Annotated in this window: 48 protein-coding genes; 29 read left to right on the top strand and 19 right to left on the bottom strand. The window is 62.6% G+C overall.

From position 1 onward, the window contains the following. Positions 1–547: 547 nt before the first annotated feature. The 4 genes from ACL9RJ_RS31760 (at position 548) to ACL9RJ_RS31775 (ending at position 5,782) form a co-directional block, all read left to right on the top strand. Positions 548–2,152 (top strand): tetratricopeptide repeat-containing response regulator, encoded by a 1,605-nt coding sequence (locus ACL9RJ_RS31760; RefSeq protein ID WP_017124034.1) that lies wholly within the window; start codon positions 548–550, stop codon positions 2,150–2,152. Continuing rightward, positions 2,149–2,841, top strand: a complete 693-nt coding sequence (locus tag ACL9RJ_RS31765; protein WP_017124033.1) for a sensor histidine kinase — start codon at positions 2,149–2,151, stop codon at positions 2,839–2,841. The genes ACL9RJ_RS31760 and ACL9RJ_RS31765 overlap by 4 nt, the downstream gene beginning before the upstream one ends. A gap of 201 nt (positions 2,842–3,042) precedes the next feature. After that, on the top strand, positions 3,043–4,284 hold the full coding sequence (locus ACL9RJ_RS31770) for a glutamine synthetase family protein (protein ID WP_177088230.1): 1,242 nt from the start codon (positions 3,043–3,045) through the stop codon (positions 4,282–4,284). A gap of 157 nt (positions 4,285–4,441) precedes the next feature. Continuing rightward, the gene (locus ACL9RJ_RS31775) at positions 4,442–5,782 is read left to right on the top strand and encodes an MFS transporter (RefSeq protein ID WP_017124031.1); all 1,341 of its coding nucleotides are present in this window, start codon (positions 4,442–4,444) and stop codon (positions 5,780–5,782) included. 72 nt (positions 5,783–5,854) lie between these two features. Here the strand turns inward: ACL9RJ_RS31775 and ACL9RJ_RS31780 are convergent, their stop codons facing one another. From ACL9RJ_RS31780 to flgA, 4 genes are all read right to left on the bottom strand, one after another. After that, the gene (locus ACL9RJ_RS31780) at positions 5,855–6,598 is read right to left on the bottom strand and encodes a flagellar brake protein (RefSeq protein WP_042934498.1); all 744 of its coding nucleotides are present in this window, start codon (positions 6,596–6,598) and stop codon (positions 5,855–5,857) included. A gap of 96 nt (positions 6,599–6,694) precedes the next feature. Continuing rightward, on the bottom strand, positions 6,695–7,162 hold the full coding sequence (locus ACL9RJ_RS31785; protein ID WP_017124029.1) for a flagella synthesis protein FlgN: 468 nt from the start codon (positions 7,160–7,162) through the stop codon (positions 6,695–6,697). Positions 7,163–7,210: 48 nt separating this feature from the next. Next, positions 7,211–7,531 carry a flagellar biosynthesis anti-sigma factor FlgM gene (flgM, locus tag ACL9RJ_RS31790; RefSeq protein WP_017124028.1) on the bottom strand — a complete coding sequence of 107 codons (321 nt, stop codon included), beginning with the start codon at positions 7,529–7,531 and terminating at the stop codon, positions 7,211–7,213. 171 nt (positions 7,532–7,702) lie between these two features. Then, positions 7,703–8,464, bottom strand: a complete 762-nt coding sequence (flgA, locus tag ACL9RJ_RS31795) for a flagellar basal body P-ring formation chaperone FlgA (protein ID WP_042934496.1) — start codon at positions 8,462–8,464, stop codon at positions 7,703–7,705. Between the two features lie 79 nt (positions 8,465–8,543). Here flgA and ACL9RJ_RS31800 point away from each other — a divergent pair, with 79 nt between their 5' ends. The 6 genes from ACL9RJ_RS31800 to flgE all read left to right on the top strand — a co-directional run bounded on the left by ACL9RJ_RS31800 (position 8,544) and on the right by flgE (position 13,567). Continuing rightward, positions 8,544–9,470, top strand: coding sequence for a chemotaxis protein CheV (locus tag ACL9RJ_RS31800; protein ID WP_042934495.1), 927 nt, complete (start codon positions 8,544–8,546; stop codon positions 9,468–9,470). A gap of 52 nt (positions 9,471–9,522) precedes the next feature. Beyond that, the gene (gene cheR / locus ACL9RJ_RS31805; protein WP_042934494.1) at positions 9,523–10,350 is read left to right on the top strand and encodes a protein-glutamate O-methyltransferase CheR; all 828 of its coding nucleotides are present in this window, start codon (positions 9,523–9,525) and stop codon (positions 10,348–10,350) included. A gap of 248 nt (positions 10,351–10,598) precedes the next feature. Continuing rightward, positions 10,599–11,006, top strand: a complete 408-nt coding sequence (gene flgB / locus ACL9RJ_RS31810; RefSeq protein ID WP_017124024.1) for a flagellar basal body rod protein FlgB — start codon at positions 10,599–10,601, stop codon at positions 11,004–11,006. A 3-nt stretch (positions 11,007–11,009) separates the two neighbouring features. Then, complete coding sequence (gene flgC / locus ACL9RJ_RS31815) at positions 11,010–11,453, top strand: flagellar basal body rod protein FlgC (protein WP_017124023.1); 444 nt, start codon at positions 11,010–11,012, stop codon at positions 11,451–11,453. A gap of 15 nt (positions 11,454–11,468) precedes the next feature. Next, entirely contained in the window at positions 11,469–12,197 is a 729-nt protein-coding gene (gene flgD, locus ACL9RJ_RS31820) for a flagellar hook assembly protein FlgD (RefSeq protein WP_017124022.1), read from the top strand. A gap of 32 nt (positions 12,198–12,229) precedes the next feature. Continuing rightward, on the top strand, positions 12,230–13,567 hold the full coding sequence (gene flgE, locus ACL9RJ_RS31825) for a flagellar hook protein FlgE (RefSeq protein ID WP_017124021.1): 1,338 nt from the start codon (positions 12,230–12,232) through the stop codon (positions 13,565–13,567). 315 nt (positions 13,568–13,882) lie between these two features. Here flgE and ACL9RJ_RS31830 read toward each other — a convergent pair whose 3' ends face one another. After that, positions 13,883–16,789, bottom strand: coding sequence for a ribonucleoside-diphosphate reductase subunit alpha (locus ACL9RJ_RS31830; RefSeq protein WP_422765983.1), 2,907 nt, complete (start codon positions 16,787–16,789; stop codon positions 13,883–13,885). 736 nt (positions 16,790–17,525) lie between these two features. Here ACL9RJ_RS31830 and ACL9RJ_RS31835 point away from each other — a divergent pair. Then, positions 17,526–18,248, top strand: a complete 723-nt coding sequence (locus tag ACL9RJ_RS31835; protein ID WP_177088127.1) for a winged helix-turn-helix domain-containing protein — start codon at positions 17,526–17,528, stop codon at positions 18,246–18,248. Further along, positions 18,245–19,852 (top strand): ATP-binding protein, encoded by a 1,608-nt coding sequence (locus ACL9RJ_RS31840; protein WP_017124018.1) that lies wholly within the window; start codon positions 18,245–18,247, stop codon positions 19,850–19,852. Before ACL9RJ_RS31835 ends, ACL9RJ_RS31840 begins: the two co-directional genes overlap by 4 nt. A gap of 10 nt (positions 19,853–19,862) precedes the next feature. Here ACL9RJ_RS31840 and ACL9RJ_RS31845 read toward each other — a convergent pair whose 3' ends face one another. Then, a complete protein-coding gene (locus ACL9RJ_RS31845; protein WP_042934499.1) occupies positions 19,863–20,588 on the bottom strand; it encodes a 4'-phosphopantetheinyl transferase family protein in 726 nt (241 codons plus the stop codon). Between the two features lie 223 nt (positions 20,589–20,811). On the opposite strand from ACL9RJ_RS31845, the gene ACL9RJ_RS31850 reads away from it, so the two are divergent. After that, on the top strand, positions 20,812–21,489 hold the full coding sequence (locus ACL9RJ_RS31850) for a response regulator (protein ID WP_017124016.1): 678 nt from the start codon (positions 20,812–20,814) through the stop codon (positions 21,487–21,489). Then, a complete protein-coding gene (locus ACL9RJ_RS31855; protein WP_017124015.1) occupies positions 21,486–22,835 on the top strand; it encodes an ATP-binding protein in 1,350 nt (449 codons plus the stop codon). The genes ACL9RJ_RS31850 and ACL9RJ_RS31855 overlap by 4 nt, the downstream gene beginning before the upstream one ends. A 4-nt stretch (positions 22,836–22,839) precedes the next feature. On the opposite strand, the gene ACL9RJ_RS31860 is transcribed toward ACL9RJ_RS31855, so the two are convergent. Next, complete coding sequence (locus ACL9RJ_RS31860) at positions 22,840–23,838, bottom strand: AraC family transcriptional regulator (protein ID WP_103032549.1); 999 nt, start codon at positions 23,836–23,838, stop codon at positions 22,840–22,842. Between the two features lie 333 nt (positions 23,839–24,171). Here ACL9RJ_RS31860 and ACL9RJ_RS31865 point away from each other — a divergent pair, with 333 nt between their 5' ends. Both ACL9RJ_RS31865 and ACL9RJ_RS31870 read left to right on the top strand, forming a co-directional pair. Further along, positions 24,172–25,503, top strand: a complete 1,332-nt coding sequence (locus tag ACL9RJ_RS31865) for a dicarboxylate/amino acid:cation symporter (protein ID WP_017124013.1) — start codon at positions 24,172–24,174, stop codon at positions 25,501–25,503. A 163-nt stretch (positions 25,504–25,666) separates the two neighbouring features. Next, positions 25,667–26,848 (top strand): CaiB/BaiF CoA transferase family protein, encoded by a 1,182-nt coding sequence (locus ACL9RJ_RS31870; RefSeq protein WP_422765984.1) that lies wholly within the window; start codon positions 25,667–25,669, stop codon positions 26,846–26,848. A gap of 33 nt (positions 26,849–26,881) precedes the next feature. On the opposite strand, the gene ACL9RJ_RS31875 is transcribed toward ACL9RJ_RS31870, so the two are convergent. Beyond that, positions 26,882–27,376, bottom strand: coding sequence for a SprT family zinc-dependent metalloprotease (locus tag ACL9RJ_RS31875; RefSeq protein WP_017124011.1), 495 nt, complete (start codon positions 27,374–27,376; stop codon positions 26,882–26,884). Between the two features lie 130 nt (positions 27,377–27,506). Beyond that, a complete protein-coding gene (locus tag ACL9RJ_RS31880; protein WP_017124010.1) occupies positions 27,507–28,109 on the bottom strand; it encodes a Yip1 family protein in 603 nt (200 codons plus the stop codon). A 302-nt stretch (positions 28,110–28,411) separates the two neighbouring features. Between ACL9RJ_RS31880 and ttcA the strand changes: the two genes are divergently transcribed. Together ttcA and ACL9RJ_RS31890 are read left to right on the top strand one after the other, a co-directional pair. Beyond that, positions 28,412–29,236 (top strand): tRNA 2-thiocytidine(32) synthetase TtcA, encoded by an 825-nt coding sequence (gene ttcA / locus ACL9RJ_RS31885; RefSeq protein WP_017124009.1) that lies wholly within the window; start codon positions 28,412–28,414, stop codon positions 29,234–29,236. 10 nt (positions 29,237–29,246) lie between these two features. Continuing rightward, a complete protein-coding gene (locus ACL9RJ_RS31890; RefSeq protein WP_017124008.1) occupies positions 29,247–29,918 on the top strand; it encodes a DNA-3-methyladenine glycosylase I in 672 nt (223 codons plus the stop codon). A 51-nt stretch (positions 29,919–29,969) separates the two neighbouring features. On the opposite strand, the gene ACL9RJ_RS31895 is transcribed toward ACL9RJ_RS31890, so the two are convergent. Next, the gene (locus tag ACL9RJ_RS31895) at positions 29,970–30,860 is read right to left on the bottom strand and encodes a LysR substrate-binding domain-containing protein (protein WP_177118783.1); all 891 of its coding nucleotides are present in this window, start codon (positions 30,858–30,860) and stop codon (positions 29,970–29,972) included. Between the two features lie 142 nt (positions 30,861–31,002). On the opposite strand from ACL9RJ_RS31895, the gene ACL9RJ_RS31900 reads away from it, so the two are divergent. From ACL9RJ_RS31900 to ACL9RJ_RS31925, 6 genes are all read left to right on the top strand, one after another. Continuing rightward, a complete protein-coding gene (locus ACL9RJ_RS31900) occupies positions 31,003–32,640 on the top strand; it encodes a 5-guanidino-2-oxopentanoate decarboxylase (protein ID WP_422765985.1) in 1,638 nt (545 codons plus the stop codon). Continuing rightward, positions 32,640–34,088, top strand: coding sequence for an aldehyde dehydrogenase family protein (locus tag ACL9RJ_RS31905; protein WP_422765986.1), 1,449 nt, complete (start codon positions 32,640–32,642; stop codon positions 34,086–34,088). Before ACL9RJ_RS31900 ends, ACL9RJ_RS31905 begins: the two co-directional genes overlap by 1 nt. Before the next feature lie 208 nt (positions 34,089–34,296). After that, a complete protein-coding gene (locus ACL9RJ_RS31910) occupies positions 34,297–35,400 on the top strand; it encodes an ABC transporter substrate-binding protein (protein WP_017124004.1) in 1,104 nt (367 codons plus the stop codon). 229 nt (positions 35,401–35,629) lie between these two features. Further along, positions 35,630–36,538: an ABC transporter permease gene (locus tag ACL9RJ_RS31915; RefSeq protein ID WP_422765987.1), complete on the top strand. Its 909-nt coding sequence runs from the start codon at positions 35,630–35,632 to the stop codon at positions 36,536–36,538. Further along, positions 36,535–37,383 (top strand): ABC transporter permease, encoded by an 849-nt coding sequence (locus ACL9RJ_RS31920; RefSeq protein WP_103032688.1) that lies wholly within the window; start codon positions 36,535–36,537, stop codon positions 37,381–37,383. Before ACL9RJ_RS31915 ends, ACL9RJ_RS31920 begins: the two co-directional genes overlap by 4 nt. Before the next feature lie 18 nt (positions 37,384–37,401). After that, positions 37,402–38,466, top strand: coding sequence for an ABC transporter ATP-binding protein (locus ACL9RJ_RS31925; RefSeq protein WP_177107928.1), 1,065 nt, complete (start codon positions 37,402–37,404; stop codon positions 38,464–38,466). Here the strand turns inward: ACL9RJ_RS31925 and ACL9RJ_RS31930 are convergent. Next, positions 38,463–39,392, bottom strand: coding sequence for an AraC family transcriptional regulator (locus ACL9RJ_RS31930; RefSeq protein WP_042934492.1), 930 nt, complete (start codon positions 39,390–39,392; stop codon positions 38,463–38,465). The two genes, ACL9RJ_RS31925 and ACL9RJ_RS31930, sit on opposite strands and share 4 nt — an antisense overlap. 346 nt (positions 39,393–39,738) lie before the next feature. Here ACL9RJ_RS31930 and ACL9RJ_RS31935 point away from each other — a divergent pair, with 346 nt between their 5' ends. Beyond that, positions 39,739–40,104, top strand: a complete 366-nt coding sequence (locus ACL9RJ_RS31935) for an antibiotic biosynthesis monooxygenase family protein (protein ID WP_017123999.1) — start codon at positions 39,739–39,741, stop codon at positions 40,102–40,104. A 193-nt stretch (positions 40,105–40,297) separates the two neighbouring features. Further along, positions 40,298–40,528, top strand: a complete 231-nt coding sequence (locus ACL9RJ_RS31940; RefSeq protein WP_017123998.1) for a hypothetical protein — start codon at positions 40,298–40,300, stop codon at positions 40,526–40,528. Positions 40,529–40,543: 15 nt separating this feature from the next. Here the strand turns inward: ACL9RJ_RS31940 and ACL9RJ_RS31945 are convergent, their stop codons facing one another. The 6 genes from ACL9RJ_RS31945 to bglX form a co-directional block, all read right to left on the bottom strand. Then, positions 40,544–41,173 (bottom strand): flavin reductase family protein, encoded by a 630-nt coding sequence (locus ACL9RJ_RS31945; RefSeq protein ID WP_212810028.1) that lies wholly within the window; start codon positions 41,171–41,173, stop codon positions 40,544–40,546. A gap of 250 nt (positions 41,174–41,423) precedes the next feature. Continuing rightward, positions 41,424–41,696: a hypothetical protein gene (locus ACL9RJ_RS31950; protein ID WP_422765988.1), complete on the bottom strand. Its 273-nt coding sequence runs from the start codon at positions 41,694–41,696 to the stop codon at positions 41,424–41,426. Between the two features lie 422 nt (positions 41,697–42,118). Continuing rightward, a complete protein-coding gene (locus tag ACL9RJ_RS31955; protein WP_042934147.1) occupies positions 42,119–43,441 on the bottom strand; it encodes an MFS transporter in 1,323 nt (440 codons plus the stop codon). Positions 43,442–43,762: 321 nt separating this feature from the next. Continuing rightward, on the bottom strand, positions 43,763–45,097 hold the full coding sequence (locus ACL9RJ_RS31960; protein ID WP_422765989.1) for a sigma-54-dependent transcriptional regulator: 1,335 nt from the start codon (positions 45,095–45,097) through the stop codon (positions 43,763–43,765). After that, on the bottom strand, positions 45,091–46,857 hold the full coding sequence (locus ACL9RJ_RS31965) for a sensor histidine kinase (RefSeq protein ID WP_177088145.1): 1,767 nt from the start codon (positions 46,855–46,857) through the stop codon (positions 45,091–45,093). Before ACL9RJ_RS31965 ends, ACL9RJ_RS31960 begins: the two co-directional genes overlap by 7 nt. A gap of 489 nt (positions 46,858–47,346) precedes the next feature. Further along, positions 47,347–49,638 (bottom strand): beta-glucosidase BglX, encoded by a 2,292-nt coding sequence (gene bglX, locus ACL9RJ_RS31970; protein WP_017126618.1) that lies wholly within the window; start codon positions 49,636–49,638, stop codon positions 47,347–47,349. 243 nt (positions 49,639–49,881) lie between these two features. Here bglX and ACL9RJ_RS31975 point away from each other — a divergent pair, with 243 nt between their 5' ends. The 3 genes from ACL9RJ_RS31975 (at position 49,882) to ACL9RJ_RS31985 (ending at position 51,921) form a co-directional block, all read left to right on the top strand. Then, positions 49,882–50,490: a LemA family protein gene (locus ACL9RJ_RS31975; RefSeq protein ID WP_017126617.1), complete on the top strand. Its 609-nt coding sequence runs from the start codon at positions 49,882–49,884 to the stop codon at positions 50,488–50,490. 70 nt (positions 50,491–50,560) lie between these two features. Then, positions 50,561–51,271 (top strand): TPM domain-containing protein, encoded by a 711-nt coding sequence (locus tag ACL9RJ_RS31980; RefSeq protein ID WP_017126616.1) that lies wholly within the window; start codon positions 50,561–50,563, stop codon positions 51,269–51,271. 32 nt (positions 51,272–51,303) lie between these two features. Continuing rightward, positions 51,304–51,921: a TPM domain-containing protein gene (locus tag ACL9RJ_RS31985; RefSeq protein ID WP_177088147.1), complete on the top strand. Its 618-nt coding sequence runs from the start codon at positions 51,304–51,306 to the stop codon at positions 51,919–51,921. A gap of 796 nt (positions 51,922–52,717) precedes the next feature. Here ACL9RJ_RS31985 and ACL9RJ_RS31990 read toward each other — a convergent pair. Continuing rightward, a complete protein-coding gene (locus tag ACL9RJ_RS31990) occupies positions 52,718–54,892 on the bottom strand; it encodes a terpene synthase family protein (RefSeq protein WP_212810023.1) in 2,175 nt (724 codons plus the stop codon). Positions 54,893–54,930: 38 nt separating this feature from the next. Continuing rightward, complete coding sequence (locus ACL9RJ_RS31995) at positions 54,931–55,878, bottom strand: family 2B encapsulin nanocompartment shell protein (RefSeq protein WP_422765990.1); 948 nt, start codon at positions 55,876–55,878, stop codon at positions 54,931–54,933. Positions 55,879–56,145 lie beyond the last annotated feature (267 nt).

The raw sequence follows: 56,145 nt of genomic DNA on the forward strand, positions 1-56,145 counted from the left end.
TAGGTCATCGTCAAGATTAAATTCCGAAACCCCAATTGCGAAAGCAGTTGGGGTTTTGTTTTTGCGCCGCGGAAAACCCGCGGTGATGAGGTCCTTGAGTCCTGCGGGGATCTGGCGGCCGCCATCGCCGGCAAGCCGGCTCCCACAGGGGGGGGGCGTGGATGAGGCTGTCTCTGCGGCGTTCCGGCAAGCGTGCTCCCACAGGGGGGCGGGGGATGAGGCCGTCTCTGCGGCGTCCCGGCAAACTGGCTCTCACAGGGGGCGGGGATGAGCTATCTCTGTGGCTTAATTCCATGCCCACACCCTCAGGTTTAGCCTCGGGCGGGCGATATCCTGATCAGCTATACATAAAACACCAGCAGTCCCTGGGTAGCCCTGAATCGAAGAACGGTGCACAAGCTGCTCAACGGAACCCCGGGTTGGTGTAAAATTGTTTGATGGCATTTTGACTCTATTTATTATCTGCACGCGAAAGTGGCAGTGAGGCTGGACCCGCTCTTGTGATTGTCCCCGGGCCCATCTTCTATTTCCCATGACAGGAATCTCGATGCTGGCGTATCACCAAAAAAGCTTTCTGATCGTCGACGATTTCTCCGATTTTCGCAGTTCAGTCAGGTCCATGCTGCGCGAGTTGGGCGTCAAGGAAGTGGACACCGCCGACACCGGGGAGCAGGCCCTGCGCATGTGTGCGCAGAAGCGCTACGATTTTGTCCTGCATGATTACCATCTCGGTGATGGCAGGAAGAATGGGCAGCAGGTGCTTGAAGACCTGATGGTCGACAAGCTGATCAGCCATGAAAGCGTGTTCGTCATGGTCACCGCGGAAAGCAGCCAGGCCATGGTACTCAGTGCCCTGGAACACGAGCCCGACGCCTACCTGACCAAGCCGTTCAACCGTGCCAGCCTTGCCCAGCGCCTGGAGAAGCTGGTCCAGCGCAAGAACCTGCTCAAGCCGATCATGCAGGCACTCGACCGTGACAAACCGGCCGAAGTGCTGGCTGCCTGTACCCGCCTGACCCAGCAGGACACCCGTTTCGCACCGCTGTGCCTGCGCTATCGCGCCGACGCCATGCGCGCGCTCAACCAGAATGAGCCACTGGAACGCTTCCTCAATGGCATCCTCAACGATCGTCCGCTGCCATGGGCTTATGCGATGCTCGGGCAACTGCTCTACAAGCGCGGCCAGATCACTCAGGCCCGGGAACTCTACGAAACCGCGCTCAAGGCCTTTCCGATGATGCCGGCGCTGTACGACGGGCTCGCCGATGTGCTGATGCAGCAGGGCGATACCCGGCGTGCCCAGAGCGTGCTGGAGGAGGCTGTACGGTTGTCCCCGCTGGCGGTACGCCGGCAGTCGTTGTTGGGCAAGCTGGCCATGGCCAACGAGGATTTCGAGAGTGCATCGAAAGCCTATCGCCAGGCCGTGTCCCAGGGCGAGCAATCACGCTTCAAGGATCCCGAAAGCAATCTCGGCCTGGCCCATGCCTTGATCAGCAAGGGCAGCGAGCGGGGCCTGGATACACGTACGCGGCTGGAGATCAACCAGACCCTCAGCGCGGTCGCCAAGGAAAACGCCAACGATCCGGGACTGCAGGTGCGTGCGCGCCTGATGAAGGCCACCAGCCTGCTGCTCAATGATGCCGAAACCGCCGACAAGCTCACCGAGCAGGCGATGGCGCGTCTTGAGGGAATGGAGAACTTCATGAGTGCCGAGGCGGCCTTGCTGGTAGCCAAGCAACTGCAGCAGTTGGGCCAGGTCGATGCCGGTGCCTCGATGCTCAAGAACTGCGTGGAGATCTACGGTGACGATCCTGCTGTGATGAAAGGGATCGCCAAACTGACCGACGACCCGGAGATCCTCGGCAGCGGCAAGGCCGCGATCGATCTCAACGTGCAGGGCGTGCGCAGCTACAAGGGCGGCAACCTGGAAGAGGCGCAGGACCTGTTCCGGCGCGCCCTGGCGCTGCAACCGAAGAATATCAGTATCGCCCTCAACGCCGCGCAGGCCCTGTTGGTGAGCGCGCAGAAGACTGCCGACGCCGCGATCCTCGAAGAGTGTCGTGCCTGCCTGAAAATGGTCGGCAAGATGCCCGACACCGATCCACGTTATGAGAGGTATCAGAAATTGCGCATCCGGGCGTTCGGCGAATGAGTGGCGATGACCAGGGGCTGGATTTTTCCACGGTAATCGCCTCGACCGTGCACGATATGAAGAACTCGCTGGCGATGCTGATGCAAGCCCATGGCCAGTGGCAAAGCCGCCTGCCCGCGAGTCAGCGCGAGGTCCCCGAGCACGGGGTCATCGAGTATGAGTTCGCTCACCTCAACAGCATGCTGGTACAACTGCTGGGCCTGTACAAGCTGGGAGTCAATCAGCTACCGCTGCGCCCCGACTACCATGAAATGGACGATTTCATCGAGGCGCAACTGGCGTGCCGTCAGGAAGTCCTGAGCAGTCGCGGGATTGTCGCCAGCTACGAGGTCGACGATTTCAGCCCGCTGGGTTTCTTCGACCGGGAGCTGATCGGCTCGGTCGTTGGTAATATCGTCACCAATGCCATTCGCTATGCCTGTCATGCCTTGCTGATCGGTGTGCGTGAAGAGGGCGAACAACTGGTAGTGACCATCAATGACGATGGTCCGGGCTACCCGGCACAGATGCTCGAGCGGCAGGCGGACTATGTGCAGGGCATCAACCCCACCACGGGCAGTACCGGCCTGGGTCTGTATTTCGCGGCACGTATTGCCGCCCTGCACGAGCGCAACGGCGTGCGCGGGCGAATCGAGATCGGCAATGGCGGCACCCTCGGCGGTGCATTGTTCAGCCTCTATCTTCCCTGAACCAGGCTTTTTCCTCGCCCCTGCTTGAAATCCCGAACAGGTGGTGCGTATTTTGTACGGGACGCCGTTCACGGCTTGTACAACAACAAGGATTGAGTCATGACGACCGATGGCCAGAGTTCACTCGCGCAGCGATTGACCGGCATTGATGAGATTGAATGTGTCACGCCCGACCTCAATGGCGTACCGCGCGGCAAGGTAATGACCGCCGAAGGTTTCCTCGAGGGACGGCGTTTGCAGATGGCCCGCGGGGTGCTGTTGCAGTGCATCATGGGCGGTTACCCTCCCGCGCGTTTTTACGGCAGCGACGATGGCGACCTGGCCCTCAATGCCGATCCGCAGCAGATCCATCGCCTGCCCTGGAGCCAGCAGCCCCGTGCCCTGGCGATCTGCGACGCGGACGAACTGACGGGTGAGAGCTCCCGTCTGTCGACCCGTGGTCAGCTCAAGGCGGTCATCGCCCGCTATGCGGCGCGTGGCCTGGCGCCAGTAGTGGCGACCGAGCTGGAGTTCTTTGTCTTCGCGCCCAATACCGATCCGAGCCAACCCTTCCTGCCGCCCGTGGGCCTCGATGGTCGTCGCGAGGACGGTCATTCGGCCTTCAGCGTCAGTTCCAATAACGGCTTGCGGCCGTTTTTCAGCGAGGTCTATGCGTGCATGGCGGCGCTCGGTCTGCCGCGTGACACCTTCATGCATGAAATGGGCGTCAGCCAGTTCGAGATCAACCTGTTGCATGGTGATCCGCTGTTGCTGGCCGACCAGACCTTCCTGTTCAAGCACCTGCTCAAGGAAGTGGCCCTCAAGCATGGCCTGACCGTGGTCTGCATGGCCAAGCCATTGGCGAAGACACCGGGCAGCTCGATGCATATTCACCAGAGCGTGGTGGAAATTGGCAGCGGGCGAAATGTCTTCAGCGATGCCGCCGGGGAACCGACCGCTATGTTCCGCCACTTTATCGGTGGGCAGCAGGCGGGCATGGCGGACTTCACCGCGCTGTTCGCGCCGAACGTGAATTCCTACCAGCGCCTGTGTCACCCGTTCGCTTCACCGAACAATGCCTGCTGGTCCCACGACAACCGGGCCGCCGGCCTGCGCATTCCGGCCAGCTCGCCGGTGGCGCGGCGGGTGGAAAACCGCCTGCCGGGAGCGGATGCCAATCCCTACCTGGCAATCGCCGCGAGCCTGGCCGCCGGGTTGCACGGGATCGAACAGAAACTGGAGCCGACGGCCGCGATCCAGGGCGAATTCGAGGTTCCGGATTCTTTGTCGCTGCCATGTACCTTGCACGCTGCTCTGGAGCGTCTGAAACGTAGCCAGTTGGCGAAGGATCTGTTCGGCAAGGAGTTCATCGAAGGCTACATCGCTTCGAAGACCATGGAGCTGACCAGTTTCCTGGACGAAATTACTCCCTGGGAAAGGCGTGTCCTGGCCGCCCAGGCTTAGGCTCCAAGCGCTGTAAAAGCAATGCGCGTGGAAATACTGCGTTGAAAACGGACCTGTATTTCCTGTGCTCGCTACGTTTTTACAGCGCCTGGCTTTATAGTCGGGCTATCTTCTCGGGTAGTCCGAAACCTCATTCAAGGAGCCGCTCGGAACGCCGATGCGCCATATCTGGAAATCCTTTCGAGCGCTTTATTTCGCCTCGCTGATGATGTTGATCGGCTCGGGTCTTCTCAGTACCTACCTGGCCTTGCGCCTGGCGGCCGACCATGTCGACGGCCTGTGGGTCGGTGCCCTGATGGCGGCCAACTACTTCGGCCTGGTGCTGGGGGGCAAGATCGGCCACCGGCTGATTGCACGGGTCGGACATATCCGTGCCTACGCCACCTGCGCCGGGATCGTCGGCGCGGCGGTGCTGGGCCATGGGTTGATCGATTGGCTGCCGGCCTGGCTGTTCCTGCGGATGATCGTGGGCCTGGGCATGATGTGCCAGTACATGGTCATCGAAAGCTGGCTGAACGAGCAGGCCGAGGCCAAGCAGCGCGGGGTGGTGTTCAGCGGCTACATGATCGCCTCCTACCTTGGCCTGGTGCTGGGGCAACTGATCCTGGTCATGCACCCGGCCCTCGGGCTTGAACTGCTGATGCTGGTCGCGCTGTGCTTCGCGCTGTGCCTGGTGCCGGTGGCGATGACCCGGCGCATTCACCCGGCGCCCCTGCATCCGGCGCCGCTGGAACCACGCTTTTTCATGAAGCGGGTGCCGCAGTCCCTGACCACGGTGATGGGCGCGGGGATCATCGTCGGCTCCTTCTATGGCCTGGCGCCGCTCTATGCCTCCCAGCAGGGGCTTTCCACCGAGCAGGTCGGTCTGTTCATGGGGTGCTGCATCTTTGCCGGCTTCCTGGTGCAGTGGCCGCTGGGCTGGCTCTCCGATCGCTATGATCGGGCCGTGCTGATCCGCAGCGTCGCTTTCCTGCTGGCCCTGGCCTCCTTGCCGCTGGCGGTATTCTCCACGGCGCCGCTGGAAGTGCTGTTTATCTCCGGGTTCGTGGTGTCGCTGTTGCAGTTCTGCCTGTATCCGCTGGCGGTAGCCTTTTCCAACGACCATATCGAGGGCGATCGACGGGTGTCCCTGACGGCCATGTTGCTGATGACCTACGGTATCGGTGCGAGCATGGGGCCGCTGGCGGCGGGTATCCTGATGAAGCTGTTCGGCAGCCATATGCTCTACGCGTTCTTCAGTTTCTTCGCGTTGATCCTGGTCTGGCGTATCCGGCCGAAGGCCGTGACCAACCTGCACCAGGTCGAAGATGCGCCGTTGCAGCACGTGGTCATGCCCGAAGCCATGTCGCCCCTGGGGGCGGCCCTCGATCCACGGGTCGACGAGCAGATCGTGCTGGATCAGATGTGCGACAGCGTGGTGCCCCCGGCGCCAGAGCCCGAGGTGGTTGCCGAGGTCGATGAGTCGGACCCGGAGCCGGCGCACAAATCGAGCAACTGATAGCACTGATGAAAAAAACGGGCCACCTGATAAGGGTGGCCCGTTTTTTTTTGGAGAGTGAAAGCGCCTGACTCAGTAATCGTCGTCCTTGTCGAAACGCCGTGCCTCGCGCTGCAACTGGTAGACGAAACGCTCGACCTGGCGTTGTACCAGGCCGCTCATGTTGTGGAAACGCACGCCGGCGAAGGTGGTGTTGATCCTTTCTTCGAAATGCAGGTGACGCAACTCCACGGGAGCGGTCATCGGCCCGAAGGGCAGGGCGGCGATAAAACGCTCGTAGACCTGGCCCAACTGCAGGCGGTCGGAGATATCGCCTTCGAAACGCAGCTTGCAACCGCTGGCGGAGATATCCAGCAGCTTGCCGGTGACCGGAGCCTTGAGCTTTTCACCGCTGAGCTCGACATTCACCAGGGCGGTGAGCTTCAAGGCGGCGCGAAACGCATTGCGGCGCTGGTGGTAGACGACTTCCTGGGGGATCGTCCCACGGTAGCAGCCTTCGGTTTCGTCGATGGTCATCGGCTGGGGTTGTTCCCAGGTGATGCGCACGCCCTCGTGGAAACCTTCGACACGGAAAGGCTCGCCTGCCGACAGGAAGCGTTCGCCGTCGCGCGGCATCATTTCGTCCAGGGCCAGGGTGCCGGCCTCCCGGTCGACATCGATCACAAAACTCTGGAAGCGCTGGGTGCGTTCGTGGAACGTGATGATCAACGGGTCATGGCTTTCCTGCAGCATCCGCAGGTTGGCGGCAATTTCCAGAGGTGTGGTTAGCACCTTGGGTGGCTGCGGAGCATCGTCCGCGCTTGGGGCATTGGACACGGTTCATCAATCTCCAGACAAAATACGACTACACGCAAAAGCCAGCATTTTGCCAGCATGTTGCGCGCCTTGGATAGAGCGCGCACCAGTTCGCTTTCAAGCCTGACTGAGTGGGCGAGGCTTCGCAAGCCTGGCGGTCGAGCCGCGGGCATCGTAGAGCGCGGGAGGCTCACCGCCGGTCAGGATCTTCAACTGGTTCGCGGTAGTCGCTTGCTGAACCTGGATGTTGCGTCCGTTGAGCTCGTTGGCTGCCTGGCAATCGGCCAGGAGTCGGGTGAGCACGTCGCTCTGGCTCAGCAGTTCATCGCCCACGCTCGACTGTGCGGCCAGTTGTTCCAGGCCGGCGCGATTGGTGGGCAGATTGAGGCTTGCGAGGATCTGGCTGCGCTTGCGGCCATGCTGTTCCAGCAGAATGATCAGCGCTTGCTTGCGCGCCAGAATATCTTCCAGCTCGAACATGTTGCGTCCGTGGAGCGCCAGGGATTCGGCGCGCAGCAACTCAAGCAGGTCTTGAGCTGGAGCAAAATCTTCGGTGATCAGTTGCAGTAGAGTGGTGTCGTGCATGGCTGGCCTTGGGTTTTAAGCGTCCAAAAGCCTGGCGCGGGCCGGAGCCTAGCGCTGGGCTTCGAAGTTGAGCAGTTTGCTGGCTACGCGGTTGCTGTCGACCTTGTAGCTGCCGTCGGCAATTGCCTGCTTCAACTCGGCCACCCGGGCGCTGTTGACCACAGGCTGCTGCTGCAGCTTGTCAGTGACCTTTTGCAACTGCTGAGCCTCATTGCTGAGGTGTACCGATTCCCCGCTCTGGCTGACCGAGTCGGCCTGGCTGTTGACGGACGCGGACTTGCCGGCACTGTCGGCTTCCTTGCTGGCGCTGCTGCGCGTGCTGCCTGTCAGTGACGGGGCGTTATTCAAACGACTGAAATCGATGACCATGATAAAAAAACCTCTGGGTATTTGGACGCTTGCCTTGTTTTCGGCCATACCCGGAAAAACTTTAGGCTCATCTGAGAATGAGTCTGCACGTGTCGGCTGTATCCCTGTCTGGGGCACAGTTTAGGAAAAGTGGCGACTTCGCGCCAGTTATCTACAAGGCCACTTTTCTCTTCATAAAGCTACCTCTACCTGCCCGGGCGCGGTGACACGGGCTTTGATGACACGTTGCGAGTTGAGGTTCTTGATGCGGATCTGTTCGTTGAGCCCGCCATTGGACAGGGCTTCTCCCGGCATCTTCACTACCAGGCCACCGCTCGTCGCACTGATCACCACCTGGTCGCCCTTGCGGACCACTTCGGCCTGTTCCAGATGCACCAGGGTGATGACCTGATCCATGACCATTGGTCGGACAAGTTTCTGCCCGATGGCCTGGTCGGGCGAAGTCAGGAAGCCCTGGTTGATCAGGCTGATATCCCGCTCACGCAGCGCCACGTCACCCGGTTCGATGATGCCGGCACGCTTGAGCGGGCGGGTGGTCACCACCACGTCGCGGAACAGCTTGACCTGGGCCGGTACGAACACGGTCCAGGGCGAGGTGCCCTCGCAGCGGATTTTCACGGTGACCCGGCCAATCGGCGTCGCGGGGCTCTCCAGGCTGGCTGTCAATTCCTTGTCGCAGGCGGCCATGCGCAGGCGCGGATCCAGTTGATTGACCTGGATTTCATAACGACCTTCGGTTTGACTGGTAGCCAGGTAGTCTTCTACGGTGAACTCAAGAAAGCCTTGGGTCACGCCGATAAGCTGATCAGGCAGGGTCGCCGATTCCGCAAGGGCAGGGCCGCTGGGGTTCAGACAGCATAAAGCCGACAAAACCCAGAGCAATCTGCGGTACTGTGATGTCAGGCGTCGAAAAAATGTCGTTTGTGCTTTCATAACAGTATAAAAAGCAAGGCCCGTGCCGTTTACTCTTGAATGTGCATCGGATCTGAAGCTTTGGTGAGAGGGGTCAGGCATGGCTGGTGTAATGGATTCGGTGAACCAGCGTACGCAACTGGTCGGGCAGAATCGCCTTGAACTGCTGTTGTTCCGTCTCGACGGCCAGCAGTTGTATGGAATCAACGTCTTCAAGGTACGCGAGGTGCTGCAATGCCCCAAGCTGACCCTGATGCCGAAGTCCAATCCGGTGGTGTGCGGTGTGGCGAATATTCGTGGGGCAACCATCCCGATCCTCGATCTGGCGATGGCCACGGGCTCCGGTGCACTCAAGGACCAGAGTAATCCGTTTGTGATCATTACGGAGTACAACACCAAGACCCAGGGGTTCCTGGTGAAGTCGGTGGAGCGCATCGTCAACATGAACTGGGAAGAGATCCATCCGCCGCCCAAGGGCACCGGGCGCGATCACTACCTGACGGCAGTGACGCGAATCGACAACCAGTTGGTGGAGATCATCGACGTCGAGAAGATCCTGGCCGAGGTCTCGCCCACGTCCGAGTCGATTTCCCTCGGCGTGGTCGATGTCGAGACCCAGAGCAAGGCGGTGTCGTTGCGGGTGCTGACGGTCGATGACTCGTCGGTGGCGCGCAAGCAGGTCACGCGCTGCCTGCAGACGGTCGGTGTCGAGGTGGTGGCGTTGAACGACGGCCGACAGGCGCTGGATTACCTGCGCAAGCTGGTCGACGAGGGCAAGAAGCCGGAAGAAGAGTTCCTGATGATGATTTCCGACATCGAAATGCCCGAAATGGACGGCTATACCCTTACAGCGGAGATCCGCAACGATCCTCGCATGCAAAAGTTGCATATCATCCTGCATACTTCCTTGTCGGGTGTCTTCAATCAGGCGATGGTGAAGAAGGTCGGTGCTGATGACTTCCTCGCCAAGTTCCGTCCTGATGACCTGGCATCCCGGGTGGTTGACCGGATCAAGGCAGCAGAATAACGGCCGGGGGCTTTCGTCCCCGGCGGTACAGACGATTTAAGAGGCGGCATCATTGTCTACGGGTAATTTGGATTTCGAACAGTTCCGGGTCTTCCTGGAAAAGGCCTGTGGCATTCTGCTCGGTGAAAACAAGCAATATCTGGTTTCCAGCCGTCTCAACAAACTGATGGAACAGCAAGGCATCAAGTCTCTGGGCGAGTTGGTCCAGAAGATCCAGGCCCAGCCGCGCAGCGGTTTGCGCGAGCAGGTGGTGGATGCCATGACCACCAACGAAACCCTGTGGTTTCGCGACACCTATCCGTTTGAAGTGCTCAAGGGCAAGGTATTGCCGGAAGCGATCAAGGCCAGTCCCGGACAGCGCCTGCGTATCTGGTCGGCTGCCTGTTCGTCGGGGCAGGAACCCTATTCGATCTCGATGTCGATCGACGAGTTCGAGCGGACCAACATGGGCCAGTTGAAGGCGGGCGCGCAGATCGTCGCCACCGACCTGTCGGGGCTGATGCTGACCAACTGCAAGACGGGGGAGTACGACAGCCTGGCCATCGGTCGTGGCTTGTCCCCCGAGCGCCTGCAGCGTTACTTCGATCCGAAAGGGCCGGGCCGCTGGGCGGTCAAGGCGCCGATCAAGAGCCGGGTCGAGTTCCGTTCGTTCAACCTGCTGGACAGCTACGCCAGCCTGGGCAAGTTCGACATCGTGTTCTGCCGTAACGTGCTGATCTACTTCTCCGCCGAGGTGAAGAAGGACATCCTCATGCGTATTCACGGGACCCTCAAGCCGGGCGGCTATCTGTTCCTCGGTGCCTCCGAGGCCCTGAACGGCCTGCCGGACCATTACCAGATGGTGCAATGCAGTCCTGGAATCATCTACCAGGCCAAGTAGGCAACAGGTCCAACGCAGAAAAGGGAGCCCCGGGGGCTCCCTTTTTTTTGCCACTTTTCTTGCCGCCCGCCTTGCCGCTTTGCTGACGCGCGGCGGAAATGCTTTGCCGCTTTTCTGGCATTGCCGCTGTCTGCCACCCCGCAAAGCCTTGATTTACGGCCTTTGAGGAATTGGCATGGGGCTTGCTATAGCTCTGTCAACGAAAAGCCTGTTTCAACGATCAGGTCAACTCTTGAAGGTTTCCCGACATGAGCATCAGCTTCGATAAAGCGCTCGGTATCCATGAGAAAGCCCTGGGCTTCCGCGCCCAACGTGCCGAAGTGCTGGCCAACAACATCGCCAACGCCGACACCCCGAACTACAAGGCTCGGGACATGGACTTTTCCTCGGTGCTCGCCGAGCAGAGCGAAAAGGCCAAGAACGGCACCTTCGCCCTCAACACCACCAACAGCCGTCATATCGAAGCCCAGGGCCTGAGCGATGGCGATGCGGCGTTGCAATACCGCACGCCGATGCAGCCGTCGATCGACCAGAACACCGTGGATGCGCAGATCGAGCAATCGAACTATGCACAGAACGCGGTCGACTTCCAGGCCAGCTTCACCCTGCTCAACAGTAAATTCAAAGGGCTGGTATCAGCCCTGCGTGGAGAGTAAGCCATGTCCCTCGCCAGCGTTTTCAACATTGCCGGTAGCGGCATGAGTGCCCAGACCACTCGCCTGAACACCGTCGCCAGTAACATCGCCAACGCCGAGACCGTCTCGTCGAGCATCGACAAGACCTACCGTGCACGCCACCCGGTGTTCGCCACCATGTTCCAGAACGGCCAGAGCGGCGGCAGCGATTCGTTGTTCCAGAACCAGGACGCGGCCGGTCAGGGCGTTCAGGTGATGGGCGTGGTCGAGGACCAGAGCAACCTGGAAGCCCGCTACGAACCGAACCATCCGGCGGCCGACGCCAAGGGTTATGTCTACTACCCGAACGTCAACGTGGTCGAGGAAATGGCCGACATGATCTCTGCCAGCCGCTCGTTCCAGACCAACGCGGAAATGATGAACACCGCCAAGACCATGATGCAGAAGGTTCTGACCCTGGGTCAGTGATAAGGGGCGACAGCCATGAGTGTTTCCGATTCCACCAGCGGTCCCAGCCTCAACGACATCATCAACGCCTCCAACCAGAAGGTGGCGAATAACAGCAACACCGATCCCCTGGGCAACGCCATCGGCGGTGCCACCGGCGGGCAGACCCTGGGCAAGGACGCGTTCCTGAAATTGCTGGTGACCCAGCTCAAGAACCAGAACCCGCTGGATCCCCAGGACAACAGTGCCTTCGTCGCCCAGCTGGCCCAGTTCAGCAGCCTGGAAGGCATTACCACGCTCAACACCAGCGTGAACAACATCGCCGGCGCCTTCCAGTCGTCCCAGGCCCTGCAGGCCTCGTCGCTGGTCGGCCGCTCGGTCATCGTGCCGACCGACAAGGCCGTGGTCGATACCAGCAAGCCGTTTACCGGCACGGTGACGATCCCGAGTTCCGTGGACAACCTGACCCTGAAGATCACCGACTCCACCGGCAAGGTGGTCAGGACCATCGACATGGGCAGCCAGAAAGCCGGCAACGCCGCTTTCGCCTGGGACGGCAAGGACGATTCGGGCACCCTGCTGGCCAACGGTACCTACACCTTCAACGCCACCTCGCAGATCGACAGCAAGGCGACCGCCATGGTCACCAACCTGCCGGCGACCGTCAGCAGCGTGAGCCTGGGTCAGAACGGCGGCGAAATGATGCTTAACCTGGCGGGCCTGGGCAGCATTGCTCTGTCCAAAGTCCAGACCATTGGCCTGTAAGAGCCGACCAACGCGAAACAAAGGAGTGAGTTATGTCTTTTAATATCGGTTTGAGCGGTCTCAATGCGGCCCAGAAACAGCTCGACGTAACCGGCAACAACATTGCCAACGTCAACACCACCGGCTTCAAATCCTCCCGCGCGGAATTCGAGGACGTCTACTCGGCGACCAAGCTGGGTGTGGCCGCCAAGACCATCGGTAACGGTGTGAACCTGGCCAACGTTTCGCAGAACTTCGGCAACGGTGGCATGACCGCCACCGGCAACGCGCTGGACATGGGTATCCAGGGCAACGGTTTCTTCACCCTGAGCAGCAACGGTTCGCTGAGCTATACCCGTGCCGGTACCTTCAAGACCGACAAGGACGGCTACATCACCAACTCCGACGGTACTGCCCGCCTGCAAGGTTTTGCCGCCGACTCCAAGGGCAATATCATTCCGGGCGTACTGACCGACCTGCGCATCGACGTATCGAACCTGCCACCGCAGACCAGCACCACGGTGGGTGCGACGATCAACCTCGATTCGAAGTCGCCGGTGATCAACCAGGCAACCACGCCGTTCGACCCGTCGAACCAGGCGAGCTACACCAAGCCGTTCAGCTCCGATATCTATGACACCCAGGGTAACAAGCACTCGCTGGACCAGTATGTGGTCAAGACCGGCGCCAATACCTGGAACGTCTACACACTGATCGACGGGCGCAACCCGAATGGCACGGCGGCTACCGTTCCGACCGTACCGCCTACCGTTCCGCCTGCCGCGACCGACCCTGTGCCGGTGGCAATGGTCTTTGACTCCTCGGGTAAACTGCAGAGTATTGGTGGTGTCGCGGGTGCAACGACAATCCCGGTCCTGGGTTGGGTTCCGGGTGTCGTGACCAACGGTGTTTGGGCTGCCAACGGTGCGGGTTCCAACGATCCTACTGGCAAGGGCATCACGAGCGATTGGTCGAAGACTACCCAGTTCAACGCCGATACTTCCCGTGCCAACATCATCAGCGATGGCTATGCCACCGGCCAGATCACCGATATCAGCATCGATGGCACCGGTACCATTTTCGCCAACTTCAGCAACAACCAGCACAAGGCTATCGGCCAGGTCGCGGTGGCGAGCTTCACCAACGAGCAGGGTCTGCAGCCGAAAGGCGGCACCGCCTGGGTGCAGACCTTTGCTTCGGGCCAACCCGCCTACGACGGTGGTCAGGTCGGTACCAACGGTTCGATCGTTTCCGGCAACTTGGAAGGCTCCAACGTCGACCTGACCAGCGAGCTGGTGGACCTGATCAAGGGCCAGAGCTACTACCAGGCCAACGCCAAGACCATCTCCACCCAGAGCACCATCATGCAGACCATCATCCAGATGACCTGATAATGGCTGGCTGAAGACGCTCCACCAAAAAAGCCCCTTGATCGGGGCTTTTTTGTGCCTGGCTGTCGCACTCGGCATTCTGGGCTGGCTGTTTATCGTAGGAGCCGGCTTGCTGGCGATAGCGGTGTCTCAGGCAGCCCATCTGCTAGCTGTCCTATCTCAATCGCCAGCACGCCAGCCCCCTCCACACACATCGGTCATCCGTGTCACCTGGGAGTCGGGCGCTCCATTCGCCAGGCAAAAGAAAACCCCCGCCAGACCCGGGGTCTGACGGGGGCTTTCGGGTTCGCGCCCGAAGGCGCTTGCCCGCTCAGCTTATTGGCAAGCTTCGCAATCCGGCTCGTCGATGGCACAGGCCTTTGGCACGGGTGCCGGACCGGCGGGGGCCGATACGGTCGGTGCGGCCAGGACCGAATCGTCACCGTGGTTGCCGCCGCTGGAAACAGCGTTCAGCTTGCCGGTGTTGATGGTCGACTTCTCGGTGCTGGTCGCGGCCAGGGCACGGAGGTAGTAGGTGGTCTTCAGGCCACGGTACCAGGCCATGCGGTAGGTCACGTCGAGCTTCTTGCCCGAAGCGCCGGCGATGTACAGGTTCAACGACTGGGCCTGGTCGATCCACTTCTGGCGACGGCTGGCGGCATCGACGATCCACTTGGTTTCCACTTCGAATGCAGTCGCGTAGAGCTCCTTGAGTTCTTGCGGGATGCGTTCGATCTGCTGCACGGAACCGTCGTAGTACTTCAGGTCGTTGATCATGACCGAGTCCCACAGGCCACGCGCCTTCAGGTCGCGAACCAGGTACGGGTTGATCACGGTGAATTCGCCCGACAGGTTCGATTTCACGTACAGGTTCTGGTAGGTCGGTTCGATCGACTGCGATACGCCGGTGATGTTGGCGATGGTCGCGGTCGGTGCGATGGCCATGATGTTGGAGTTACGAATACCTTTCTGCACGCGGGCACGGACCGGGGCCCAGTCCAGGCTTTCGTTCAGGTCGACATCGATGTACTTCTGGCCACGGGCTTTGATCAGGATCTGTTGCGAATCCAGCGGCAGGATGCCCTTGGACCACAGCGAACCCTGGAACGTCTCGTAGGCGCCGCGCTCGTCGGCCAGGTCGCAGGAAGCCTGGATCGCGTAGTAGCTGACCGCTTCCATGGACTTGTCGGCGAACTCGACGGCAGCGTCGGAACCGTAGGCGATGTGCTGCAGGTACAGCGCGTCCTGGAAGCCCATGATGCCGAGACCGACCGGACGGTGCTTGAAGTTGGAGTTCTTCGCCTGTGGCACCGAGTAGTAGTTGATGTCGATCACGTTATCGAGCATGCGTACGGCGGTGTTCACGGTGCGCTGCAGCTTGGCGGTGTCCAACTGGCCGTTGACGATGTGGTTCGGCAGGTTGATCGAGCCCAGGTTGCAGACGGCGATTTCGTCCTTGTTGGTGTTCAGGGTGATCTCGGTGCACAGGTTCGAGCTGTGGACCACGCCCACGTGCTGCTGCGGGCTGCGCAGGTTGCACGGGTCCTTGAAGGTCAGCCATGGGTGGCCGGTCTCGAACAGCATGGACAGCATCTTGCGCCACAGGTCCTTGGCCTGGACGACCTTGAACAGCTTGATCTTGTTGTACTCGGTCAGGGCTTCGTAGTACTCGTAGCGCTCTTCGAAGGCCTTGCCGGTCAGGTCGTGCAGGTCTGGCACTTCCGATGGCGAGAACAGGGTCCACTTGCCGTCATCGAAGACGCGCTTCATGAACAGGTCGGGGATCCAGTTGGCGGTGTTCATGTCGTGGGTACGACGACGGTCGTCGCCGGTGTTCTTGCGCAGCTCGATGAACTCTTCGATGTCCATGTGCCAGGTTTCCAGGTAGGCACAGACCGCGCCCTTGCGCTTGCCGCCCTGGTTGACCGCCACGGCGGTGTCGTTGACCACTTTCAGGAACGGCACGACGCCCTGGGACTTGCCGTTGGTGCCCTTGATGTACGAGCCCAGTGCGCGCACCGGAGTCCAGTCGTTGCCCAGGCCGCCGGCGAATTTCGACAGCATGGCGTTGTCGTGGATCGCGCCGTAGATGCCCGACAGGTCGTCCGGCACGGTGGTCAGGTAGCAGCTCGACAGCTGTGGACGCAGGGTACCGGCGTTGAACAGGGTCGGGGTCGAAGCCATGTAGTCGAAGGACGACAACAGGTTGTAGAACTCGATGGCGCGGTCTTCACGCTGCTTCTCTTCGATCGCCAGGCCCATGGCCACGCGCATGAAGAAGATCTGCGGCAGTTCGAAACGGATACCGTCCTTGTGGATGAAGTAACGGTCGTACAGGGTCTGCAGGCCCAGGTAGGTGAACTGCTGGTCGCGCTCGTGGTTGATCGCCTTGCCCAGTTTTTCCAGGTCGAACTCGGCCAGGACCGGGTTCAGCAGTTCGAACTCGATACCCTTGGCGACATAGGCTGGCAGGGCCTTGGCGTACAGGTCGGCCATCTCGTGGTGGGTGGCGCTCTCGGCCACGGCGAGGAAGCTCAGGCCTTCGGCGCGCAGGGTGTCCATCAGCAGGCGGGCGGTGACGAACGAGTAGTTCGGCTCGCGTTCCACCAGGGTGCGGGCGGTCATCACCAGGGCGGTGTTGACGTCCTTCAGGGCCACGCCATCGTAGAGGTTCTTCAGGGTTTCGCGCTGGATCAGGTCGCCGTCGACTTCTTCCAGGCCTTCGCAGGCTTCGCTGACGATGGTGTTCAGGCGGCCCATGTCCAGGGGCGCGACACTGCCGTCGGCGCGAGTGATACGGATCGACGGGTGGGCGTTGACCGGCTCTTCGGCCGGCGAACGGGTGGCGCGCTCCTTGGCGCGCGAGTCACGGTAGATCACGTAGTCGCGCGCGACTTTCTGTTCGCCGGCGCGCATCAGGGCCAGTTCGACCTGGTCCTGGATTTCCTCGATGTGGATGGTGCCGCCCGAAGGCATGCGCCGCTTGAAGGTCGCGGTGACCTGTTCGGTCAGGCGCGCGACGGTGTCGTGAATACGCGACGAGGCAGCGGCGGTACCGCCTTCAACTGCAAGAAACGCTTTGGTGATGGCGACGGTGATCTTGTCATCGGTGTAAGGAACGACAGTGCCGTTACGCTTGATCACACGCAGTTGGCCCGGCGCGGTAGCAGACAGATCCAGGTTCGAATCGGAAGCCTGCGGCACGGTGCCCTGCGGGTTCTCGCGAGTTGTGTCGGTTTGCATGGGTGTCTCCACGTTCTTTATGTTTGTTTGGGCACCACGAAGGTGCCCACCGTTCCGTCCTGAAGCACTACAACCGACGAGCGTCGTCGGGCATAACCACTTCGGGACAGGAGGAAGGGGGCTGTGGGCGCCGCTTCCTTGCCGAAGTTTCACTGGCGGCGGGCCATGGCCCGCTGCCGAATTCCTGGTGGGTGACAGTCATGTACTGCAACACCCGTACCGTTTTCCCGCGTAGAAGGGGAAAACGGCTGCCATCCGCACGCGCGGTTTGGTCTTCTGAAAATCTGTTTAGTTCAACCCTACGGAAGCAAGAAAAGAGCTTGAGTTTCCCGTCCGAAATGTGTTTGGGTTTTTTGACGGAAAACCCTACATCTAGGGTTTTTTTGCCGCTGGGCTACAAGATAATGCGTTTTTGGGGGCGATTGCAACGTGCTACCTGTGGATAAATCTGTGCGTAATTTGTGTATGAAAGCCTGAAAGCGCGTGTAGGCCACGGCAGCACTGGACCGGACCGTTTGTCACTGTTTTTTACCGCCCGGACAGGGCCGGGACGGATTTTTGCGGGCGCGAACCCTATCACAGAAAATACCCATCACCGAGTGCAAATCCTGGCGTGTGTGCTATTGCCGCACCGTTGCTACAATCGGCCGATCGCATGCTTTCACTCTCCGCTCCCATCATGACAAAAAGACGAGCGGACCCTTTCCCAACCGAGATTTGCAAGCAGAGGTAATCCGTGGAGCAAGAGGCCTGGCAGGTATTGATAGTCGAGGATGACGAGCGTCTGGCCGAGCTGACCCGCGAGTACCTTGAAGGCAATGGCCTGCGGGTCTCCATCGAAGGCAACGGCGCCCTGGCGGCCGAGCGGATCGTGCGCGAGCAGCCGGACCTGGTGATCCTCGACCTGATGCTTCCCGGCGAGGATGGCCTGAGTATCTGCCGCAAGGTCCGCGATGCGTATGACGGCGTGATCCTGATGCTCACGGCGCGCACCGATGACCTCGATCAGATCCAGGGCCTGGACCTGGGCGCCGACGACTATGTGTGCAAACCCGTGCGTCCGCGCCTGCTGCTGGCGCGCATCCAGGCCTTGCTGCGGCGCAGCGAGCCGGTTGACGTCGCCCCCCAGCAGGTACGGCGCCTGCAGTTCGGACCGTTGGTGATCGATGAGGCCTTGCGCGAAGCCTGGCTGAACGAGGCGGGTATCGAGCTGACCAGCGCCGAATTCGACCTGCTCTGGCTGCTGGTGGCCAACGCCGGGCGGATTCTCTCCCGGGAAGAGATCTTCACTGCCCTGCGGGGGATCGGCTATGACGGCCAGGACCGCTCCATCGATGTGCGCATCTCGCGCATCCGCCCGAAGATCGGCGACGACCCCGAGCATCCGCGGCTGATCAAGACCATTCGCAGCAAGGGCTACCTGTTCGTGCCCGAAGCGGCGGCAGACCTGGCGCCGTGAATTCGATCTTCCTGCGCATCTACGGTGGCATGTGCGCCGCCCTGGTGCTGGTGGCATTGCTCGGGGTGCTGGCGCTGCACCTGCTCAACGAAGTGCGTGGCGAGCAGTACCGCGAGCGGTTGGCCCACGGTACTTTTTCGCTGATGGCCGACAACCTGCAACCCATGGCCGATATCGAGCGGCGCCGGGCCCTGGCGGTCTGGGAGCGGCTGCTGGGGATTCCGCTGTCGCTGCAATCGATCGGCGAGGCCCACCTCGACCTCGGCCAGCGGACCCGGGTGCTGCGGGGCCAGGCCCTGGTGGTCCAGAGCGGACCCTATGCGGCGCGGGTCTACCGCCTGGTCAGTGACGAGCAGCAGTTGCTGTTGGCCGGGGATGTCCAGCAGATCAGCGAACAGCTGGCGCGGGCGACCATCTACCTGCTGGCCGATGAGCTGGTGCGTTATCCGGTGGCCGAGCAGCCGGCCCGGCTGGCCGCGCTGAAACATGACAAGGGCTTCGGTTTCGACATGCGCCTGGTCACCCTCGAACAGGCCGACATGGACGAGGACCAGCGGCGGCGTATCACCGAAGGCGATACGGTCATGGCGCTGGGCAAGGGCGGCGACTCGATCCGGGTGTTTGCCGGCGTGGCGGGAACCCCCTGGGTCCTGGAAATCGGTCCGCTGTACCAGATGAACCCGTATCCGCCCCAGTGGCTGGTGCTGATCGCCGTGCTGGGACTGAGCCTGATCGGCCTGATCGTCTACCTGCTGGTCCGTCAGTTGGAGCGCCGCCTGCGAGGCCTGGCCTCGGCTGCCACGCGGCTCGCCCAGGGCAGCCTGGAGACGCGGGTGCCGGCCGGTGGGGCGGACTCCATCGGACGCCTGGCCGGTGCCTTCAATGACATGGCCGAGCACTTGCAGCGCTCCTTGATGATCCAGCGCGAACTGGTGCGGGCGGTGTCCCATGAGCTGCGCACACCGGTTGCACGCCTGCGTTTCGGCCTGGAGATGATCGGCGACGCGACCACCGCGCAGGCCCGCGCCAAATACATGGAAGGCATGGACAACGATATCCAGGACCTCGACCGCCTGGTGGACGAGATGCTGACCTATGCGCGGCTGGAGCAGGGTTCTCCGGCGTTGAACTTCCAGCGGATCGATCTCGATGCCCTGGTCAACCAGGTGATCGGCGAACTGGCACCGCTGCGGGCGGATGTGCGGGTTTCGCGGGGTATCTGCCTGTCGGCGGCCGATTGTGACGATGCCTGGGTCGAGGCGGAGCCGCGTTACCTGCATCGAGCCTTGCAGAACCTGGTGAGCAACGCCATGCGCCATGCCCAGTCGCACGTGACCATCAGTTATCAGGTCGGCCAGTTGCGCTGTCGGGTGGATGTCGAGGATGACGGTCCCGGCGTACCGGAAAGTGCCTGGGAACGCATCTTCACGCCGTTCATGCGCCTGGACGACAGCCGTACGCGGGCTTCGGGCGGCCATGGCCTGGGGCTGTCCATCGTGCGACGGATCATTCATTGGCACGACGGTCGTGCCCTGATCGGCAAGAGCAAGAGCCTGGGCGGAGCCTGCTTCAGCCTCAGTTGGCCGCGCCACCAGGAGAAGTAGGCGGCGGGTCTCAGGCCGGGATACTGACCAGGCTCAGCAGGTGCCCGTCCTGGAGCGCGAACTGCGCCTGCAGCTCGACGCCCTGGCACCATTCGCCGGACAGGTCGGTCAGCAGGCGCAGGCGCACATGGCCTTGCTCGTCCCATTCCAGTACTTCGGCGTGCTCGAAATAGAAGCGTTTGTGCACCAGCGGGTAGAGCGCCTTGAACAGGCTTTCCTTGACGGAAAAGGTCAGGGTCACCAGCAGGGCGATCTGCTGCGCGGGAGTCGCGGCCATGCGCTGCAGTTCGCCAGGGGTGAGGATTTCCCCCGCCAGGCGTTCGGCGCGCTCGTGGGACAGCAGGTTTTCCAGGTCCATCCCCAGGCCGCGCCAGTGTCGCTTGTCGGCGACGATGGCAGCCGCGCGACCGCTGCTGTGGGTGATCGAACCGCAGGCATGACCGGGCCAGATGGGGGCGCGGTCTTCGCCGATCGGCGGCACGCAGTCGGTGCCGTCCAGTTGCAACAGGGCGGCGCGGGCACAGAGGCGTCCGGCGAGAAATTCGGCCTGGCGCTTGGCCACCGAGCGCTGGATGCTCGCCGGTGCTTCTATCCGGCTGCGCTGGAAGTCGTCCGCGGCCAGGTGGCCCGGGTTGAAGTGGGTGCCGAGCAGCACGCTGTGAGGCACGGCCAGCGGTAGTGGCCAATGTTCGTCGAGCGGTGTGCAGCAGGCGGGAAGAGCGGGGAGCGGGTTCATACCGGGCATTTTGCCGGGTCCGGCCCGGGCTGGGTAGGGGCCAATCCGATTCAGGTCCGGTTCAGCCTGTGTTCAGGGGGAGTTCAGGGCCACTTGGGTACTCTGTATCGGTGATGATGCGCCGGGTCTGCAGCCGCTGGTTTGCCGTATCTTTTACGAAACACTTTGGCCGAACTGAGTTACCGTTATCGGTGAGGCGATGCCCGGATCGTTGGAGAGCGTTATGAAGTTGCTGGTGGTAGAAGATGAGGCGCTGTTGCGCCATCACTTGCAGACCCGATTGACCGACAGTGGCCATGTGGTCGAGTCGGTCGGCAATGCCGAAGAGGCGTTGTACCAGACCGAACAGTTCAACCATGACCTGGCGGTGATCGACCTTGGCCTGCCGGGAATGGGCGGCCTGGACCTGATCCGCCAGTTGCGTGCGCGCGGCAAGGTGTTCCCGATCCTGATCCTGACCGCCCGCGGCAACTGGCAGGACAAGGTCGAGGGCCTGGCCGCCGGCGCCGACGACTATGTGGTCAAGCCTTTCCAGTTCGAGGAACTGGAGGCCCGGATGAATGCCCTGCTGCGTCGTTCCAGCGGCTTCACCCAATCGACGATCACCGCCGGGCCGCTGCTGCTGGACCTCAATCGCAAGCAGGCGTCCCTCGAGGACCAGCCCCTGGCCCTGACCGCCTACGAATACCGGATCCTCGAATACCTGATGCGCCATCACCAGCAGGTGGTCGCCAAGGACCGCCTGATGGAGCAGCTGTACCCGGACGACGACGAGCGTGATCCGAACGTGATCGAAGTGCTGGTCGGACGCCTGCGGCGCAAGCTGGAAGGTCCGGTGGGCTTCAAGCCGATCGATACCGTGCGTGGCCTGGGCTATCTGTTCAACGAGCGCTGCCGGTGATTCGTTCGCTACGGGTGCGGCTGATGCTGGCCGCCACGACCCTGGCGATTCTATTCATGCTGGCGCTGTTGCCGGCGATGCAGGGGGCTTTCAGCCTGGCATTGCAGGACTCCATCGAGCAGCGCCTGGCCTCGGATGTCACCACGCTGATTTCCGCGGCGCGGGTGGACAACAAGAAGCAGCTGCAGATGCCCGAGCTGTTGCCCGACGAACAGTTCAACCTGCCGGACAGTCGCCTGCTCGGCTACATCTTCGACCGCGACGGTCGGCTGGTCTGGCGCTCACGGGCCACCCAGGAAGAAAACATCAACTACAAGCCGCGTTATGACGGGCGCGGCAACGAGTTCGCGAAGATTCGCGAGGACAATGGCCACGAATTCTTTGTCTATGATGTCGAGGTCAAGCTGCTCGGTGGCAAGAGCGCGGCCTACAGTTTTGTCGCCCTGCAACCGATGCGCGAATACAAGATGACCCTCGCCGGTTTGCGCGAGAAGCTCTACCTGGGCTTCGGCGCGGCGCTGTCGGTGCTGTTGGCGTTGCTCTGGATCGGCCTGACCTGGGGCTTGCGGGCACTGCGGCGCCTGAGCCAGGAGCTGGACCAGATTGAAAGCGGCGAACTGCAGAGCCTCAGTGAAGAGCACCCGCGCGAACTGCTGCGCCTGACCGGTTCCCTCAACCGCCTGCTGCACAGCGAGCGCGAGCAGCGCAGCCGCTACCGCGACTCCCTGGATGACCTGGCCCACAGCCTGAAGACCCCGCTGGCGGTCTTGCAGGGCGTTAGCGAAGGCATGGCCCAGCGCCCGCAGGATCGCGACCAGGCGTGGATCCTGCAAAGCCAGATCGAACGCATGAACCAGCAGATCAGCTACCAGTTGCAGCGTGCCAGCCTGCGCAAGAGCGGCCTGGTCCGGCACCAGGTCGAGTTGCGGCCGGTACTCGAAAGCCTGTGCAACACCCTGGACAAGGTCTATCGCGACAAGCAGGTCCGGGTGGACATCGATGTGCCCGAGTTCAGCCATGTGCCGATCGAGCAGGGCGCCTTGCTGGAATTGCTCGGGAACCTGCTGGAAAACGCCTATCGCTTGTGCCTGAGCCAGATCCGCATCAGCCTGCGGCGTGGCTTGCAGGGCATCGAAGTGTATGTCGAGGATGACGGCCCCGGCGTTCCTCCGGACCAGCGCGCACGGATTCTCAAGCGCGGCGAGCGCCTGGACCGCCAGCATCCCGGGCAGGGCATCGGCCTGGCGGTGGTCAAGGACATCATCGAAAGCTACGACGCCGAACTGACCCTGGGCGATTCATCCCTGGGCGGCGCGTCGTTCCGTATCCACTTCCCTGCGCTTTGACGCCCTACGACTCCCGGGCACGATAGGCGCCCGGGGTCAGTCCGGTCCACTTCTTGAACGCCCGGTGGAACGCCGAAGGTTCGGAAAAGCCCAACTGCTCGGCGATCTGTTGCAATGACAGCTCGCTGCGTCCCAGGTGGTAGATGGCGATATCCCGCCGCAGCTGATCCTTGAGTTCCTGGAAGCTCGTGCCTTCCTCGCGCAGATGCCGGCGCAGGGTCTGTGCGCTGATGTGCAGGTGCTGGGCCACGGCGTCCAGGTCGGGCCAGCGACTGGCGTCGCGGCTGAGCAGGCGGCGCAACTGGCTGCTCAGGCTGTCGCCGTCGTCGGGGCGGGCCAGCAGGTCGGCCGGGGCCCGGCCGAGAAACTGCTTGAGAGTCCGCTCATCCTGCAACAACGGCATGCCCAGGTAGCGGCTGGCGAACAGCAGGCTGGTGTGCGTCGCCGAAAATTCCAGGGTGCAGGGAAACAGCAGGTCGTACTCGTTGGCGTGTTCGGGGCGCGGGTACTCGAACGTGGCCTGTTCCAGGCGGATGCGCTGGCCGATCAACCAGCTTCCGAGGCGATGCCAGATCACCAGCAGGCATTCACAGAGAAAATGATCCGGGTCCCACAGGTTCGAGGTATCGAGGATCAGGCGGGCCTTGTCGCCTTCGCGGACCAGGCTCAGGCGCGGCGCGTCGGGAAACAGCCCGTAGAACAGCAACCCGCGGTTCAAGGCCTTTTCCAGGTTGGTGCAATGGATCAGCGAGTGGCACATCATGGCGAATGTGCCACGCTGGCAGCGGCTCTGGCCGAAGCCCAGGTACTCGTCGTCCAGTTCCAGCCACAGGCCTTGCAGCAGTTGGGTGAACTGTTCGGGCGCCAGGCGCGCCTTCGGTTCGCTCAAGAGTTCGGGAGCGATCCCCAGCCGTTGCAGCAGGCCCGAACAGGCGTGACCCCGCCGCCGCGCGCCTTCCAGGGCGGCGTGGGCAAAATGGCTGGCGATGCTGCGTTCTCGCATGGGGCAGTCCCGTCCGTTGAATGGCGGATCTTAGCCAGGGATGTCCGCCATGAACAAGGCGGATATCCGCCAATATCGACGGCTGTCGGTGGTGGAAGGGCGGAAATCCGCCATCTATGCTGTAAGTGCTGGCTGACAGAAAATCCGTGAAGGGCTGATGGCTAAAGGCTTTGTCGGAGTTTTCCGAAAGTGGCACGGGCTTTGCGATAGGCGAGAGGTCTGCCCCACGCAGTTCGACAAACAACAAATCCCTCCAGCGCAGGAGGGTTCGTGCTTCAGGTTGTGCATCTGTCAGATGGATGACAGCTGTGTGATCTCTTGAGGAACTTTGCAATGACGACTCGTCAGCCACTGTACAAATCCCTGTATTTCCAGGTAGTCGTAGCGATCGCTATCGGCATCCTGCTCGGCCACTTCTACCCACAGACCGGCGTGGCCCTCAAGCCACTGGGTGACGGCTTCATCAAGCTGATCAAGATGGTCATCGCCCCGATCATTTTCTGCACCGTGGTCAGCGGCATCGCTGGCATGCAAAGCATGAAATCGGTCGGCAAGACCGGCGGCTACGCCCTGCTGTACTTCGAAATCGTCTCGACCATCGCGCTGCTGATCGGTCTGGTCGTGGTCAACGTGATCCAGCCGGGCAACGGCATGCACATCGACGTCGCCACCCTGGATGCCTCGAAAGTCGCTGCCTACGTTTCCGCTGGCGCAGACCAGAGCATCGTCGGCTTCATCTTGAACGTGATCCCGGCCACCATCGTCGGCGCGTTCGCCAACGGCGACATCCTGCAAGTGCTGATGTTCTCGGTGATCTTCGGTTTCGCCCTGCATCGCCTGGGTGCCTACGGCAAGCCGGTGCTGGACTTCATCGATCGTTTCGCCCACGTGATGTTCAACATCATCAACATGATCATGAAACTGGCGCCACTGGGTGCGCTGGGTGCCATGGCCTTCACCATCGGTGCCTACGGCGTGGGTTCCCTGGTGCAACTCGGCCAGCTGATGATCTGCTTCTACATCACCTGCATCCTGTTCGTGGTGGTCGTGCTGGGCGCCATCTGCCGCGCACACGGCTTCAGCGTCCTGAAGCTGGTTCGCTACATCCGTGAAGAGCTGCTGATCGTACTGGGTACTTCCTCGTCGGAATCGGCCCTGCCACGCATGCTGATCAAGATGGAGCGCCTGGGTGCGAAGAAGTCGGTAGTCGGCCTGGTGATTCCAACCGGTTACTCCTTCAACCTCGACGGCACCTCGATCTACCTGACCATGGCGGCCGTGTTCATCGCCCAGGCGACCGACACCCACATGGACATCACCCACCAGATCACCCTGCTGCTGGTGCTGCTGCTGTCCTCCAAGGGCGCTGCGGGCGTGACCGGTAGTGGTTTCATCGTTCTGGCCGCCACCCTGTCCGCTGTCGGCCACCTGCCGGTTGCCGGCCTGGCGCTGATCCTCGGTATCGACCGCTTCATGTCCGAAGCGCGCGCGCTGACCAACCTGGTCGGTAACGCCGTGGCGACCGTGGTCGTGGCCAAGTGGGTCAAGGAGCTGGACGAAGACAAGCTGCACGCGGAACTGGCTTCCGGCGGTCGCGGCATTGAAGACGAGCGTGTACTGGACGACCTGGGCGTGGCCGAAGGCCAGGCGCCAAGCGTCAAGTAAGATCGCCTGCTGAATGAAAAAACCCATCTTCGGATGGGTTTTTTCATGCCTGCGCAAAATGTCCGCTGAGCGTTTGCGTCAGGACCGCCGAGCGTTGCGGTGATTGCCGCCCGGCGATGGGCTGCCTACTCTGGAACTCATCGACCTGGATTACGGAGCGCCCATGCAAGGTCCGCTGGCATCATTGAAGGTTCTGGATTTCTCGACATTGCTCCCGGGGCCGTTCGCCTCGTTGCTGCTGGCGGACATGGGCGCCGAAGTGCTGCGTATCGAATCGCCCAGCCGCCTGGACCTGCTGCGGGTGCTGCCGCCCCATGACCAGGGCACTTCCGCCGCCCATGCCTACCTCAATCGCAACAAGCGCAGCCTGGCCCTGGACCTGAAGCAGCCCGAGGCCGTGGCGATCGTGCATCAACTGGTGCGCGAGTACGACATCCTGCTGGAGCAGTTCCGTCCCGGGGTCATGGACCGGTTGGGCCTGGGTTATGAAACCCTGAAGACCATCAATCCACGCCTGATCCATGTGGCGATCACCGGCTACGGCCAGACCGGCCCCTACCGCGACCGCGCCGGGCATGACCTCAACTACCTGGCGCTGTCGGGGCTGGCCAGCTACACCGGGCGCCAGGACGCCGGGCCGTTGCCGCTGGCCATGCAGGTGGCGGATGTGGCGGGAGGCTCGCTGCACGGGGTGATCGGCCTGCTGGCGGCGGTGATCGCCCGGCAGCAGACGGGGCTCGGGCAATATGTCGACGTCAGCATGACCGATTGCGCGTTCAGCCTGAATGCCTTGTCCGGCGCCGGTTTCCTGGCCTGCGGTATGGAGCCCGGACGCGAGGAGCAGATGCTCAATGGCGGCAGTTTCTATGACTACTACCGCAGTCGCGAGGGTCGCTGGTTTGCCGTGGGCAGCCTGGAGCCGAATTTCATGCGCTCGTTATGTACCGCGCTGGGGCGTCCGGAGTTGATTCACCAGGGCTTGTCCTCGGATCCCGTGCAGCAACGCCAGCTCAAGCAGGAGCTGCAGATAGAGTTCGAAAAGCACGACTACGACGCGCTGTGCGCGTTGTTTGCCGCGACCGATGCCTGTGTCGAACCGGTTCTCGGCCTGGCCGAGGCGGTCGGGCATGCGCAGTTGAAGGCCCGTGAAGTGGTGGTCCAGGTGCCCCGCGGCGATGGCGGCAGCCAGGCGCAGATGGCCTGTCCGCTGAAGTTTTCCGAGGGGCTGCCTGAGCCCCGGCATATCGGCGCACGGCTGAGCGAGCATCGCGAAGAGGTATTGCGAGAGCTGGGCTACAGCCCGGAGCGGATTGCCCAACTGTGCGCCTCGGGTGTGATTGGCTGAGCACGATTGCAGGCGCTGGTGTACGTCCCCGGCTTACTCGGTGCGGGTCTCGCCGGTGAACACCAGCGTATGTCGGCAACGCCGGCACAGGTAGCGTCGGCCCTGGCTCACCAGTCGATGGCGCTGGGCCGAGAACGGGAAGTCGCTGTCGGCACAGGGGCAGCGATAGATATAGCGTGTCACGTTGCGCCGCTGGACTTCATAGGTATGGCAACGGTTGGGCGGCAGTTCATAGACCCCGCGCATGATCAGTTGCCATTCCTCGCCATGGGGCTGGATGCGTTCGCCGAACAGTTGGTGGGCGATCAGGTGCGCGACTTCGTGAGGCACGGTCTGGCGCAGGAAGTCTTCGCTGTTCTCCCGGTACAGTTGCGGATTGAAGCGCAGCAGGTTTTCGTGCAGGTGCGCGACACCGGCTTTCTGGCCGCGCAGCTTGAGGCTGACGATCGGGCGTTTGAAAGGTCGTTTGAAAAAGGATTCGGCTTGTTGGAAACAGTCTTCGACGCGGGTGTTGAGTTGCTCGGGCATGCTGTACGTCTCTCCAGAGACGTCGAGTATGCCGCAAACCCCGGCGATTCCGAATCCGTCAGGCGCCGAATGGTCATGCCGGAATAAAGAGGCCGCCTTGCGGCGGCCCGTGTCGGCAGGTTTCTGGTTATCAGTTGGTGTAGACCGGGCCGACTCCCAGGCCCCAGACGATCACGGTGAAGGCCATGATCGCCACCAGTACGACCAGCCCAACGGCCAGTACCGAACTGGAGAACAGGAAACCTTCATCCGAAGGTATGTTCATGAACGTCGGCAAGCCGACATACAGCAGGTAGACGGTGTAGCAGATGGCGGCCGTGCCGACGATCATGCCCAGCCACATATGCGGATAGAGCGCCGCCAGGCCGCCGACGAACAGGGGCGTGGCGGTGTAGGTGGCGAAGGCCACGCAGCGCGCCAGGCTGGGGTTGGCATCGTAGGTGCGGGCCATCCAGTGAATGAAGGCACCCATCACCGCCACACCGCCGAGCATGGCGATATAGGACATGAGGGTCATCCAGATCGCGCTTTCCTGGGTCAGCATGACCGGCGCCCGGTTGCCGATGACCCAGCCGACCTGTGTGGTGCCGATAAAGGCTGAAACCGCCGGGATCGCGGCAAGGATCAGGGTGTGGGTGAGGTACATGTGGCCGATGCTTTCCTCGGCGTCGCCACGGATTTCCCGCCATTCCTGATCAGGGTGTGTGAACAGTCCCACGACGTGATGGATCATGTCAGTCACTCCTTTTGTTATTACCGTCGCCCCCCAGCGGAGCGCCTACCGGCCAAGAGGCCAAAGTAATCAGAGGTCTGGATATGTCTGCGACCTTATGTCGCAGTATAGAGAGCGCTGAGGCCAATAAATCCGGGGCTTTAGAGCAAATCGCACTGTCGGTTGCGATTGTAATCGCGTTGTAGCATTTGCATCGGGCTGCAGCCGACAAGGCCCGCTCCCGCAGCACAGAGTCTTCGCCCGCGGCAGGTTTATGCGTAAAATAGCCGCCTTTTCGACACACCTCGCGGATTTCAAGGGCTATGGGCACTCTTTCGGTCAATCAGAACAAACTGCAGAAACGCCTTCGCCGGCAGGCGGGGGAGGCGGTCGCCGACTTCAACATGATCGAGGACGGTGACAAGGTCATGGTCTGCCTGTCCGGCGGCAAGGACAGCTACACCATGCTCGACGTTCTGATGCACCTGCAGAAAGTGGCGCCGATCAAGTTCGACATCGTCGCCGTGAACATGGACCAGAAGCAGCCCGGCTTCCCCGAGCACGTGTTGCCCGCCTACCTGAAAGAGCTGGGTGTGGAATACCACATCGTCGAGAAGGACACCTACTCGGTGGTCAAGGAGCTGGTGCCGGAAGGCAAGACCACCTGCTCGCTGTGCTCGCGCCTGCGCCGTGGCACCCTGTATACCTTCGCCGACGAGATCGGGGCGACCAAGATGGCCCTGGGTCACCACCGTGACGATATCGTCGAGACCTTCTTCCTCAACATGTTCTACAACGGCTCCCTCAAGGCCATGCCGCCCAAGCTGCGGGCCGATGACGGGCGTAACGTGGTGATCCGGCCGCTGGCGTACTGCAGCGAGAAGGACATCCAGGCCTACTCGGACTTCAAGCAGTTCCCGATCATTCCGTGCAACCTCTGCGGTTCCCAGGAAAACCTGCAACGCCAGGTGGTCAAGGAGATGTTGCAGGAGTGGGAGCGCAAGACCCCGGGCCGCACCGAGAGCATTTTCCGCGGCTTGCAGAATGTCATCCCTTCGCAACTGGCTGACCGCAACCTGTTCGATTTCACCAACCTGCGTATCGACGAAACGGCGGCCTCGCGCTTCGTCAATGTCGTGAATCTCTGAAGGAAGCGGCATGCGCGACTACAAATGGCTGCACGAGTACTGCCTGAACCGCTTCGGTTCGGCGGCGGCCCTGGAGGCCGAGCTGCCCGAGCCGTGCACGGCGGCGCAACTGCGTCAGTTCGGTGATGACCGCTATCTGTCGATGATTGCCCTGCGGGTTTTCCGCGCCGGTCTCAAGCACAGCCTGGTGGATGCCAAGTGGCCGGTGTTCGAGCAGGTGTTCTTCGGTTTCGATCCAGAGAAAGTGGTGCTGATGGGCGCCGAACACCTGGAGCGGCTGATGCAGGACGCGCGGATCATCCGCCACCTGGGCAAGCTCAAGAGCGTGCCACGCAATGCGCAGATGGTGCTGGACGTGGCGAAGGAGAAGGGCAGTTTCGGCAACCTGATCGCCGACTGGCCGGTGACCGAGATCACCGGGCTGTGGAAATACCTCGCCAAGCACGGCCATCAACTGGGCGGGCTGTCGGCTCCGCGCCTGCTGCGGATGGTCGGCAAGGATACCTTCGTGCCGAGTTATGACGTGGTGGCGGCGCTCAATGCGCAGAAGATCGTCGACAAGGTGCCGACCAGCCTGCGCGACCTGGCGATTGTCCAGGACGCCTTCAACCAGTGGCATGCCGAGAGCGGACGACCGATGTGCCAGCTGTCGATGATGCTGGCGTTCACCGTCAACCATTGAACATGATCGGCAGGAACCGCTGAGCCGGTTCCTGCCGGTGTTGCCGGCGGCTCAGGGGGCGGATCGCTCCGCCGCCTGCGCTACCAGCCACTCCATCAGTTCTCGCAACTGCGGCGCCGTCCCGGCACGCTCCGGATAGACCAGGTAGTAGGCCTGCCCGGTGCGCACGCGCAAATCGAACGGCATGACCAGCCGCCCGGCACTCAGGTCCTCGCCGATCAACGCCCAATCGCCAATGGCCACGCCAGTGCCCTGGGATGCCACGCTCATCGCCAGGTCCAGGGTGTCGAAATGCTGTCCCTTGCTGATATTGCTGACCCGCGCCCCGGCCATCTTGAGCCAGGCTTCCCAGTCCCGCTGGTCGCGCGTGGGATGCAGGAGCATATGCCGCTCGAGGTCGGCCAGGTTGTTCAAGGGGACCGGGCCATTCATCAGTTGCGGCGAACAAACCGGCGTCAGTTGCTCGTCGAACAGATGGTGATAGGCCACCGAAGGACCCGGCACCGCGCCATAGACCACGGCGGCATCGAACTCTTCCCGACGGAAATCCACGGCGTGCTGCACCGTGGTGGTCAGCTCCACGGGCACGTCCGGGCGCTCCTTCTGCCATTGCAACAGGCGTGGCAGCAGCCAGCGCATCATGCAGGTCGGGGCCTTGAGTTGCAGGGCCTCGCGGCGGGCACCGACCTGATCCACCGCTTCGTCGATCAGGTTGAACACCTGCTGGATCCGTGGAAACAGCTCGCGACCCTGGGCGGTCAGGCTCAGGCCGCGGGCCTGGCGCTGGAACAGCGCATAGCCCAGGTGACTTTCCAGCCCGGCGATCTGCCGGCTCACCGCCCCCTGGGTGATGTGCAGCAGCTCGGCCGCGCGGGTGAAGTTGCAGCACTGGGCGGTGACCAGGAAGGTATGCAGAGCGGGCAGCGGTGGTGGACGTTTCATGGTGGGGCAGCTCAGGCATGACGACAGGACATGCCTAGTATGACTATTTTTGCCTTGTGCCCGCCATTGGCCAAACGCTCCAATAACCCTATCGCCGTGCTTATCGACAGCATGGCTTATACGAACAAGAAGGGTGGAATTGATGGCGACGTGCGGCGAAGTACTGGTCAAGTTACTGGAAGGCTACGGGGTAGAGCAGGTGTTCGGCATTCCCGGTGTGCATACAGTCGAGTTATATCGCGGCCTGGCGTCGTCGAGCATCGAGCACGTCACCCCGCGCCATGAACAGGGCGCCGGCTTCATGGCCGACGGCTATGCCCGTACCAGCGGCAAGCCCGGTGTGTGCTTTATCATCACCGGCCCCGGCATGACCAATATCACCACGGCCATGGGCCAGGCCTATGCCGATTCGATCCCGATGCTGGTGATTTCCAGTGTCCAGTCGCGCAATCAACTGGGCGGCGGACGTGGCAAGCTGCACGAGCTGCCGAACCAGGGCACGCTGGTGGCGGGTGTTGCGGCGTTCTCCCATACGCTGATGTCGGCGGCCGAGCTGCCGGCGGTGCTGGCCCGGGCTTTCGCCCTGTTCCAGGCCGGGCGGCCGCGTCCGGTGCATATCGAGATTCCCCTCGATGTGCTGGTGGAAAACGCCGATGCCTTGCTCGATAGCCAGCCGGTGCGGGTTACCCCGGCCGGCGCTGCCCCCGCGGCGGTCGCGCAAATGGCCGGGCTGCTGGCCAAGGCCCGCCGTCCGCTGATCCTTGCCGGCGGCGGCGCCATCGATGCGGCGGCAGCGCTGACCCGGCTGGCGGAGCGGCTGGAAGCCCCGGTGGCGCTGACCATCAATGCCAAGGGCATGTTGCCGTCGCGTCATCCGTTGCTGATCGGTTCGACCCAGTCCATGGTCGCTACCCGCGCCCTGGTGGCGGATGCCGATGTAGTCCTGGCCATCGGCACGGAACTGGCGGAAACCGACTACGACATCACCTTTGCCGGCGGCTTCGAGATTCCCGGCACCCTGCTGCGTGTCGATATCGACCCGGACCAGACCGTGCGCAACTATCCGCCCAAGGTCGCGCTGGTGTCCGACGCGCGGACAGCGGCCGATGCGCTGCTCGCGGCTGTCGAAGGCCAGGTGCTGGCCGAGCGTCAGGGCGATTGGGGCGCCAAGCGTGCCGCCGGGTTGCGCGCCGACCTGGACGCGCTGTGGGATGCACCGACCCGCGCCCAGACGCAATTCCTCAACACCGTTCTCGACGTGCTGCCCGAGGCGGTGCTGGTGGGTGACTCGACCCAGCCGGTGTATACCGGCAACCTGACCCTGAACCCCGAGCACCCGCGCCGCTGGTTCAACTCGTCCACCGGCTACGGCACCCTCGGCTATGCCCTGCCGGCTGCCATCGGCGCCTGGCTGGGCGGCGCCAGCGACCGCGGGCAGCGGCCGCCAGTGGTGTGCCTGATCGGCGACGGCGGCTTGCAGTTCACCCTGTCGGAACTGGCCTGCGCGGTGGAAGCGCGAACGCCGATCATCGTGCTGCTGTGGAATAACCAGGGCTACGAAGAGATCAAGAAATACATGGTCAATCGCGCCATCACGCCTGTCGGCGTGGATATCTATACCCCGGACTTTATCGGCGTGGCGCGGGCCCTGGGCTGTGCGGCCGAGGCCGTCTCCGGAGTCGAGACCCTGCGTACTGCCCTGGAGCTCGCCGCGGATCGCCAGGGCCCCACCCTGATCGAAGTCGACCAGCGTCTGTGGATGGAAGGAGCGGCCTGGTGATGAAGGCGCAAATGAATCAGGACGGTCTCTACATCGATGGCCAGTGGCGTTCCGGCAGTGAGCAGCTACGGGTGATCAACCCGGCCACCGAGGCGTTGCTCGGCAGTGTTTCCGGCGGTGACGGGCAGGCGGTGGAGCAGGCGGTGAGCGCGGCGAGCCGGGCGTTTGCCGGTTGGTCGGCGACGAGCGGGGCACAGCGTGGCGCCGTGTTGCGCAGGATTGCCGACGGCGTGCGCGAGCGCCGCGAAACCCTGATCCACCTGCAGTCGAGCAACAACGGCAAACCGCTGTTCGAGGCCGCCATCGATGTCGACGATGTGATTGCCACCTTCGAATACTACGCGGGTTTGGCCGAGACGCTCGACGGCCAGCAGGACAAGACGGTCGAGCTGCTCAGCGACGCCTTTGCCGCCCGTGTGCGCCGTGAGCCGTGTGGGGTGGTGGGACTGATCGTGCCGTGGAATTTCCCGATGGTCACCACCGCCTGGAAGCTGGCCCCGGCCCTGGCTGCCGGCTGCTGCGTGGTGCTCAAGCCATCGGAGGTCACGCCGCTGCCGGAACTGGAACTGGCCGCGATCATCGCTGACAGCGGTGTGCCGGCTGGAGTGTTCAACCTGGTCTGCGGCACCGGCCTGGCCGTCGGCGCGCCGTTGGCGGCCGACCCGCGGGTGGCGAAGATTTCCTTTACCGGCAGCAATGCGGTGGGGGTCCAGGTGATGCAGCGGGCAGCGGAAACCGTGAAGGGCGTCAGCCTGGAACTGGGCGGCAAATCCGCGTTGCTGGTGATGGCCGATGCGGATCTCGATCTCGCGGTGGAGCTCGCCAGCGGCGGCGGCTTCTTCAATGCCGGGCAGATGTGTTCGGCCACCAGCCGGGTGCTGGTGGCGGAGGAGATCGCCGATGAGTTCCTGCTGCGCCTGACCGCGCGGGCCAACGCCATTCGCGTGGCGGACCCGTTCGACCCCGAGGTGGAAATGGGCGCGCTGGTCAACCAGGCGCAGTACCAGCGCGTGCTGGGTCATATCGACCGTGGCCTGAGTGTCGGCGCGCGGCTGGTCTGTGGTGGTGGGCGCCCGCCCGAGCTGACACGCGGCTATTTTTTACGGCCGACGATCTTCACTGAAGTGCCCCTGGACAGTGCGTTGTGGCGCGAGGAGATTTTCGGCCCGGTGCTCTGTGTGCGCAGTTTCAGCAGCGAGGCCGAGGCGCTGGCGTTGGCCAACGACAGTGAGTTCGGCCTGGTGGCCAGCGTGGTCAGCAGCCATGACGAAACCGCGCAGCGGGTCGCCAATGCCTTGCAGGCCGGGCTGGTGTGGATCAACGCACCGCAGGTGATTTTCCCGCAGACCGCCTGGGGCGGCTACAAGCAGAGCAGCCTCGGTCGCGAGCTGGGGCCCTGGGGGCTGCAGGCCTTCCAGGAGATCAAGCACGTGATTCGCGCCGTGTAAAACAGGGCGGCGCATGCCTCGAAATGAGGCATGCGCCGGGCGCATGGCTTCAATGACAAACTTTCGATTGTTGCCGGTTCCGGGCGACCTCAGGATGAACCCGCCGACTCAGCTACGACCCACGGTCTACGGGGGCTTCAGCGAGATCGAAGACCGGCGGAACGCGTTGCGACCGACCTCATACCTAAAAGAATAAAGGGAGTCCGAAATGGGCCAGCACGACCTGAACAGAAGGCAGTTCATCAAGACCGTGGGCGTCGCCTCGGTGGCCGCGGCCGCCATGAGCATGCCGTTTATCCGGGCCAATGCCAGCGACACCCGCTTCCAGGGCAAGACCCTGAAGCTGCTGACCTGGTCCGATGACACCGGCCTTGCCGCACTGCGCAATATCGCCGCGACCTTCGAGGCCAAGACCGGCGCCAAGGTCATCGCCGACCGCACCGGCAGTACCTCGGAAATGGTCGCCAAGCTCAAGGCCGGCGGGGATCGTCCGCAGTACGACATCATCACCCTGGCCGGTGTCGGCGCCGAGGGCCTGGCCGCCGCCGGGCTCCTGGAAAAGCCCGACTTGAACCGCATTCCCAACCTGGTCGACGTGCCGGAAAAGTACCGCACCGGGGCCAATGGCCACGGCATCGGCTACCTGCTCTGGTGCAACAGCCTGGTCTACAGCACCCGCACCGTGAAGGAGGCGCCGGACAGCTACGCGGCGCTGTGGGACAAGGACTTCGCCAGCAACCTTTTCCTGCCGCCGCCGAACTGGACCGAGGCCATGGACCTGATCATCATCGCGGCCAAGCTGGCCGGTGGTGACGAGCACAATATCGAGCCGGGCTTCAAGAAGCTCGCCGAGCTCAAGGACCGCGTGGTCACCCTCGGGGAGAACCCCAACCAGATCGCCGAGCTGTTCCGCACCGGCTCGCTGGACCTGGGCGGCCTGTATGCCCCGGCGTTCTTTCCGAAGCAGATCCGCGATCCGGCCTATGGCCTGGGCGCGACGTTCGGCATGAAGGAAGGTTTCTACACCGACCTGATGCTTTCGGTGATGCCGAAGAACCGCCCCGGCGATACCGACCTGGCCTACGCCTTTATCGACCATTCGCTCGACCCGCTGGTACAGGGCAAGATGGCCGAAGACATCTTCAACGGTCCGGTCAACGCCAAGGCGATCATTTCCGCCGAGGCGCGCAAGAGTCCGTACATCCTGACGCCGGAACAGATCGCCGAGAAAGCCATCATGCACGACAACGCCTTCCTGGCGACGGTGCATGACCAGTGGATCCGCCGGTATACGGAAATCTTTTCGTCCTGAAGTGCAGGCGCAGGAGGCTTGAAACTTTCGGGCAGGTCTTGAACCTGTCGCGAAACCTGTGGGAGCCGGCTTGCTGGCGATAGCGGTGTATCAGGCGACAAGGATGTTGGCCGTCAGATCGCCATGGCCAGCAAGCCGGCTCCTGCAAGGACCGTGTCAATCCTGGCGATCGACCTTGTCCGCCAAGCCTCTGCCTTGTTGATGATTTCTCTCTGTCGAGACTCTTTCTATGGAACACCAACCTCTGACCCGGCCGGTCGGCGTGGCTTTGTCGCGCCCTCGAACGGGGATTTCGCCCACCGCCCGGGCCTGGCTTTTCCTCTCGCCGTCGATGCTGTTTCTCGCCGTGCTGATTCTCGCCAGCCTGCTGGTGCTACGGATGAGCGTCGGCACCAAGGGGGCCGAATGGACCGGCTTCAGCCTCGCCAGCTACGCGCAACTGCTGGAACCCTACTACCTCAAGTCGCTGCTGCTGACCTTGCGTCTGGCGCTGTTCAGCGCCGTGATCGCGGTGCTGCTGGCGATTCCCGTGGCCTACACCATGTCGCGCCTGACCTCGCCGTTCGTGCGGCGGATCTTCCTCGCCGCCGTGCTCCTGCCACTGCTGGTCAACCTGCTGCTGCAAAGTTATGGCTGGCTGGTGATCCTCGGTCCCGGCGGCATGCTCAACCAGGCGCTGATGGGCCTTGGTCTGATCAAGCGCCCGATCATGCTGCTCTACAACCAGAACGGCGTGTTGATGGGCCTGGTGCAGACCGCCTTCCCCCTCGCGGTATTGCCGATCGCCAGCGCCATGCGCGGTGTCGCGCGCACCTATGAAGAGGCCGCCGCGACCCTCGGCGCGAGCCGCTTGCAGGTGTTTCGCCAGGTCATCCTGCCCATGAGCCTGCCGGGCATCATCACCGGCGCGACCCTGGTGTTCGCCTACAACGCCAGCAGTTTCGTCGTGCCCCTGCTGCTGGGCGGCCGGCGCGTGCCGATGCTGGCGGTGATGGTCCATGACCAGATCGCCCCGCTGATGAACTGGCCGGCGGCCTCGGCGGCCGGTGTCGTGCTGATCATCACCACTCTGGCGATCATGACCCTGTCCGAATACGTCACCGGCCGTCGACGCCGGATGCTGGAGTCCTGCCAATGAGCCTGTCGTCGTCCAAGCGCCTGTCGATCCTACCGGGGGAGACCGGGCGTTTCGCCGGGATTCTTTCGGGAATCATCCTGCTGCTGGCGGTCCTGCCGATCCTGACCATGATCGTCATGTCCTTCAGCGGCGCCTCGAACCTCGACTTCCCGCCCAGCAGCTACAGCCTGCAATGGTATCGCGCGGCCTGGCACACCATTGTCTCGCCGGATGCCAGCGATGTGCTGAGCCTGGGCAAGGCGATGACCACCAGCCTGCTGGTGGCCTGCCTGACCATGGTGCTTGCCACCCTGGTGGCGGTGCCCGCCGCCTATGCGCTGGTGCGCTGCGAATTTCGCGGCAAGGCCGTGGCGCTGCAACTGATGTCGCTGCCCCTGGTGTTTCCGATGGTGGTGCTGGGGCTGGCGTTGCTGCTGGTGTTCGACAGCCTACCGTTCCAGATGAGCTTCTCGCGGCTGGTCATCGCCCACGTGATCCTGGCCTTGCCCTTCGTAGTGAAGAACTGCACGGCGGCCATGCTTTCCATCGGCAGCGAGGTCGAGGAGGCTGCGCAGATGCTGGGCGCTTCACCGCAGCGGGCGATCCTCGATGTGGTGGTGCCGTTGATGAAGTCGGGGATTCTCGCCGGGATGCTGCTGGCGTTCATCGTCTCGTTCAACGAATTCACCGTGACCTATTTCCTCTACACCATCGACGTGATGACCGTGCCGATCTGGATGTACAGCCGCACCGTCTCGTCCCTCGACCCGACTGTTTTCTCCTTTGCCGTGCTGATCGTGCTGATCGACTTCGTCCTGATCTGGGCGTTGGAGAAGCTGGTGGGCGAGGGCGGCGTTTCCTTCTGATTTCTTGAGGTGAGCAACATGACTGGACTGATTCTGGAAAACGTCGAAAAGCACTACGGCACGGCCTGTGCGGTGAAGGACGTCAATCTGCATCTGCCCGAAGGCAAGCTGGTGTGTTTCCTCGGCCCTTCGGGATGCGGCAAGACCACCTTGCTGAGAATGATCGCGGGCCTGGAAACCCTCAGCGCCGGCGAGATCCGCCTGGACGGCGAGGACATCGGCCAGACGCCGGCGCACCTGCGCAACTTCGGCATGGTGTTCCAGTCCCTGGCGCTGTTTCCCCATATGACCGTGGGCGAGAACATCGCCTATCCGCTGAAACTGCGCGGGGTCGCCAGGGACGAGCAACAGGCCCGGGTGGTCGAGTTGCTGCAACTGATTCAACTGAGCGAGATGATCGACCGGCCGGTGTCCAAGCTCTCCGGCGGGCAGCGTCAGCGGGTGGCGATTGCCCGCGCGATAGCCGCGCGGCCAAAGATTCTGCTGCTGGATGAACCGCTGTCGGCGCTGGACGCCAAATTGCGCGAATCGATGCAGGTGGAAATCCGCCAACTGCAACAGCGCCTGAACATCACCACCATCATGGTCACCCATGACCAGCGTGAAGCCATGACCATGGCCGATATCGTGGTGGTGCTGGGCGAGCACCGCGTGCAGCAGGTGGGTACGCCTATCGAGATCTATCGGCACCCGGCCAATGAGTTCGTCGCCGACTTTATCGGCTCGGGCAATATCTTCCCGGCCACCGTGCTGGGCGACGGCCGGGTCGGGCTGCCGGGGGGCGAGAGCATCGAGGTGCCGGGCAGTGCCGGGGTGGAGGCCGGGAAGCAGGTGCGGATGCTGGTGCGCCCGGAGGATCTGCAACTGTCCGTGCCCCAGGCGACGCCGGCGAGCAATTGCCTGCTCGGCACCGTGACCTTCGTGCGGGATATCGGTTCGACCATTGAAACCATCGTCGAGTGTTCCGGCGTGTCGTTCACGGCGCTGAACACGCCATGCCAGGGGATCGGCCTGGACGTGGGGCACAGGGTCTCGCTGACGATTCCGGCCGAGGCCTGTCGGATGCTCGGGTCCGGCGCCTAGACGCTCTGGCGCAGCCGCGCCAGGTCGCGCAGGGGCGGCGCGCCGAACAGCCGGCTGTATTCGCGGCTGAATTGCGAGGGGCTTTCATAACCCACCCGGTAACCCGCCGCGGAGGCGTCCAGCCCTTCGGCCAGCATCAGCCGCCGTGCTTCCTGCAGCCGCAATTGCTTCTGGTATTGCAGCGGGCTCATGGCGGTCATGGCCTTGAACCGGTGGTGCAGGGTCGACACGCTCAGGTTGGCTTCCCGCGCCAGGTCGTCGATCCGCAGCGGCTGCTCGAAATTGCCGTTCAACCACTTGATTGCCTGGTTCACCCGATGGCCCTGGCTGTTGGCGATGGCTATTTCGTACAGGCGATAACCCTGTGGGCTGCGCAGCAGGCGATAGAGGATCTCCCGGCGGATCAGCGGCGCGAGCATGGGGATATCCTTCGGCGTGTCGATCAGCCGGGTCAGGCGCAGCAGGGCGTCGAACATCTGGGTGTCGACCCGCTCGACATACAGGCCGAGCCCGGTCGGTCGGGTGGGCACGCCCATGGGCCCGGCCTCGGCGATCAGCGCGCTGATTTCGTTGGGGTCGATGTCCAGGCGCAACGCCAGCAACGGCATCTGCGGCGAGGCATTCAGGACCCGACCGCTCATCGGCATGGAAACCGATATCACCATGTAATTCAGTGGGTCGTAGATGAAGTGGTCGTCACCCAGGCGGACTTCCTTGCGGCCCTGGGCCATGATGCACAGCGCCGGTTGCGCCAGCACCGGATTGAAATCGTAGGGGTGATTGTGCCGGCCCAGTACCAGGGAGCCGACGGCGGTCTGGTAGCTACCGTCCTCATCGGTGTGGCGACGGATGATATCGGCCAGTTCCAGGCGCTGTTTCTCCATCTCCGGGGGGATAGCTTCTTGCGGATGTACGGACAACGACATGGAGAATCCCCTCGAGAGTGTCACTTTCAACGGTTCATAGCTTAAGTTTGGGCAAGTCGGACCGCCAGCCGAATCCTGCGCAATTCTTGCCTGATCCTGCCTTGATCTCCTGTGACAGTCTGATGACTGGCCGGCGAGAGGGGCGAACTTGCTTAAAACTCTGAAACGCCGGACGCCGCTGGCACGCACGCTTGACCTGGCCAATAGCGCGCTCCGACAGGATTGTGCAATAACCCGACAGGAATCGACTAACGACCTCTCGCCTGAAGCCTTAATCTCTGCTCCTGTCGCCGTCAGTCCGGCGGTTGATGGAGCGAGTACAACCTTCTCTTCGGGAGAGCCGAGCATGTCCAAGCATATCCCCGTCAGTCACATGGCCTTTGTTCGCGCACGTCCAGGGCGTTCCGCCGAGCTGGGTTCGCGTCTGAGCAGCCTGATCGAACCTTCTCGCCAGGCACCCGGTTGCCTGCAGTTTTCCCTGCAACACTCCCTGGCCGATGCCGACCTCTGGCTGGTGTCCGGTTTCTGGATCAACCAACCGGCGATGACCGCCTATTTCAACACCCCGGCGATGCAGATCTTTGCCGAGCTGGTGCAGGACCTGGTGGTCAACAGCTTCGACTTCCACACCTTCAGCGATGTGTCCGCCGCCCGTGCCCAGTGCGATTTTCATCTGTCCAGCGCAGGTTCCCTGCAGAAGTTGGCCAGCTGAAGGACGCACGAAAATCCCGCTTAATTTTGGCGGCACCTGTCGCCCCCATGCTGCCTTGCCGCTCCTCGCCATAACGTGCTCTGACTCGTCCCGGTGCCTTGCCCGAGAACTACAGGCACTCGCCAAAACATGAGCGTATTTGCGAGGCAGGGGACTAGAATACCGGCCGATCAATTGGCCGGGACAGACAGGCATGGCACGTAAAGAGTTTGCACAGTTCGAAGCAGTTTCAGCAGCAGTTCGCGGTGAGGCCGGTTATAGCGCAGCCATTGCGGTAAAGGCCCTGGGCGGTTTCGATGCCCCGCGTTTCCACAAAATCCTTGAAGACCAGACGTTCAAGACGGCTCTCGAAGCCGACCAGGCCGCCGAGCAGGCATTGGCGCGGCTGATCGACGTCGATGCCGAGGGCGGGTTGTCCTGGTAAGCGTTTCCCGGGCGATCACTTCGCCACTTGCGGGCGATACATCTTGAACAGGGACTCCGGGCCCAACTGGAAATAGTCCGCCGGACCGCCGCCACGCAGGATCGGTTCGGCGGCGGCGGTGTCGTAGATACCGTCCTTGAGCAGGTGCCGGGCGATATGCACGGCAACCACTTCACCGAGAATCAGCCAGCTGGGCACCAGGGCCTGGTCGGCGCGTTGCAACTGGATGATCTGGGTCACCTTGCATTCGAAGGAGACCGGGCTTTCCTGCACCCGCGGCACGCGAATGATCTTCGAGGCGGCGGGCGTCAGGCCGGCCAGTTCGAACTCGTTGACCGCAGCCGGCACGGCGGCACAGCTCTGGTTCATTGCCTCGGCCAGTGGGCGGGTGGCGAGGTTCCAGGCGAATTCGCCGGTCTGTTCGATATTGTTCAGGCTGTCTTTGCGGCCGACGCTGGAGAAACCGATGATCGGCGGGATGTAGTTGAAGGCGTTGAAGAAGCTGTAGGGCGCCAGGTTCAGGCGGCCTTCGGCGTCCTGCGACGAAATCCAGCCGATGGGGCGCGGGCCGACGATGGCGTTGAACGGATCGTGAGGCAGGCCGTGGCCGTTGGCGGGTTCGTAATAGTGGATATCGTCGGACATGGTTCGAGGGTTCCGCGGGCTGGGTGGAGGTCGATAGTGTGCTTGGCATCGAGAGCAAATGCGATAGCTCACGCATCATGGATCGTTCCTGTGCGCAGCAAAGCAGCCCATGACGCTCCGCGTCACAAGAGCGGACGCAGAGCGTCCAGAGAGGCATTCCCATGCGGAGCATGGGAACGATCAACCCTTTTCTTTCCCCCAGAAACGACTAAGCCCGGCCGAAGCCGGGCTGTGATGCCACCGGGATCAATCAGCTGATGGCAGCAGCGCCAGGGGTCTTGTCGTAGCCGTCAGCGGCGACAGCGTTGGCGCCCGGGGTCTTGTCGTAGCCATCAGCGGCGACAGCGTTGGCACCTGGGGTCTTGTCGTAGCCATCAGCGGCGACAGCGTTGGCACCCGGGGTCTTGTCGTAGCCATCGGCAGCAACGCTGTAGGCGCCCGGGGTGTGGCTGTAGCCATCGGCGGCAAAGGTGTTGGCGGCCAGTACGGAAAGGGTCAGGGCGAGGATCAGTTTGGTTTTCATGGTCGTTGCTCCAGTCGGTAGTCGTTTTGTTCAGTGGGTGTGGAAGTCATATTACGCTGGTTAATTTGATTAAAAAGCGCAAAAAAACGCTTAAATCAATCGTATAAATCGATACTTCTGGCGATGCAATCAGGCGGCGGTCACGTGATGCCCGAGAGCATGTGCGCAGGTCGATTTGGCGTAGGTTCAGAATGGAGGTAGGGAATTAACTGACTATTAATTCCGAAAATTCTTTTGCGCTTGCGCAGAAATGCGCGGGCTCGTCCTGTAAGGACGTGAGTGAGCGGGGGGATGCAGTCCGGCAAACAACACCGAACCTTTGTAGGAGCCGGCTTGCCGGCGATGACGTCCGTATGGACGCTGCAAGGCTCAAAGGCCTCATCGCCGGCAAGCCGACTCCTACAGGTTCAGGGCGTCGGTACTCAGTCGGTTTCGATCCGCGAATGCTTGCGGGTGTCCTTCATGGTGATGTACACCAGCAGCGAAACCGCGATGCAGGCGGTCACGTACCAGTAGTAGCCGGTTTCCATGCCGATACTCTTGAACCACAGCGCGATGTATTCAGCGGTACCACCGAAGATCGATACCGTCAGTGCATACGGCAGGCCCACGCCCAGGGCGCGGATTTCCGTCGGGAACAGTTCGGCTTTGACCACCGCGTTGATCGAGGTGTAGCCGCTGACGATGATCAGCGCGGCCATGATCAGGAAGAACGCGCCCCACCAGGTCTGGATGGTATGCAGGGTGCTGAGGATCGGCACGGTGCAGAGCGTGCCGAGAATCCCGAAGGCGATCAGGATCGGCCGCCGGCCGACCTTGTCCGACAGTGCGCCGACCACCGGTTGCAGGCACATGAACAGGAACAGCGTGGCCGCCGAGATGGTGGTGGAGTCGGAGATGCTCATGCCGACGGTGTTCACCAGGTACTTCTGCATATAGGTGGTGTAGGTGTAGAAGGCCAGGGTACCGCCCATGGTCAGGCCGACCACGGTCATCAGTTCCTTGGGATGACGCATCAGTGTGCGCATCAGGCTTTCCTTCGGTTTTTCCTTCTTCTTGGTGAACGACTCGGTTTCCTCCATGCCGCGACGCAGGTAGAGCGCGACGACCGCACACAGGGCGCCGATGCCGAACGGAATCCGCCAGCCCCAGTCCTGCAATTGTTCGGTGGTCAGGGTCTGTTGCAGCACGATCAGCACCGCCAGGGCGATGAGCTGGCCGGAGATCAGGGTCACGTACTGGAAGCTGGAGAAGAAGCCGCGACGCTCCTTGGTCGCCATCTCGCTGAGGTACGTGGCCGAGGTGCCGTATTCACCACCGACCGACAGGCCCTGCATCAGGCGGGCAACCACCAGCAGGATCGGGGCGCCGACGCCGATGGTTTCATAACCGGGGGTCAGGGCGATGATCAGGGAGCCGAAGCACATCAGCAGGACCGAGGCCATCAGGGCGGCCTTGCGTCCCTTGCGGTCGGCATACAGGCCCATCAGCCAGCCGCCGATCGGACGCATGAGGAAGCCCACGGCAAAGATCGCGGCGGTGTTGAGCAGTTGTGCGGTGGTGTCGCCCTTGGGGAAGAAGACCTTGGCGAAGTACAACGAGAACGCGGCGTAGACGTACCAGTCGTACCACTCGACCATGTTGCCGACCGAACCGCTGAAGATCGATTTCAAACGGCTGGAAGTGGTTCTTTCTTTTGCCGGCGCAGCCGCCGACCCGAGGGGCAGGGTAGAGGAGTTATCCATCAGGGAACCTTCAAGTCATTGTTTTTGTGGAGCGCGCGCAAGCGCAGCCTGGCAGGGCTATAGCAGGAGCCGTGCCAGGGGCCGAAGGCCCGGTCCAGAGGGGTTGGCGGGAACTGATAAGCGGAAATCCGCTCATGATGGATAAATCGGTAAGCGGAAAATCGCCGATGCGGGATGTGTCAGGCGAAACATGACTGCAGGGGCCGGGCTTGTCGGGACGGCGCATCGCCGCGAAGGCGATCTTGAGAGCGCCAGAAGCCTCACGGGCAATCCAGCGTCGACTGGCCGCTCCTACAGGTCAGGTGGCGTTCCAGAGGGGGGTTACTCCTCCTTGAGAAACATCTCCCGCGCCAGCCCATGGCGCTGCATCTTTTCATTGAAGGTCCGGCGAGGCAGTTGCAGCTCTTCGAGCACCGCCTTGACATCACCCTTGTGCCGGGTCAGCGCCGAACGCAGGCATTGCGCTTCGAACGCTTCCTGCTGGGCCGCCAGGGATTGGCCGGGGTCGATGCCTTCCGGTTCCGGCTCGCCCAGGCTGAGCACCGAGCGTTCGGCGGCATTCGCCAGTTCCCGGACATTTCCCGGCCAGTCATGGCTCAGCAGCCGGCTCAACTGTGGCCCGCTCAGGGCGGTCGCGGCACGTCCCAGGCGCTCGGCCGCACCCTGGGCGAAGTGTTCGAACAGCAGCGGAATATCCTCGCGTCGCTCGCGCAACGGTGGCAGGCGCAGTTCGGCCACTGTCAGTCTATACGCCAGGTCTTCGCGAAAACGCCCGGCGCGGGCTTCCTCCAGCAGGTCGGGCTTGGTCGCGGCGACGATGCGCAGGTCGACATGGATGCTCTGATTGGAGCCCAGGCGCTCGAGTTTCTGTTCCTGCAGGACCCGCAGCAGTTTTACCTGCTGGGCCAGCGGCATGCTTTCGATCTCGTCGAGAAACAGCGTACCGCCGTCGGCGTATTCCAGCTTGCCGATGCGCTTGCCCTGGGCGCCGGTAAAGGCACCGCTTTCATGGCCGAACAACTCGGCCTCGAACAACGACTCGGGAATCGCCGCGCAGTTGAGCGCCACGAAGGGTTTGGCGGCACGCGGGCCGAAGTCATGCAGGCAGCGGGCGACCAGTTCCTTGCCGCTGCCGGTCTCGCCACGGATCAGCACGTTGACCGGCAGCGGCGCCAGCTCCAGCACTTGTCGCCGCAGGGTCTGCAGGCTGCGGGATACCCCGAGCAGGCTGGTCTCGAGTCGCGAGCGGCTGTCGGCCTGTTCATGCAGGCGGCGGTTTTCCAGGACCAGCCGGCGCTTTTCCAGGGCACGCCCGAGGCTGCCCAGCAGCGCTTCGGGACTGAAGGGCTTTTCCAGGAAGTCGTAGGCGCCGTCGCGCATGGCCTCGACCGCCATCTTCACATCGCCATGGCCGGTCAGCAGGATCACCGGCAGGTCGGCGTCGAGGGTGCGCACGCGCTCCAGCAACTCCAGGCCGCTGAGGCCCGGCATGCGCACGTCGCTGATGATCACGCCGGGAAAATGCGCCGGCAGCCGCGCCAGGCATTCCTCGGCGCGGCCGAAGACCTGCACCGCGAAGCCCGACAGGCTCAGCCACTGCTCCACGGCATTGCGAATGCTGGCTTCGTCATCGACCACCATCACCGTGTTCAACATGGGCTGTGTACCTCCAGGGCGATCGGCAGGGCCAGGGTGAACAGGGCGCCGCCGGGGCGGTTGTCGACGCTCAGGCGGCCGCCCAGCTCATGGACGATGGCATAGGATACCGCCAGTCCCAGCCCGAGGCCTTCTCCCACCGGTTTGGTGGTGAAGAACGGATCGAAGACCTTGGCCAGGTGTTCCTCGGCAATCCCGCCGCCGCTGTCACCGACGGTCAGCAACCACAATTGCTGGTCGGCCTCGATGCGGATTTCCAGGCGCTTGAGCGGTTTGTCGTGCATGGCGTCGAGGGCGTTGCGCAGCAGGTTGATCAGCACCTGTTCCAGACGGATCGCATCGCCCCGGACCCAGGCCGGGCGGGTCAGGTGCAGCACCGTGCTGACATTGTCCTCGCGCAGGCGCGGGTCGAGCAGTTGCAGCGACTGGTCGACCACGCCGGCCAGGTCCAGGGGCTCACGCAGGCCGCTGGGGCTTTGCCGGGCGTAGGTCTTCAGGTGCCCGGTCAAGGCCGCCATGCGGGTCAGCATCTGGTCGAGGGGTTCCAGGGCCTGATAGGCCGCCTCGATCCGCCCGTGATCCAGCAGCAGGCGCAAGGTCGCCAGTTGCATGCGCTGGGCGGTCAGCGGCTGGTTGATCTCATGGGCCAGGGCCGCGGACATCTGTCCCAGCGCCGCCAGCTTGGCCGATTGCACCAGGCCGTCCTGGGCCGTGCGCAGGTCGCGGGTCCGCTCTTCCACCAGGCGTTCCAGCTCTTCACGGCTGCGCTGGCGCAAACGGGCCAGGCGCCAGCGCTGGTTGAGGAACAAGCCGAGAAACACCAGGGTCAGCCACAGGCCGGCACCGGCCAGCCCGGCGTTGCGGCGCTCCTCGGCGGCCAGTTGCGGTTTGCGCAGCAGGTGCAGGGTCCAGTGTTCGGTGTCCAGTGGCAGCGATTCCCACAGCAGTTCGGCGCGCCCGGCGGGGGTGTCGACCCGGGTCAGGTAGCTGTTGTCGCCGAAGACCCGCAGGGTCTGGTGCTCGATGGGACTCAGGGCCTGCTTGTCGTATTGACGGGTACGACCGATCTCGCTGCGGTCACTGTCTGACAACGGTCGCAACAGGCGATAGCGCCAGCCCGGCTGGTTGGCGATAAACACGATGTCACGGGAATCGCTGACCAGCAGGGTGTCGTTGCCTTTGCTCCATTCGTGTTCGATCTCGGGGAACTCCAGCTTCACCACCATGGCCCCGATGAATTCGCCGCGGTCGTTGAACACTGCGCTGGAGAGGAAATAACCGGGAATCCCGCTGGTCACGCCGACCGCGTAGAAATGCCCGCTGCCTTCGCTGCGGGTCTGGTTGAAGTAGGGGCGGAAGCCGTAGTAGTGGCCGACATAGCTGCTGGGCAGGCGCCAGTTGCTGGCGGCCACCGACAGACCGTTGCGATCGAGCAGCTGCAGGGTCGAGGAGCGTGCGGCGCCGTTGATGCGTTCCAGCTTGCGGTTGAGCGCGTCCTGCCGTTGCGGGCTGACCGGACCGTCGAGGGCTTCGCGCAATTCCGAGTCCAGGGCCAGGACGGCGGGCAGGGCACGGTAGCGCTCGATCAGGGTATGCAGGGAATTGGCGTACAACGTCAGTTGCGCCTTCCCGCGCGCGGCATCGTCCACCAGGGCCTGTTGCCCGGCACGGTGCACGGCCCAGCCGGCGGCCAGCGCGGTGCCGGCGAGGATCAGCAGGGTATGGAGCGCCAGACGCAGGGAACGGGGAATCGGCGGCATGCGGGCAACGACAGGCTGGGGAGGGGCCGGAAAGATAACACGCCGGCCAAGGGTGTATACGGACCTTGTGGGAGCGGGCTTGCCCGCGAAAGCGGCGGCGCGGCTGGCCTCGTCATCGCTGGCAAGCCAGCTCCCACAGGGTTCCAGGCTGGACGCTAGTCCGTGGCGAGCCGCCATCCTGTGGGAGCCGGCTTGCTGGCGAAAGCGGCGGTGCGGCTGGCGTCGTCATCGCCGGCAAGCCAGCTCCCACAAGGTTTCAGGCTGGACCATAGTCCGTGGTGAAACATCGCCCTGTGGGAGCCGGCTTGCTGGCGATAGCGGCGGTGAGGCTGGCATCGTCATCGCTGGCAAGCCAGCTCCTACAGGGTTCCAGGCTGGACGCTAGTCCGTGGTGAAACATCGCCCTGTGGGAGCCGGCTTGCTGGCGATAGCGGCGGTGCGGCTGGCATTGTCATCGCTGACAAGCCAGCTCCTACAGGTTGACGGGTCTTACAACAACTCGAAGCTCTGCTGTGTCACATCCTGGGAGTCCAGGCCGATCTGCACATTGAACTTGCCTGGCTCGGCGGCGTACTGCAGCTGGGTGTTGTAGAACTTCAGGTCGTTCTCGTCGATGGTGAAGTGAATGACCTTCTCCTCACCGGCCTTGAGCATCACTTTCTGGAAGTTCTTCAGCTCCTTGACCGGCCGGATCATGGAACCGGCGACGTCCTGGATGTACAACTGCACCACGGTCTCGCCGTCACGCTTGCCGATGTTCTTGACCGTGACACTGGCATCGAGCTTGCCGCTCTTGTTCAGCGTGGTCGAGGACAGGGCCATGTTGCTCAGGCTGAAGTCGGTGTAGCTCAGGCCGTAGCCGAATGGGTACAGCGGGGTATTTTCCTCGTCGAAGTACTGCGAGGTGTAGTTGCCCGGCTTGCCCGGGGTAAACGGCCGGCCGATGGTCAGGTGGTTGTAGTACATCGGCACCTGGCCGACCGAGCGCGGGAAGGTGATCGGCAGCTTGCCCGACGGGTTGTAGTCGCCGAACAGCACGTCGGCGATGGCGTTGCCGCCTTCGGTCCCGCTGAACCAGGTTTCCAGCACGGCGGCGGCCTGGTCCTGTTCGTGGCCGATGGTCAGCGGCCGGCCGTTCATCAGCACCAGCACCAGCGGCTTGCCGGTGGCCTTGAGGGCCTTGATCAGCTCGCGCTGGCTTTCGGGGATGTTCAGGTCGGTACGGCTCGACGACTCGTGGGACATGCCCCGCGATTCGCCCACCGCTGCCACCACCACATCCGCCTGCTGCGCGGCCTTGACCGCTTCGTCGATCAGTTGCTGCGCCGGACGCGGGTCGTCGACCACTTCCGGGGCATCGAAGTTGAGGAAGTTCAGGTAGTCGACGACCTTCTTGTCAGCGGTGATGTTCGAACCGCGGGCATAGATCAACTGGCCCTTGTCGCCCAGCGCACGGCTCATGCCGTCATACAGGGTGACCGATTGCGCCGGCAGGCCGGCGGCGGCCCAACTGCCCATCATGTCGATCGGTGCCTTGGCCAGCGGGCCGACCAGGGCGATCTTCGCCGATTTCTGCAGCGGCAGGGTCTGGTTCTGGTTCTTCAGCAGCACCAGGCTGCGACGCGCGATATCCCGGGCATCGCTGCGGTGCAGGCGGCTTTCGGCGTTGGTGTCGGCCGGATCGTCCTCGGCCTTGCCGATACGCAGGTACGGGTCCTTGAACAGGCCCATGTCGTACTTGGCACCGAGTACTTCACGCACGGCGTTGTCGAGGTCGCTCTGCGGCACTTCGCCGGACTTGACCAGCCCCGGCAGTTCCTTGGCATAGAGCGAATCGTTCATGCTCATGTCGATGCCGGCCTTGATCGCCAGCTTGGCCGCTTCGCGACCGTCCTTGGCGACACCGTGCTTGAGCAGTTCGAAAATCGCCCCGTGGTCGCTGACCGCCAGGCCCTTGAAGCCCCAGTCCTTGCGCAACAGGTCCTGCATCAGCCAGGTGTTGGAGGTGGCGGGCACGCCGTTGATCGAGTTCAGGGCGACCATCACCCCGCCCGCGCCGGCATCGATGGCGGCGCGATAGGGTGGCAGGTAGGTCTGGTACATCTTCACCGGGCTCATGTCGACCACGTTGTAGTCACGACCGCCTTCCACCGCGCCGTAGAGGGCGAAGTGCTTGACGCTGGCCATGATGCTGTCCGGTTCGCCCGGGCTCTTGCCCTGGTAGGCCTGGACCATCACCTTGGCAATGCGCGAGACCAGGTAGGTGTCCTCGCCGAAACCTTCGGAGGTGCGGCCCCAGCGCGGGTCGCGGGAAATATCGACCATGGGCGCGAAGGTGATGTCGAGGCTGTCGGCGCTGGCTTCCCGGGCGGCGATGCGTCCGGAGCGGCCGATGGCGTCCATGTCCCAGCTGGACGCCAGGCCCAGGCTGATGGGGAAGATGGTCCGGTGGCCGTGGATCACGTCATAGGCGAAGAACATCGGGATCTTCAGCCGGCTGCGCATGGCCGCGTCCTGCATCGGACGGTTTTCCGGGCGGGAGATGGAGTTGAAGGTGCCGCCGATGTTACCGGCGGCGATTTCCTTGCGGATCAGTTCCCGGGGCATTTCCGGGCCGATACTGATCAGGCGCAACTGGCCGATCTTTTCCTCGAGGGTCATCTGCTTCATCAGGTTGGCGATGAAGGCGTCCTTTTGTGCAATGGGTGCAGGCTTTGTGTCAGCCACGACCGGGAGACTGGCCAGGCCGATAGCGAGGCCCAGCAAACACAGCTTCTTCATGAATGATTATCTCGGGGCCCGATACGGCGAGGTGTTCGAGCACCGGCCGGGCTGTTTAGTTATAGGGAGCGACTATTGTTGTGCCAATAAATCCAGCACACTTCTGAACTGTTTTTCGCGCTGGGCATCTTTTAGCTGATTGGCTTCATACATTCCAGTGGCAGCGGCGGATTATGCCTGAGCCCCCGGTGCGAAAAATCCTAGGACTTCTCCCTTTTTATCGTTTCAAGGAGCGTTTCGAGCATGCAGGCACAACCGGGCTTCCGTTCGAGCTGGAGATTCGCCGTCCTGGCCTTGCTGGCCACTTTGCTGGCCGGCTGCGGCATCAACAACATTCCCACCTACGACGAGCAGGTGAAGGCCAACTGGGCCCAGGTGCAGAACCAGTACCAGCGCCGGGCGGACCTGATTCCGAACCTGGTGGAAACGGTCAAGGGCTATGCGAAACAGGAACAGGAAACCCTGACCGCGGTGATCGAGGCGCGCTCCAGGGCCACTTCGATCCAGGTCGATGCCAGCACCCTGGACAATCCCGAGAAGCTCAAGCAGTACCAGGAAGCCCAGGGCCAGCTGACCGGCGCCCTCAGCCGGCTGATGGTGGTCTCGGAGCGTTACCCGGACCTCAAGTCGAACCAGAACTTCCTCGCCCTGCAGTCCCAGTTGGAAGGCACGGAAAACCGCATCAGCGTGGCGCGGCGTGACTTTATCCTCAGCGTCGAGAAGTACAACACCGAGATCCGCACCTTTCCCGGTCGTCTCTGGCACAGCCTGATGTACAGCGACCTGCCGCTGCGCCCGACCTTCGAAGCGACCGCCCAGGACGCCGACAAGGCCCCGCAGGTGAAGTTCTGATCACTCGCCGGGCCTTGCCGCGCGGCTGCGTGGCCAGGCCCGGCCCAGCGTCATCACGGACGAGGTAGGCATGCGTATTTTCAAGGGTGCCCTGTGGCTGTTGCTCTGCACGCTGGCACTGACGGCCCGGGCCGATTTGCAGTTTCCCGAACTGATCGGACGGGTGGTGGACAATGCCCGGATGATCGATGCGCCGGTGCGCGAGGCCCTGGACCAGCAACTGCAGGCCCATGAAAAGGCCACGGGCGAGCAGGTGGTGGTGGTCACCTTGCCCAACCTGCAAGGCACCACTATCGAGGACTACGGCTACCAGTTGGGACGTCACTGGGGCATCGGTCAGAAAGACCGCAACAACGGTGCGCTGCTGATCGTCGCCCGGGACGAGCGCAAGGTGCGCATTGAAGTGGGTTATGGCCTGGAGGATCGCCTGACCGATGCCCAGTCCGCCCTGATCATCAACCAGCTGATCGTGCCGCAGTTCAAGCGCGACCATGTTTCCAGCGGCATCAGTGCCGGGGTCGGCGCGATACTCGACGTGCTCGGCAGTCCGCCCGGTGAAAAAACCGAATCGGAAGGGGATTTCGGCTCGCGGCACCCGGTACTGATCGGTTTCCTGATGGTGCTCTTCGTGCTGATCTGCGCCTTCATGCAACTGATGGGCTACGGACCGCGGGGTGGCGGTTCGGGAGGTTTCGGTGGTGGCGGTGGTGGACGCCCAGGCGGTGGTTTCAGCGGTGGCGGTGGCAGCTTCGGTGGCGGCGGATCATCGGGCAGTTGGTAAAAAAACATAATAACGAGAGAGCATGCACAACCATGGCCTTACTCAGTGAATACGAACAACGCCAGGTCGCCGAAGCGATTACGCGGGTCGAGCAGCAGACCGATGCGGAACTGGTGACGGTACTGGCCAGCCGCGCCGACGACTACGCCTATATCCCGCTGCTGTGGGCCAGCCTGTTGGCGCTGCTGGTACCGGGGATCGTCAACTTCGTCTTCGGCTGGCTCAACAGCCATACCCTGCTGGCGGTGCAGTGGAGCAGTTTCATCCTGCTGTGCCTGCTGTTTCGCATCCCTTCGATCACCAGCCGGCTGATCCCCCGCTCGGTACGCCACTGGCGGGCGTCAGGCCTGGCACGGCGGCAGTTTCTCGAACAGAACCTGCACCACACCGTCGGCAGTACCGGCGTGCTGATCTTTGTCAGCGAGGCCGAGCGTTATGTGGAGATCCTGGTGGACGAAGGCATATCCCGGCGGTTGGACAACAGTGCCTGGGACCCTATCGTCAAGGCCTTCACCGAGCAGGTCAGGCAGGGCCAGACCCTGCTGGGATTCGTCACCTGCATCCAGTCCTGCGGTGAACTGCTCAAGACCCACGTGCCGCTGACCCAGGTACGCAACGAGTTGCCCAACCGCCTGGTGTTGCTGGGCTGATCCGCGTGGTGTCGATGCCAGGGACAGGCCTGGCAGATCGGGGCTTTTGTTCGAGTTCTCGCGTACTGAATGACGTCTATCGACGGTTTCCGATCAGAGGTCTGTGTTTCGGCGGAGTTGCACTCTGTACCTGTCAATTCTGACAGTAGTCACACTATGACTCACTGGGTATTCTGATTATGGCGAGTGCTTTATTTTCCTTGTGGTTGGTTGGAGTCGTATTGATGAGCGCTCGATAGAGAGGAAACGACACTCAAACTCAAGGAGTTACTGAAATGGCATCGCTTAGTATCACATCCATCGATCAAACGAATATCTATGCGAGAGTCGGTGATGACAAATCGACACAAGTCTATAGCACAACAACCGAGCTCGGACTGGGCTATACCTCGGGTGACCGGCTGCGCTTTACCGGGACACAGTGGGGGGGACGACCCTGCGGGGCCCGTGGTGACCTTGAAAAATCTCGGACCTCGTGTGTGTTATCTCTGTGCCCTGAATTCCTTTGAGGGGTTCGATGCCGAGAGAATCAATATGTTTACAAGAAGGGGATTTGAGGCACTTCAGCAATATTCGGGGTGGCCGACCAATGACGCGGATGTCAACAGTATCACTGACTATATAGTCAGCCCGGGGTTTATTCCGGCACGAGGGGTAAGACTCAATTCTTATGAGTCGGCTACATTCAATTTCAACGAAACCCAGTTTGTCCTGTGTTACCAGCCTTGATCAGAGTCCCGCCCGGTTTTTTTGCACGACAGCATGGCGTCAGGACCGGGCGGGTCTGGGTTTCAACCTATATAAATAGCCGTGCCTGCATCCAGCCTGGCAGCGGCAGGTTGTAAGGCCGTGGGTCGCGGTAGCGGCTGACGGTCTGATGCCACTGCATGACGCCGGCGATATAGTCTTGCAGGCGTTGCGCGTAGTCCAGGATCAGCCGGCGTCCGTCGGCATCCAGGCTGAACTCTTCGAACAGCACCGGCAGTTCCAGGGCGACGATATGCTCGAACTGGCGGATACGTGCGTCCCTGAGTTGCCCGACCCGGTCCATGGCCGGTTGCAGATCGAGGTCGAGGAACTGCTGGAGGATCAGCACAAAATTGTTCAGCTCGCCTTCGACCTCGATTTCCTTGCGATAGGAGACGATGTCGTTGGTCAGGGTGACGCTGTCGACGGTGCAATGGATCAACTGGCGCAGCGGGCTGCTGCGGAAAATCTTCTCGTCGAGCTCGGGCCCCCGGGCCAGCAGGCTCAGGTAGGTCAGCCCGGTGGTCAGGTCACCGCCGAAGGTGCGTCGCCGCATCTCGATGTAGTCGATCGGGTCGGACAGGCGCAGGTTGAACTGGTTATCCAGTTCCCATAACCAGCTTTCGAGCATTTCCACGACGTAGCGGCGCAGTTCCCGCAACAGGCGGGCCGACATGTTCGGCGCGCTGAGCGACCACAGGCTGGTCAGTCCGGCTTCCAGCGGGTTGCTGGTCTGCAAGGGCGTCATGCCCGGCAGCGGCATGCACTGGCACAGGCGTCTCACCTGGGCCGTGGCCGCCCGCAGGTCGCGGTTGCGGCCGAAGACCGCCGGAAAGTAATCGTCGGCATAGGTGCCCCAGTTGAGCCAGCGCCCGGCCATGTCGACTTCCGCAGGCGGGGCATCGGGACACATCAGGGCGGCGCACAGGGCGGTGTCGGCGGCTTCGAAGCGGCGTTCGTCCCAGACGCCGAACCCGGCGCGCGCATCGATGATGCCGACCTGCGTGGCCCATTCGCGCAAACCGTGGCGCGCGCTTTCCAGATGCGGACTGCAACGGACCTCGAACGGCATATGGACCGCCGGCAGTTGGCACGGGATCACCGTCCGGTGCAATGCCTCGAGGCTGCGCCGAGGCCTGGCCCCGCCCGTGGCATGCCCGGCCAGGCGAGTCGCGCTGGTGCCCAGGCCTGACGGTTTGCCGGGGACGAGTGCCGAGCGATGCGCCTTCATGTAGCGGCTGGAGCGCATGTGCCAGGCATGCCCGCCGGACTGCCAGTCCACCAGGCCCTTGGTGTAGACCAGCGTATCCGCGCGCTCCGCCTGGTCCAGGCCGAGGTCGTCGAACAGCCGGGGCAGGTCCAGCACCGCGGTTTTCTCGAAGTGTCGCAGGCGCGAGGTCAGCAGATCGTTGGTGATCCCGGCGGCTTTTTGCGTGTCGATGTCCAGGAAGCGTTCCGCCACCAATACGCAGTTCGACAGTTCGCCTTCCTCCTGGACCTCGCGCTGGTAGGAGAACAGGTCGTTGCGCAGGTGCACGCCATCGGCAAAGGTGTCGCGCAGCACCTGCATCGTTCTGGTTTCGGCGATCCGTGGTGGGACCGGCGTGCGGTTGGCGTGTTCGACGAGGGTGGCCGACCAGGGCGCGCCGCCGACCTTGCGGCGCATCTCCAGGTACTCGATGGGATTGGCGACCCGCCCTTCGTTGATGTTCATCAACTCCCACATCGAGGCTTCCAGCAGGTCGTGGGTGTGTTCGCGAAAGCGCCTTATCCAGTCCTCGGGCATGCCCGGCAGGGTGCGCGGCCAGAGGTCGGCGAGCCCGCGCTCGACACCGTTGACCGGCAGGGGCGGGGACGCGGTGGCGACGTCGGGCATGAACTGCGCCAGGCGATCGAGATGCTGGCGGGCCGCCACACTGTCACGGTTGCGTTTGTAGGCTTCGAGAAAATGGTCGTCGAAGAAGAACACCCAGACATACCAGTCGGTAATCAGCTCCAGTTCCTGGCTGTCGCAGTCCGGATGGGTATAGGCGCACATCGCCGGATAGTCATGGGCGTCCAGCGCGGCCAGGTCCCAGATGACCGGCCCGTTGGCCACGGCGGGGCTGTCGAGCATGCCCATCTGCCGCGCCCAGGCGCGGGTGTGTCGCTGGGCACTGGCGGCATGGGGATTGAACCGTGCCCCGTAGGGCATGTAGAACTCGGGCAGGGCGAAGGGCTGCATCGGCGGGCTCCTGTTCGGGAGGGTGTGAGGGGCCGGGATCAGTCGGCGTAGTGGCCGACCTCGACCCCTTCGAGCACACCCAGCGCATCGGGCAGCAGCACTGCCGCCGAGTAATACGCGGTGACCAGGTAGGCTATCTGCGCACTGTCGTTGATGCCCATGAAACGCACCGACAGGCTCGGCTGGTACTCGTCCGGCAGGCCGGTCTGGTGCAGGCCGATGACCCCGCCATTGTCTTCCCCGGTGCGCACCGCGAGGATCGAGGTGGTCTTGTTCACGCCGTCCGACATCTTGGTGCAGGGCAGCAGCGGCACGCCACGCCAGCCCGGAACCCGATGGCCTTCGAGTTCGACGCTGTCCAGGGACAGGCCGCGCTGGCTGCATTGGCGACCGAAGGCGGCGATGGCCTGGGGCGAGGCCAGCAGGAAATGGGTCTGCCGCCGCCGGCACAGCAGTTCATCCAGGTCATCGGGGGTTGGCGGTCCGCTGCGGGTGGCCAGGCGCTGGGACTCGGCGACATTGTGCAGCAGGCCGAATTCGTGGTTGTGCAGCAGTTCGCGCTCCTGGCGTTCACGGATCGCCTCGATGACCAGCCGCAACTGTTGTTCGGTCTGGTTCTGCGGGTCGTTGTAGAGATCGGCGACGCGCACCGGAATCTGCAGGATGGTCTGGGTCGAACTGAGCGCGTACTCGCGCGGTGCCGGGTCGTAATCGGCGAAGGTCCGGGGCAGCGCCTGGCCTTCGGCGGCTCCGGAGGCCAGTTTGATCAGGGCCTCGGCGTATGGGTTGGTCGGGCCCTCGTGGTCGGCGAGCACCCGGCGCCGGGTGACCCGATAGACACCCCCGCTCGCCTGGACCCAGGGCAGCCGGTTCAACAGCCAGCGGGTCGTGGTCTCCTGGCTTTGCGGAATCGATTTGGTGGTGGTCGACAGGGTACGCGCGGCGTTGCTGCTCAACGACGCAGGGGGCTGGACGGTTTTGCTCATGACGGGCACCTGATCAGTTTTTCTCAAAACCACTCAGTCAGCAGCTTTGCTGCCGGGGAAAATGCCGCGTCTGAAACTTGCGTGGCCCTTGCTGCTTCTGAGGTCGCTATCGGTTCGGTGGGCGAAAGTCATGAAGCGCCGGGCGTCCATGACCAGAAGCTGTTAATTCTAGTCGGTTCTGCGCAACGTCAAGTTGTCGCGGGGCGCCTGTGCCCGGGAATCGGATGAATGACGAAATAACCCCGTGCCCCGGCGTCCCATCCCGCC

It is taken from the genome of Pseudomonas sp. Mn2068, from assembly GCF_049319725.1.
In the GTDB taxonomy this organism is placed as follows: Bacteria; Pseudomonadota; Gammaproteobacteria; order Pseudomonadales; family Pseudomonadaceae; genus Aquipseudomonas; species Aquipseudomonas gingeri.

What these genes read in the sequence shown, in the direction of transcription:
- ACL9RJ_RS31940 (WP_017123998.1), top strand. Translation starts at nt 40,298, where the DNA reads ATGGCACGTAAAGAGTTTGCACAGTTCGAAGCAGTTTCAGCAGCAGTT.
- ACL9RJ_RS31770 (WP_177088230.1), top strand. Translation starts at nt 3,043, where the DNA reads ATGACCGCCGAAGGTTTCCTCGAGGGACGGCGTTTGCAGATGGCCCGC.
- ACL9RJ_RS31905 (WP_422765986.1), top strand. Translation starts at nt 32,640, where the DNA reads ATGAAGGCGCAAATGAATCAGGACGGTCTCTACATCGATGGCCAGTGG.
- ACL9RJ_RS31890 (WP_017124008.1), top strand. Translation starts at nt 29,247, where the DNA reads ATGCGCGACTACAAATGGCTGCACGAGTACTGCCTGAACCGCTTCGGT.
- ACL9RJ_RS31865 (WP_017124013.1), top strand. Translation starts at nt 24,172, where the DNA reads ATGACGACTCGTCAGCCACTGTACAAATCCCTGTATTTCCAGGTAGTC.
- ttcA (WP_017124009.1), top strand. Translation starts at nt 28,412, where the DNA reads ATGGGCACTCTTTCGGTCAATCAGAACAAACTGCAGAAACGCCTTCGC.
- ACL9RJ_RS31980 (WP_017126616.1), top strand. Translation starts at nt 50,561, where the DNA reads ATGCGTATTTTCAAGGGTGCCCTGTGGCTGTTGCTCTGCACGCTGGCA.
- ACL9RJ_RS31850 (WP_017124016.1), top strand. Translation starts at nt 20,812, where the DNA reads ATGAAGTTGCTGGTGGTAGAAGATGAGGCGCTGTTGCGCCATCACTTG.
- ACL9RJ_RS31925 (WP_177107928.1), top strand. Translation starts at nt 37,402, where the DNA reads ATGACTGGACTGATTCTGGAAAACGTCGAAAAGCACTACGGCACGGCC.
- ACL9RJ_RS31950 (WP_422765988.1), bottom strand. Translation starts at nt 41,696, where the DNA reads ATGAAAACCAAACTGATCCTCGCCCTGACCCTTTCCGTACTGGCCGCC.
- ACL9RJ_RS31875 (WP_017124011.1), bottom strand. Translation starts at nt 27,376, where the DNA reads ATGCCCGAGCAACTCAACACCCGCGTCGAAGACTGTTTCCAACAAGCC.
- ACL9RJ_RS31760 (WP_017124034.1), top strand. Translation starts at nt 548, where the DNA reads ATGCTGGCGTATCACCAAAAAAGCTTTCTGATCGTCGACGATTTCTCC.
- ACL9RJ_RS31895 (WP_177118783.1), bottom strand. Translation starts at nt 30,860, where the DNA reads ATGAAACGTCCACCACCGCTGCCCGCTCTGCATACCTTCCTGGTCACC.
- ACL9RJ_RS31870 (WP_422765984.1), top strand. Translation starts at nt 25,667, where the DNA reads ATGCAAGGTCCGCTGGCATCATTGAAGGTTCTGGATTTCTCGACATTG.
- ACL9RJ_RS31765 (WP_017124033.1), top strand. Translation starts at nt 2,149, where the DNA reads ATGAGTGGCGATGACCAGGGGCTGGATTTTTCCACGGTAATCGCCTCG.
- ACL9RJ_RS31975 (WP_017126617.1), top strand. Translation starts at nt 49,882, where the DNA reads ATGCAGGCACAACCGGGCTTCCGTTCGAGCTGGAGATTCGCCGTCCTG.
- ACL9RJ_RS31920 (WP_103032688.1), top strand. Translation starts at nt 36,535, where the DNA reads ATGAGCCTGTCGTCGTCCAAGCGCCTGTCGATCCTACCGGGGGAGACC.
- flgC (WP_017124023.1), top strand. Translation starts at nt 11,010, where the DNA reads ATGTCCCTCGCCAGCGTTTTCAACATTGCCGGTAGCGGCATGAGTGCC.
- bglX (WP_017126618.1), bottom strand. Translation starts at nt 49,638, where the DNA reads ATGAAGAAGCTGTGTTTGCTGGGCCTCGCTATCGGCCTGGCCAGTCTC.
- ACL9RJ_RS31995 (WP_422765990.1), bottom strand. Translation starts at nt 55,878, where the DNA reads ATGAGCAAAACCGTCCAGCCCCCTGCGTCGTTGAGCAGCAACGCCGCG.
- ACL9RJ_RS31965 (WP_177088145.1), bottom strand. Translation starts at nt 46,857, where the DNA reads ATGCCGCCGATTCCCCGTTCCCTGCGTCTGGCGCTCCATACCCTGCTG.
- ACL9RJ_RS31915 (WP_422765987.1), top strand. Translation starts at nt 35,630, where the DNA reads ATGGAACACCAACCTCTGACCCGGCCGGTCGGCGTGGCTTTGTCGCGC.
- ACL9RJ_RS31910 (WP_017124004.1), top strand. Translation starts at nt 34,297, where the DNA reads ATGGGCCAGCACGACCTGAACAGAAGGCAGTTCATCAAGACCGTGGGC.
- flgB (WP_017124024.1), top strand. Translation starts at nt 10,599, where the DNA reads ATGAGCATCAGCTTCGATAAAGCGCTCGGTATCCATGAGAAAGCCCTG.
- ACL9RJ_RS31785 (WP_017124029.1), bottom strand. Translation starts at nt 7,162, where the DNA reads ATGCACGACACCACTCTACTGCAACTGATCACCGAAGATTTTGCTCCA.
- ACL9RJ_RS31845 (WP_042934499.1), bottom strand. Translation starts at nt 20,588, where the DNA reads ATGAACCCGCTCCCCGCTCTTCCCGCCTGCTGCACACCGCTCGACGAA.
- ACL9RJ_RS31860 (WP_103032549.1), bottom strand. Translation starts at nt 23,838, where the DNA reads ATGCGAGAACGCAGCATCGCCAGCCATTTTGCCCACGCCGCCCTGGAA.
- flgA (WP_042934496.1), bottom strand. Translation starts at nt 8,464, where the DNA reads ATGAAAGCACAAACGACATTTTTTCGACGCCTGACATCACAGTACCGC.
- ACL9RJ_RS31800 (WP_042934495.1), top strand. Translation starts at nt 8,544, where the DNA reads ATGGCTGGTGTAATGGATTCGGTGAACCAGCGTACGCAACTGGTCGGG.
- ACL9RJ_RS31775 (WP_017124031.1), top strand. Translation starts at nt 4,442, where the DNA reads ATGCGCCATATCTGGAAATCCTTTCGAGCGCTTTATTTCGCCTCGCTG.
- ACL9RJ_RS31945 (WP_212810028.1), bottom strand. Translation starts at nt 41,173, where the DNA reads ATGTCCGACGATATCCACTATTACGAACCCGCCAACGGCCACGGCCTG.
- ACL9RJ_RS31985 (WP_177088147.1), top strand. Translation starts at nt 51,304, where the DNA reads ATGGCCTTACTCAGTGAATACGAACAACGCCAGGTCGCCGAAGCGATT.
- ACL9RJ_RS31960 (WP_422765989.1), bottom strand. Translation starts at nt 45,097, where the DNA reads ATGTTGAACACGGTGATGGTGGTCGATGACGAAGCCAGCATTCGCAAT.
- ACL9RJ_RS31935 (WP_017123999.1), top strand. Translation starts at nt 39,739, where the DNA reads ATGTCCAAGCATATCCCCGTCAGTCACATGGCCTTTGTTCGCGCACGT.
- ACL9RJ_RS31930 (WP_042934492.1), bottom strand. Translation starts at nt 39,392, where the DNA reads ATGTCGTTGTCCGTACATCCGCAAGAAGCTATCCCCCCGGAGATGGAG.
- ACL9RJ_RS31830 (WP_422765983.1), bottom strand. Translation starts at nt 16,789, where the DNA reads ATGCAAACCGACACAACTCGCGAGAACCCGCAGGGCACCGTGCCGCAG.
- ACL9RJ_RS31990 (WP_212810023.1), bottom strand. Translation starts at nt 54,892, where the DNA reads ATGCAGCCCTTCGCCCTGCCCGAGTTCTACATGCCCTACGGGGCACGG.
- flgM (WP_017124028.1), bottom strand. Translation starts at nt 7,531, where the DNA reads ATGGTCATCGATTTCAGTCGTTTGAATAACGCCCCGTCACTGACAGGC.
- ACL9RJ_RS31880 (WP_017124010.1), bottom strand. Translation starts at nt 28,109, where the DNA reads ATGATCCATCACGTCGTGGGACTGTTCACACACCCTGATCAGGAATGG.
- flgD (WP_017124022.1), top strand. Translation starts at nt 11,469, where the DNA reads ATGAGTGTTTCCGATTCCACCAGCGGTCCCAGCCTCAACGACATCATC.
- flgE (WP_017124021.1), top strand. Translation starts at nt 12,230, where the DNA reads ATGTCTTTTAATATCGGTTTGAGCGGTCTCAATGCGGCCCAGAAACAG.
- ACL9RJ_RS31900 (WP_422765985.1), top strand. Translation starts at nt 31,003, where the DNA reads ATGGCGACGTGCGGCGAAGTACTGGTCAAGTTACTGGAAGGCTACGGG.
- ACL9RJ_RS31955 (WP_042934147.1), bottom strand. Translation starts at nt 43,441, where the DNA reads ATGGATAACTCCTCTACCCTGCCCCTCGGGTCGGCGGCTGCGCCGGCA.